At 61.7% G+C, this 55,415-nt stretch carries 54 protein-coding genes, 2 tRNA genes, 1 pseudogene and 1 riboswitch (1 of these 58 only partly in view); of the genes and pseudogenes, 23 read left to right on the top strand and 34 right to left on the bottom strand.

The features are described from left to right. From ACS4RR_RS24215 to ACS4RR_RS24175, 9 genes are all read right to left on the bottom strand, one after another. On the bottom strand, positions 1-661 hold the beginning of the coding sequence (locus tag ACS4RR_RS24215) for a heavy metal translocating P-type ATPase (protein ID WP_456189518.1). It extends 1,607 nt beyond the left edge of the window; the window shows 661 of its 2,268 coding nt (coding positions 1-661); its start codon is at positions 659-661; its stop codon lies off the left edge, out of view. Positions 662-674: 13 nt separating this feature from the next. Continuing rightward, complete coding sequence (locus tag ACS4RR_RS24210; protein WP_260297713.1) at positions 675-1,499, bottom strand: DUF2189 domain-containing protein; 825 nt, start codon at positions 1,497-1,499, stop codon at positions 675-677. Next, a complete protein-coding gene (locus ACS4RR_RS24205; protein WP_260297714.1) occupies positions 1,500-1,691 on the bottom strand; it encodes a hypothetical protein in 192 nt (63 codons plus the stop codon). It lies immediately after the preceding gene. After that, on the bottom strand, positions 1,691-2,569 hold the full coding sequence (gene ccoP, locus ACS4RR_RS24200; protein ID WP_456189517.1) for a cytochrome-c oxidase, cbb3-type subunit III: 879 nt from the start codon (positions 2,567-2,569) through the stop codon (positions 1,691-1,693). Before ccoP ends, ACS4RR_RS24205 begins: the two co-directional genes overlap by 1 nt. Then, the gene (locus ACS4RR_RS24195; RefSeq protein ID WP_018484640.1) at positions 2,560-2,730 is read right to left on the bottom strand and encodes a CcoQ/FixQ family Cbb3-type cytochrome c oxidase assembly chaperone; all 171 of its coding nucleotides are present in this window, start codon (positions 2,728-2,730) and stop codon (positions 2,560-2,562) included. Before ACS4RR_RS24195 ends, ccoP begins: the two co-directional genes overlap by 10 nt. 18 nt (positions 2,731-2,748) lie before the next feature. Next, positions 2,749-3,501 carry a cytochrome-c oxidase, cbb3-type subunit II gene (gene ccoO / locus ACS4RR_RS24190; protein ID WP_260297717.1) on the bottom strand — a complete coding sequence of 251 codons (753 nt, stop codon included), beginning with the start codon at positions 3,499-3,501 and terminating at the stop codon, positions 2,749-2,751. 3 nt (positions 3,502-3,504) lie between these two features. Next, positions 3,505-5,148 carry a cytochrome-c oxidase, cbb3-type subunit I gene (ccoN, locus tag ACS4RR_RS24185; protein ID WP_456190171.1) on the bottom strand — a complete coding sequence of 548 codons (1,644 nt, stop codon included), beginning with the start codon at positions 5,146-5,148 and terminating at the stop codon, positions 3,505-3,507. Positions 5,149-5,501: 353 nt separating this feature from the next. After that, positions 5,502-5,577 (bottom strand) — tRNA-Thr (locus tag ACS4RR_RS24180). Positions 5,578-5,698: 121 nt separating this feature from the next. Beyond that, complete coding sequence (locus ACS4RR_RS24175) at positions 5,699-6,658, bottom strand: NAD(P)H-dependent flavin oxidoreductase (protein ID WP_170279106.1); 960 nt, start codon at positions 6,656-6,658, stop codon at positions 5,699-5,701. A gap of 288 nt (positions 6,659-6,946) precedes the next feature. Between ACS4RR_RS24175 and ACS4RR_RS24170 the strand changes: the two genes are divergently transcribed. Next, positions 6,947-8,146, top strand: a complete 1,200-nt coding sequence (locus ACS4RR_RS24170) for a regulator (RefSeq protein ID WP_456189516.1) — start codon at positions 6,947-6,949, stop codon at positions 8,144-8,146. A gap of 61 nt (positions 8,147-8,207) precedes the next feature. Here ACS4RR_RS24170 and ppk2 read toward each other — a convergent pair whose 3' ends face one another. Next, complete coding sequence (gene ppk2 / locus ACS4RR_RS24165) at positions 8,208-9,089, bottom strand: polyphosphate kinase 2 (RefSeq protein ID WP_170258830.1); 882 nt, start codon at positions 9,087-9,089, stop codon at positions 8,208-8,210. A 242-nt stretch (positions 9,090-9,331) separates the two neighbouring features. On the opposite strand from ppk2, the gene phoR reads away from it, so the two are divergent. The 7 genes from phoR (at position 9,332) to phoB (ending at position 17,597) form a co-directional block, all read left to right on the top strand. Next, entirely contained in the window at positions 9,332-10,555 is a 1,224-nt protein-coding gene (gene phoR, locus ACS4RR_RS24160; protein ID WP_456189515.1) for a phosphate regulon sensor histidine kinase PhoR, read from the top strand. Between the two features lie 615 nt (positions 10,556-11,170). Next, positions 11,171-12,205, top strand: coding sequence for a substrate-binding domain-containing protein (locus tag ACS4RR_RS24155; protein ID WP_456189514.1), 1,035 nt, complete (start codon positions 11,171-11,173; stop codon positions 12,203-12,205). 171 nt (positions 12,206-12,376) lie between these two features. Further along, a complete protein-coding gene (gene pstC, locus ACS4RR_RS24150; protein ID WP_456189513.1) occupies positions 12,377-13,858 on the top strand; it encodes a phosphate ABC transporter permease subunit PstC in 1,482 nt (493 codons plus the stop codon). Then, positions 13,855-15,177 carry a phosphate ABC transporter permease PstA gene (gene pstA / locus ACS4RR_RS24145; protein ID WP_456189512.1) on the top strand — a complete coding sequence of 441 codons (1,323 nt, stop codon included), beginning with the start codon at positions 13,855-13,857 and terminating at the stop codon, positions 15,175-15,177. Before pstC ends, pstA begins: the two co-directional genes overlap by 4 nt. Positions 15,178-15,192: 15 nt before the next feature. Next, positions 15,193-16,008: a phosphate ABC transporter ATP-binding protein PstB gene (gene pstB / locus ACS4RR_RS24140; RefSeq protein WP_017966871.1), complete on the top strand. Its 816-nt coding sequence runs from the start codon at positions 15,193-15,195 to the stop codon at positions 16,006-16,008. A 44-nt stretch (positions 16,009-16,052) separates the two neighbouring features. Beyond that, a complete protein-coding gene (phoU, locus tag ACS4RR_RS24135) occupies positions 16,053-16,766 on the top strand; it encodes a phosphate signaling complex protein PhoU (RefSeq protein WP_017966872.1) in 714 nt (237 codons plus the stop codon). Between the two features lie 147 nt (positions 16,767-16,913). Further along, positions 16,914-17,597 carry a phosphate regulon transcriptional regulator PhoB gene (gene phoB / locus ACS4RR_RS24130; RefSeq protein WP_003545181.1) on the top strand — a complete coding sequence of 228 codons (684 nt, stop codon included), beginning with the start codon at positions 16,914-16,916 and terminating at the stop codon, positions 17,595-17,597. Positions 17,598-18,092: 495 nt separating this feature from the next. Here the strand turns inward: phoB and ACS4RR_RS24125 are convergent, their stop codons facing one another. Beyond that, positions 18,093-18,626, bottom strand: coding sequence for a GcrA family cell cycle regulator (locus tag ACS4RR_RS24125; protein ID WP_017966873.1), 534 nt, complete (start codon positions 18,624-18,626; stop codon positions 18,093-18,095). A 420-nt stretch (positions 18,627-19,046) separates the two neighbouring features. Between ACS4RR_RS24125 and ACS4RR_RS24120 the strand changes: the two genes are divergently transcribed. The 3 genes from ACS4RR_RS24120 to ACS4RR_RS24110 all read left to right on the top strand — a co-directional run bounded on the left by ACS4RR_RS24120 (position 19,047) and on the right by ACS4RR_RS24110 (position 22,274). Further along, the gene (locus ACS4RR_RS24120) at positions 19,047-20,246 is read left to right on the top strand and encodes an aspartate aminotransferase family protein (RefSeq protein ID WP_456189511.1); all 1,200 of its coding nucleotides are present in this window, start codon (positions 19,047-19,049) and stop codon (positions 20,244-20,246) included. 42 nt (positions 20,247-20,288) lie between these two features. Further along, positions 20,289-21,203: an ornithine carbamoyltransferase gene (gene argF / locus ACS4RR_RS24115; RefSeq protein ID WP_017966875.1), complete on the top strand. Its 915-nt coding sequence runs from the start codon at positions 20,289-20,291 to the stop codon at positions 21,201-21,203. A gap of 78 nt (positions 21,204-21,281) precedes the next feature. Then, complete coding sequence (locus tag ACS4RR_RS24110) at positions 21,282-22,274, top strand: Hsp33 family molecular chaperone (protein ID WP_017966876.1); 993 nt, start codon at positions 21,282-21,284, stop codon at positions 22,272-22,274. A 250-nt stretch (positions 22,275-22,524) separates the two neighbouring features. Here ACS4RR_RS24110 and apaG read toward each other — a convergent pair whose 3' ends face one another. Then, positions 22,525-22,917 carry a Co2+/Mg2+ efflux facilitator ApaG/CorD gene (gene apaG, locus ACS4RR_RS24105; RefSeq protein WP_162119469.1) on the bottom strand — a complete coding sequence of 131 codons (393 nt, stop codon included), beginning with the start codon at positions 22,915-22,917 and terminating at the stop codon, positions 22,525-22,527. Between the two features lie 234 nt (positions 22,918-23,151). After that, a complete protein-coding gene (locus ACS4RR_RS24100) occupies positions 23,152-24,336 on the bottom strand; it encodes an O-succinylhomoserine sulfhydrylase (RefSeq protein WP_456189510.1) in 1,185 nt (394 codons plus the stop codon). 42 nt (positions 24,337-24,378) lie between these two features. Next, a riboswitch (SAM riboswitch) is annotated at positions 24,379-24,457 on the bottom strand. Between the two features lie 73 nt (positions 24,458-24,530). On the opposite strand from ACS4RR_RS24100, the gene ACS4RR_RS24095 reads away from it, so the two are divergent. Beyond that, a complete protein-coding gene (locus ACS4RR_RS24095; RefSeq protein ID WP_017966879.1) occupies positions 24,531-25,625 on the top strand; it encodes a 2'-deoxycytidine 5'-triphosphate deaminase in 1,095 nt (364 codons plus the stop codon). A gap of 59 nt (positions 25,626-25,684) precedes the next feature. After that, positions 25,685-25,758 (top strand) — tRNA-Gly (locus ACS4RR_RS24090). 130 nt (positions 25,759-25,888) lie between these two features. Here the strand turns inward: ACS4RR_RS24090 and ACS4RR_RS24085 are convergent. From ACS4RR_RS24085 to ACS4RR_RS24065, 5 genes and pseudogenes are all read right to left on the bottom strand, one after another. Further along, positions 25,889-26,398 carry a DUF995 domain-containing protein gene (locus ACS4RR_RS24085; protein WP_260110000.1) on the bottom strand — a complete coding sequence of 170 codons (510 nt, stop codon included), beginning with the start codon at positions 26,396-26,398 and terminating at the stop codon, positions 25,889-25,891. A gap of 18 nt (positions 26,399-26,416) precedes the next feature. Next, positions 26,417-27,355, bottom strand: coding sequence for a glycoside hydrolase family 26 protein (locus tag ACS4RR_RS24080; RefSeq protein ID WP_456190170.1), 939 nt, complete (start codon positions 27,353-27,355; stop codon positions 26,417-26,419). Positions 27,356-27,374: 19 nt separating this feature from the next. Beyond that, positions 27,375-29,281, bottom strand: a pseudogene (locus tag ACS4RR_RS24075) (glycosyltransferase family 2 protein). After that, complete coding sequence (gene galE / locus ACS4RR_RS24070; RefSeq protein ID WP_222386690.1) at positions 29,278-30,264, bottom strand: UDP-glucose 4-epimerase GalE; 987 nt, start codon at positions 30,262-30,264, stop codon at positions 29,278-29,280. Before galE ends, ACS4RR_RS24075 begins: the two are co-directional and overlap by 4 nt. Continuing rightward, positions 30,264-31,310 carry an NAD-dependent epimerase/dehydratase family protein gene (locus ACS4RR_RS24065; protein WP_162119464.1) on the bottom strand — a complete coding sequence of 349 codons (1,047 nt, stop codon included), beginning with the start codon at positions 31,308-31,310 and terminating at the stop codon, positions 30,264-30,266. Before ACS4RR_RS24065 ends, galE begins: the two co-directional genes overlap by 1 nt. A 353-nt stretch (positions 31,311-31,663) precedes the next feature. Here ACS4RR_RS24065 and ACS4RR_RS24060 point away from each other — a divergent pair, with 353 nt between their 5' ends. Then, positions 31,664-32,812: a helix-turn-helix domain-containing protein gene (locus ACS4RR_RS24060; RefSeq protein WP_456189509.1), complete on the top strand. Its 1,149-nt coding sequence runs from the start codon at positions 31,664-31,666 to the stop codon at positions 32,810-32,812. After that, on the top strand, positions 32,787-33,068 hold the full coding sequence (locus ACS4RR_RS24055; protein WP_456189508.1) for a peptidoglycan-binding domain-containing protein: 282 nt from the start codon (positions 32,787-32,789) through the stop codon (positions 33,066-33,068). Before ACS4RR_RS24060 ends, ACS4RR_RS24055 begins: the two co-directional genes overlap by 26 nt. Positions 33,069-33,153: 85 nt before the next feature. Here ACS4RR_RS24055 and ACS4RR_RS24050 read toward each other — a convergent pair whose 3' ends face one another. After that, on the bottom strand, positions 33,154-33,432 hold the full coding sequence (locus ACS4RR_RS24050) for a hypothetical protein (RefSeq protein ID WP_170279281.1): 279 nt from the start codon (positions 33,430-33,432) through the stop codon (positions 33,154-33,156). Between the two features lie 418 nt (positions 33,433-33,850). Between ACS4RR_RS24050 and ACS4RR_RS24045 the strand changes: the two genes are divergently transcribed. Beyond that, the gene (locus ACS4RR_RS24045; RefSeq protein WP_260297722.1) at positions 33,851-34,231 is read left to right on the top strand and encodes a VOC family protein; all 381 of its coding nucleotides are present in this window, start codon (positions 33,851-33,853) and stop codon (positions 34,229-34,231) included. 262 nt (positions 34,232-34,493) lie between these two features. Here the strand turns inward: ACS4RR_RS24045 and ACS4RR_RS24040 are convergent, their stop codons facing one another. Next, positions 34,494-36,488, bottom strand: coding sequence for a methyl-accepting chemotaxis protein (locus ACS4RR_RS24040; RefSeq protein WP_260297724.1), 1,995 nt, complete (start codon positions 36,486-36,488; stop codon positions 34,494-34,496). A 581-nt stretch (positions 36,489-37,069) separates the two neighbouring features. Between ACS4RR_RS24040 and ACS4RR_RS24035 the strand changes: the two genes are divergently transcribed. Next, positions 37,070-37,945, top strand: a complete 876-nt coding sequence (locus ACS4RR_RS24035) for a transporter substrate-binding domain-containing protein (protein ID WP_170256369.1) — start codon at positions 37,070-37,072, stop codon at positions 37,943-37,945. A gap of 24 nt (positions 37,946-37,969) precedes the next feature. Here ACS4RR_RS24035 and ACS4RR_RS24030 read toward each other — a convergent pair whose 3' ends face one another. The 5 genes from ACS4RR_RS24030 to ACS4RR_RS24010 form a co-directional block, all read right to left on the bottom strand. Then, a complete protein-coding gene (locus ACS4RR_RS24030; protein ID WP_260297725.1) occupies positions 37,970-38,383 on the bottom strand; it encodes a tellurite resistance TerB family protein in 414 nt (137 codons plus the stop codon). Positions 38,384-38,485: 102 nt separating this feature from the next. Further along, positions 38,486-39,196 (bottom strand): thermonuclease family protein, encoded by a 711-nt coding sequence (locus ACS4RR_RS24025; protein WP_407767460.1) that lies wholly within the window; start codon positions 39,194-39,196, stop codon positions 38,486-38,488. 11 nt (positions 39,197-39,207) lie between these two features. Continuing rightward, a complete protein-coding gene (locus tag ACS4RR_RS24020) occupies positions 39,208-39,870 on the bottom strand; it encodes a S24 family peptidase (RefSeq protein ID WP_170279293.1) in 663 nt (220 codons plus the stop codon). A 122-nt stretch (positions 39,871-39,992) separates the two neighbouring features. After that, entirely contained in the window at positions 39,993-40,640 is a 648-nt protein-coding gene (locus ACS4RR_RS24015) for a response regulator (RefSeq protein WP_456189507.1), read from the bottom strand. A gap of 92 nt (positions 40,641-40,732) precedes the next feature. Beyond that, entirely contained in the window at positions 40,733-41,131 is a 399-nt protein-coding gene (locus tag ACS4RR_RS24010; protein ID WP_017966895.1) for a hypothetical protein, read from the bottom strand. Between the two features lie 113 nt (positions 41,132-41,244). Between ACS4RR_RS24010 and ACS4RR_RS24005 the strand changes: the two genes are divergently transcribed. Together ACS4RR_RS24005 and ACS4RR_RS24000 are read left to right on the top strand one after the other, a co-directional pair. After that, complete coding sequence (locus tag ACS4RR_RS24005) at positions 41,245-41,598, top strand: DUF952 domain-containing protein (protein ID WP_222296416.1); 354 nt, start codon at positions 41,245-41,247, stop codon at positions 41,596-41,598. Further along, on the top strand, positions 41,595-42,683 hold the full coding sequence (locus ACS4RR_RS24000) for a quinone-dependent dihydroorotate dehydrogenase (protein WP_017966897.1): 1,089 nt from the start codon (positions 41,595-41,597) through the stop codon (positions 42,681-42,683). Before ACS4RR_RS24005 ends, ACS4RR_RS24000 begins: the two co-directional genes overlap by 4 nt. Here ACS4RR_RS24000 and ACS4RR_RS23995 read toward each other — a convergent pair. From ACS4RR_RS23995 to ACS4RR_RS23985, 3 genes are all read right to left on the bottom strand, one after another. Next, positions 42,659-44,005: an MATE family efflux transporter gene (locus tag ACS4RR_RS23995; RefSeq protein ID WP_260297728.1), complete on the bottom strand. Its 1,347-nt coding sequence runs from the start codon at positions 44,003-44,005 to the stop codon at positions 42,659-42,661. The genes ACS4RR_RS24000 and ACS4RR_RS23995 overlap by 25 nt on opposite strands. An 85-nt stretch (positions 44,006-44,090) precedes the next feature. After that, on the bottom strand, positions 44,091-44,588 hold the full coding sequence (locus tag ACS4RR_RS23990) for a CAP domain-containing protein (RefSeq protein WP_260297729.1): 498 nt from the start codon (positions 44,586-44,588) through the stop codon (positions 44,091-44,093). 1 nt (position 44,589) lies between these two features. Next, positions 44,590-44,856, bottom strand: a complete 267-nt coding sequence (locus ACS4RR_RS23985; RefSeq protein ID WP_170263436.1) for a DUF6460 domain-containing protein — start codon at positions 44,854-44,856, stop codon at positions 44,590-44,592. Positions 44,857-45,107: 251 nt separating this feature from the next. Between ACS4RR_RS23985 and ACS4RR_RS23980 the strand changes: the two genes are divergently transcribed. Continuing rightward, a complete protein-coding gene (locus ACS4RR_RS23980; protein ID WP_260297730.1) occupies positions 45,108-46,040 on the top strand; it encodes a class I SAM-dependent DNA methyltransferase in 933 nt (310 codons plus the stop codon). Between the two features lie 210 nt (positions 46,041-46,250). After that, complete coding sequence (locus tag ACS4RR_RS23975; RefSeq protein WP_456189506.1) at positions 46,251-46,886, top strand: YitT family protein; 636 nt, start codon at positions 46,251-46,253, stop codon at positions 46,884-46,886. A 390-nt stretch (positions 46,887-47,276) separates the two neighbouring features. On the opposite strand, the gene ACS4RR_RS23970 is transcribed toward ACS4RR_RS23975, so the two are convergent. Next, positions 47,277-47,738, bottom strand: coding sequence for a carboxymuconolactone decarboxylase family protein (locus tag ACS4RR_RS23970; protein WP_088390120.1), 462 nt, complete (start codon positions 47,736-47,738; stop codon positions 47,277-47,279). 23 nt (positions 47,739-47,761) lie between these two features. Next, on the bottom strand, positions 47,762-48,262 hold the full coding sequence (locus ACS4RR_RS23965; RefSeq protein ID WP_222386699.1) for an RrF2 family transcriptional regulator: 501 nt from the start codon (positions 48,260-48,262) through the stop codon (positions 47,762-47,764). A 97-nt stretch (positions 48,263-48,359) separates the two neighbouring features. On the opposite strand from ACS4RR_RS23965, the gene ACS4RR_RS23960 reads away from it, so the two are divergent. Beyond that, on the top strand, positions 48,360-50,870 hold the full coding sequence (locus ACS4RR_RS23960; protein ID WP_260111094.1) for a ligase-associated DNA damage response DEXH box helicase: 2,511 nt from the start codon (positions 48,360-48,362) through the stop codon (positions 50,868-50,870). A gap of 72 nt (positions 50,871-50,942) precedes the next feature. Beyond that, positions 50,943-51,668, top strand: coding sequence for a ligase-associated DNA damage response endonuclease PdeM (gene pdeM, locus ACS4RR_RS23955; RefSeq protein ID WP_311202883.1), 726 nt, complete (start codon positions 50,943-50,945; stop codon positions 51,666-51,668). Between the two features lie 85 nt (positions 51,669-51,753). On the opposite strand, the gene ACS4RR_RS23950 is transcribed toward pdeM, so the two are convergent. The 4 genes from ACS4RR_RS23950 to ACS4RR_RS23935 form a co-directional block, all read right to left on the bottom strand. Further along, entirely contained in the window at positions 51,754-52,335 is a 582-nt protein-coding gene (locus ACS4RR_RS23950) for a transglycosylase SLT domain-containing protein (RefSeq protein ID WP_456189505.1), read from the bottom strand. Between the two features lie 270 nt (positions 52,336-52,605). Continuing rightward, positions 52,606-53,169: a dihydrofolate reductase family protein gene (locus ACS4RR_RS23945; protein ID WP_456189504.1), complete on the bottom strand. Its 564-nt coding sequence runs from the start codon at positions 53,167-53,169 to the stop codon at positions 52,606-52,608. A 212-nt stretch (positions 53,170-53,381) separates the two neighbouring features. Continuing rightward, positions 53,382-54,182, bottom strand: coding sequence for a TIGR02186 family protein (locus ACS4RR_RS23940; protein ID WP_017966910.1), 801 nt, complete (start codon positions 54,180-54,182; stop codon positions 53,382-53,384). Further along, positions 54,182-55,105, bottom strand: coding sequence for a sulfite exporter TauE/SafE family protein (locus ACS4RR_RS23935; protein WP_017966911.1), 924 nt, complete (start codon positions 55,103-55,105; stop codon positions 54,182-54,184). The genes ACS4RR_RS23940 and ACS4RR_RS23935 overlap by 1 nt, the downstream gene beginning before the upstream one ends. Between the last annotated feature and the right edge of the window lie 310 nt (positions 55,106-55,415).

Raw genomic sequence — 55,415 nt, 5'->3', positions numbered from 1 at the left:
AGATCAACGAGGTACTGGCCTCGAAATAGGCTTGCCGTCCTTCCGCGAACGTGTCGTATACGCTGAGACCGTACGAGAGCAGGACGCCGATGCTGACCGGCACATCCATGTTTGCCCGACCATGCACGAGCGCCCGCCACGCCGACCGGTAGAAAGTCGCCCCGGAGTAGATCACGGCCGGTAGTGCGAGCGCGGCCGACATCAGGTGGAGCGTCTGACGTGTTGCCGGGTCCGCGCCCGCCCAGACCGATACGGACAGCACCATGATGTTCATCGAGCAAAAGCCGGCGACTGCCAGCGCGCGCAGCAGGCCCGATATCTCATCGTCCGGTTGATCGCCGCCTTCCGCCGGCAAGACCGCCGTGTAACCGATCGTTCCGATCAGGGCGGCAAAATCGGGCGGCGAACCATTATCCGCTTGCCAATGGATGGTTACGCGCTTTGCCGTCAGATTGGCGCGCGCCATGTGAACTTCGGGGTGCTTGCCAAGGGTCGATTCCAGAAGCGCCATGCATGCGCCGCATCGCATGTCCGGAACGGACAAGGTGATCTGCCTGAGACCATTGCCCAAATCCCGGCTCGCCAACGCAACCTCGTCCACCCCTGGCCTTCTTGGTCCGGGCTCGTGGAGCGACGACGCAATTGACGCGCAGCAGGTCATTGTCCGTTCCTCGCTACCTCATTGCCTTGTAGGCATGCCATGTGGCGTGGCCGAGCAAAGGAAAAACGACTATCAGTCCGACAAGTCCTGTCAGCAGGCTGGCGAGGAAGAGGGCGAGCACGATCGCGCCCCAGACCACTGACGGTCCCATGTTGTTCCAGACCATGACAACGCTGACGCCCATCGCTGTGAAGGCGTCGATGCGCTCATCCAGCAGCATCGGAATTGAGAACACCCCGATTGCAAAAGCGAATCCAGCAAACAATGCGCCCACGCACAGGCCGACGATCAGCATGCCCCAGCCCGAGGGGGTGGTGACCAATAGCCTTGCTACGCCATCAAGGCCGGGGAACGGATTAACGCCGAAAAAGAGCGCGTAGATAATGACCGCCGCCCTCATCCAGAGCAGCATCACCATGCACAGCAGCATTCCCGTGAAAAACACCTGCCCTCCAGCTCTCGGCCGGACGAATAACATCTCCCGAAGCGTGATGCGCTCCCCGTTCGCCAAACTCCTGCTCTTGACATAGAGCCCTGCGGCAAAGATCGGCGCGACGATCAATATGCCCGCCAATGCGGGAAAGAGAAGATAGTCGCGCTCGAGCCGAAACAGCATCACGGTGGCCGCCAACGCCAGTAAGAACACCACGAACCCGTAGGCCAGACTTGGCCAGGGTTGCCGGATCAAGTCCTGCCAGCCTTGGCCAAGCCAACCGAAAGCAGCACCGAGGGGCAGATGCCGCTGCCACTTGGGATTCATCGTCTCCTGTATCCCCGATACCTCGCTCCGATATCGGCCGGAAGTGTCGTCCTGCGGCATCTGATCCTCCTCGCGCATTCAGCAAGCTGAAGCGGCGGCTCTGAATTGGTTGGGCTGCTGGCCTTTTTCCTTGATATGCTCGATGCAGGCGGGCTGGGTGGCGATCGCCATGTAAACAAAATGGGCGTTAGCGCAGACAAAGATCGCCCCGGTCAGCCCGATCAGCAGCCACTTGAAAGCGCGTGGTATAGGTCTCTTCGCTTGGGCCATCACTGTTGACCCCCACCCAGCTTGTTCACATAAAGCGCGAGTATCTTTATCTCAGCTGGACTTAGGCGTTCGTCCCAGGTCGGCATATGTCCCTGCCGTCCGCCATGGATCGACTGGACGATCCGTTCGATGCCCCCGCCATAAATCCAGCGGCTATCGGTCAGGTTCGGCGCACCGACATCCTGTTTGCCTTTGGCATCTTCGCCGTGGCATGCGACGCAGCTGGCCATGAACACCTCGCGGCCAGCAGCTATCTGGCTGGCGTCTGCGGCTTCGGTGGACGTATTGCTCAACGAATAGACATAGGCGGCGACGTCGCTCACCTGTTTTCGGTTGAGCATTTCGTCTGTTCCGAACGCAGGCATCTGCGACACGCGGCTTTGCGAGTGCGTCGTATTGACTCCCACCGTCATGGTCTGGACGATCTTTTCTGGTCCTCCACCCCAAAGCCAATCGTTATCGGTCAGGTCGGGGAAGTCTCGTCCGCCCTTGCCGTCCCTTCCATGACAGGCGGCGCAGTTGTCTCCGAACAACTGGTGGCCGCTGGAGGCCACTTTCTCCATCAGCTTTGCGTCTGCACGGATTGCATCAAAGGAACTGGTCTCGATCTTCTCGATCCAGGGCGCGCGCGAAGCGTCGGCTTCTATGATCTTTCGCTCTACCGCCTGCTTTTGACCCGTGCCGATCAGGCCCCTCGTATACGTGCTTCCAAGCGGCCAGGTCGGATACAGTATCCACCAGAGAGCGGCGAACAGGTGGGTGATGATGAGGAAGAGCAGAACCCCGCGCGGTACAGGAGTATCGAGCTCCTTGATGCCGTTCCAAATGTGTCCCGTCGTCTTCCGGCCTGTTACGGGATCGACTTCCTCTATCGCCATGGGGTGTCGTCCTTATCGAATATGTCCGTTTCCGCCCGATCGAAACGCGCCTTGTTGGAAGGCCAGAAGGTGTAGATGATCACCCCGATCGAAAACAGAATGAGATAGAACAGGCCCCAAACCTTGGACAGTTCCAACATGGTTTCGTGGCTAAGATCCATTTCAAATCCCCTGAGGAATCAATTGTTGGGGTTCGGCACCTGCTCCGGTGCCGCAGTGTTCTGATAGGCAGCCTTCGTGAGCCGACCAAGCACCTGCAGATAGGCGACCATCGCGTCCATTTCCGTCACGCTGGTTTTTACGCCGTCAAACGCGGAAACCTGCGTGTCCTGCCCATAACGTTCCGTGACGCCTGAGGACTGTTCGCTGTCTGGATTGGCCTGGCCGAAGGCATCGGCAGACGCGTTTGCGACCATCTCGTCCGTATAGGGCACTCCCACGGTTCTCAGGGCCGCCAGTTGGTCACGCAGATCGGCCAGATCGAGCGGGGTTGTCGCCAACCATTGATAGGACGGCATGTTGGATTCCGGGACGACCTCGCGAGGGTTGATCAAATGGGCCACGTGCCAGAGATCGGAATACTTACCGCCGATGCGCGCCAGATCGGGACCGGTGCGCTTTGATCCCCACAACATGGGATGGTCATACTTGGATTCGACCGCAAGAGAATAAGGACCGTACCGCTCGACCTCGTCCCGCAGCGTTCTGATCATCTGGCTGTGGCAGGCGTAACAGCCTTCTCGCACATAGATGTTCCGGCCCGCCGCCTCGAGGGGTGTGTACACTCTCATGTCGGGGGCGTCCTCGACCGTCTCGTGGATCGTGAACAGCGGGGCGATTTCGACAAGCCCGCCGACGCTTCCCGCCACAACGATAGCCAGCATAAACCCGACGGCCGTCCGTTCCAGTCTTCCATGCAGAGGTTCGCTCATCTCTCACTCCGCCGGCGCATTTTCGAGAAGGCCCGAAGTCAGGGGCGCGTCATGAACTGCTCCCACGGCGGGAGCCGTTCGGACAGTCATCCAGATATTGAAGCTCGCCACGATCGCCCCAAGGAGGAAAAGCAGCCCTCCGAAAGCGCGTGCGATATAGTAGGGATGCATCGCCAGCAGACTGTCGACGAATGAATAGACCAGGGTGTTGTCGGCTGAATATGTGCGCCACATCAAGCCCTGGATGATGCCGGAATTCCACATGGCGAAGACGTAGATGAGCGTGCCTGCAAGCGCCAACCAGAAGTGGACTTCGACCAGGGCTGCAGAATACATCCTTTCGCGTTTCCAGATCGATGGAACGAGTGTGTAGAACGCGCCGAACGTTATCATGGCAACCCAGCCTAGCGCACCGGCATGAACATGTCCGACCGTCCAATCGGTATAATGAGACAGTGAGTTGACGGGTCTGATTGCCATGAAAGACCCTTCGAATGTCGACAGACCGTAGAAAAACGCCGCCATCATGATGAAGCGAAGAGTGGCGTCGTCACGCACGCGATGCCAAGCCCCGTTCAACGTGAGCAACGCGTTCCCGGCCGACGCCCACGACGGAACGAGCAGCATGACCGAGAACGTCATTCCAAGGTTTTGCACCCAGATAGGCAGCGCGGTGTAATGGAGATGGTGGGACCCCGCCCACATGTAGAAGAAGGTGATCCCCCAGAAGCTGAGAATGGACAATCGATAGGAAAAAATCGGCCGCTCGGCGCGGATCGGCAGATAATAGTAGAGCATCCCAAGGAAGCCCGACGTCAGAAAAAACGCCACGGCGTTGTGCCCGTACCACCACTGGACCATCGCATCCTGTACACCGGGCCAGACCGTGTAGCTTTTGGCGTGTCCGAACGATACCGGCACCGCCAGGTTGTTGACGATATGGAGGATCGCCACCACGATGATGAAGGCGAGATAATACCAGTTGGCCACGTAGATGTGGGGTTCCTTGCGCCGCGCCAAGGTGCGTACGAAGAGCGCGAAATAGGCGATCCAAACGATCACGAGCCAGAGGTCGGCGTACCATTCCGCTTCCGCGTATTCCTTGGACTGGGTAACGCCCATGAAATACCCGCTGACCGCGATCAGACAGAAAAGGTTGAAGCCGAAGATCACGAACCACGGCGAGAGTTGATCGGCCAGCCTTGCGCGCGATGTTCGCTGTACGACATGGAATGATGTCGCGATCAAAGCGTTTCCGCCGAAGCCGAAGATCACCCCTGTGGTATGGGCGGGCCGTATACGACCGAAGCTCGACCACGCCGTATCAAAATTCAGGCTCGGCCAGGCAAGCTGTGCGGCTGCCCAGACGCCGATGAACATACCAAAGACCGCCCACGCCAATGTGAGGGCCACGCCGACCTTGATCGGATCGTCATAGTAGCTGAAAAAACGCGAAGCATCCGGTTCTTCGCTGAAAGCCAAAGTCAGGATGTAGCAGAACAACGCGCCGCAATACACGAAGACGATAACGCCGTGTATGCCGAAGGGATCAAAGCGGCCAGCAGCGGCCATCGCGACGCCGACAACCATCAAAGCGATAAGTATAGCTGCCGCAAACCCCCGCTCCGTGCTCGTGAGTTGTCCCATTGTTCCATCCCCCCGGCCGTGCCGATGATGGTGCTCCACAAAGCGTTGAAAGGCAATCAGTTCTGCGAGCGTGCACACGCTAAAATAGACTAGATCGTCCATCACAATCGCTGTTGGGCCGATTTGGCCCTGAAACAGAAGGTCGTATTATTCGGCCATGGGAGCGAACGTTCCCGTTGTCATTTGACGCAGACGAGCTTCGTCACTAGCCGAGGCGCCACGCGTCTTTTCAGACGCGAAGACGCTGTAACACTTTGAATTGCTGCATAATTCCTTAAATCGATTCCGATTTAGGAAATCATGTAATAGGATGAGCGAGAAAATTGGAGCCGGCCGGAGTGCTTGAAAAGAAATGGTGCCGCTTGCAGGACTCGAACCTGCGACCCCATCATTACGAATGATGTGCTCTACCACCTGAGCTAAAGCGGCCCCTCGCGGCCGAAGCATGCGGCCTGCGATTTGCATGGCGCTGATACAGGCATTGATCGAAGAATTCAAGCACCCTGTCATGGCTTTGGCAAAAAAGAGGGGGGGGGCCAGAAGGCGCGCCTCAGAGCGCCAGCCGGGCGCGCGCCGCCCTGTATTCGGCCTCCAGCCGGTCGACCAATTTTTTGACCGGCTCGACGGCCTTGATGGCGCTGATGCCCTGGCCGCTGCCCCAGATGTCCTTCCAGGCCTTGGCGCCGCCGATAGCCTGCTCGAAATCCATCTTCGAGGCATCGGCTAAGGGCAGGTTGTCGGGGTCCATGCCGGCAGCCACGATCGAGGGCTTCAAATAGTTGCCGTGCACGCCGGTGAAATAGTTGGAATAGACGATATCGCCAGCGGCGCCTTCGACGATCGCCTGCTTGTAGGCGTCCGCGGCGCGCGCCTCTTGCGTTGCGATGAAGGGCGAGCCGATATAGGCCATGTCGGCGCCCATCGCTTCTGCGGCGAGGATGGCGCCGCCGGTGGCGATGGCGCCGGCCAGCAGCAGCGGCCCGTCGAACCATTCGCGGATTTCCTGGACGAGGGCAAAGGGCGACAGCGTGCCGGCATGGCCGCCGGCCCCGGCGGCAACTGCGATCAGCCCGTCGGCTCCCTTGCGGATCGCCGAATGGGCATGGCGGTTGTTGATGATGTCATGCAGCACGATGCCGCCATAGGAGTGCACGGCGGCGTTGACCTCGGGCACGGCGCCGAGCGAGGAGATGACGATCGGCACCTTGTATTTGACGCAGAGCGACAGGTCGTGCTCCAACCGCTTGTTCGACATGTGGACGATCTGGTTGACGGCAAAGGGCGCGGCCGGCCGCTCGGGATGGGCGGTGTCGTGGCGGGCAAGCTCCTCGGTAATCTCGGCCAGCCATTCGTCGAGCTGGCTTTCCGGCCGGGCGTTCAGCGCCGGAAACGCTCCGACGATGCCTGCCTTGCATTGCGCCAGCGTCAGCGCCGGATGCGAGATGATGAACAGCGGCGAGCCGATGACCGGCAGTCTCAATCTGTCCTTGAGGATCGGGGGCAGGGCCATGGTTCACCGCTTCCACTGACGTTTACGAAAACGTCAATCTCATAACAGGGATGAAAATGCGATAAAAGAGCGGCTGCCATGCCTTCGTCGATTTCAGCCGGAATATATACGTCCGAGAAAGCTCATATAATAAGGCCCGCAAGCGGTGAAACCTGCCGACTATCCCCGCCGATCAACTGCGGCCCGCCCTCGCAAGGCTTGCGGTTTGCCGCACTTGCCGCTACCGAATTTTGATGGAGAACGGCGGGGATTGCAGTCCGATGCCGAATTCAAGGTGAAGGACTTGACGTGAGCGGATTAGAAACGGCCATCAGAACTGCGCTCGAAAATTCCGATCGCGATAATCCGGAGGTTCGAGCGAGGATCTATCAGTCGGCCCGCCAGGCGCTGGAAGCCGGCCTGCGCAAGCAGGATATCACCGACACCGAAGTCGTCGCCCATCACCGCCATCGCCTGGAAAGCACCATCCACGCCATCGAAGGCGAGGAGCGCGAGCGCCTTCACCCCCGCCAGAGGCCGCCTGAAGTGCCCGTGCCGCCGGTCGTGGAAATGCCGGCGCCGCCGGTTCCGCGCGGTGACGTGGCCGATATCGACAGCCTTATCGATAGTCCCGTGCCCGCAGGCGAAACCCGCACCCCCGAGGTGGCCTTCAGCCGCGGCGACGAGTCCAGCCTCGACGATGTGCATGCCGGCAATGCCGATCACCTGGCTGCCGCCCCCGTCGGCGAGGAGCGGCTTGCCCGCGGTCAGCGTGCCACCAATATGGATTTCCGCCCGGAGCGGGCTGCAGGCCGCCGCAAGCCGCGCAAGTTTTTTTCGAGGCTGCTCGTCTGGTGCGTCCTGCTCGCCTTCATCGGCATCGGCGCCTGGTGGGCACATACATCGGGCCTGCTGATGACGGCGGCCGAGCGCGACACCAGCGTTGCCAATCCGCCGGCAAGCACCCAGCCCGAGGATTTCACCGGCAATGACGACAGCGCCGGGAATGCGGGCTCTCACACCGATGAGCCGGTGACCATCGATCCGCAGAACAGTTTCTCGGCCGATTGGATCCCGCTGTTCAAGCCTGAGGACGCCGACAAGATTCAAAGCGGCCCGCGGGCGCGCATCGAAAAAATCGACGAGAATGATGGCCCCGCCGTCCGGCTGATTTCCGAAAGCGGTGCAGCCGATGGCAATGTCTCGATCAGCGTTCCCCCTTCGGTGCTGCAGCAGTTGGCCGGCAAATCCTCGACGATCGCGCTGACGCTGCAGTCGACCAGCGACGAGCCGACCCAGGTCACCGTCGAGTGCAATTTCCAGACGCTCGGCAATTGCGCCCGCCATCGCTTCAACGTCACCCGGGAAAAGTCGGATGCGCTGCTGCAGGTAAAGTTCGACCGCTCGCTGGCGCCGAATTCGCCGGGCACGCTGACGATCAACAGCGATCTCGACGGCAAGGCGCGCGGCATCAACCTCTTCGCCATCCGCATCCTGCCGGGGCAGTGACCTCGGTCCCGGCGGAGCCGGTGACCTCGGTCCCGGCAGAGCCGGTAACTCCGCGCGGCGCCTATTTCAGAAATCCAGGCCCTGAGCCGATGATCTCTGCATCGACCGTGCCGAGCGCCTGTTTGTCCTTGCCGTCATAATCCATCCTGTTCAGCATGTGGCGGATGAGTTCGAGGCGCGCCCGCCGCTTGTCATTGCCGTGGATTACTGTCCAGGGCGCGAAATCCGTATGGGTTTCTTTGAGCATCCGGTTGCGCTTGTCGCTGTAATCGTCCCATTTCGTCAGCGCTGCGATGTCCATCGACGACAGTTTCCAGACCTTCAGCGGATCATGCCGGCGATCGTGGAAACGCTTCAACTGCATCTCGCGGCCGATATCGAGATAGAATTTGAAGAAGAAGATGCCCTCATGGGCGATGATCTTTTCGAGTTGCGGCGCCTGTTTGAGGAAGTCCTCATATTGCTGCGGCGTGCAGAAACCCATGACCGGCTCGACGCCGGCGCGGTTGTACCAGGAGCGGTCGAACAGCACGAATTCGCCTGATGTCGGAAACTGCGCGACATAACGCTGGAAATACCATTGCCCCTGTTCGCGCTCGGTCGGCTTGGTCAGCGCCACGACGCGCGCAAGGCGTGGGTTCATATGCGCCGAGGAGGCCGAGATCGCACCGCCCTTGCCGGCAGCGTCGCGCCCCTCGAACAGCGCCATCACCCGCTTGCCGGTAGCCTGCAGCCAGAACTGCACCTTGACGAGTTCGATCTGCAGCTTTTCCAACTGCTCCAGATAGTCCTCCTCCTTGAGCTTCCTCTTGTGGGGAAAGTCGCCGGATTCCAGTGCGCGTTCCTCGACCCAGGCCGGCAGGGTAGGATCGTCGACATCGAAGATGCGTTTCTTTCCGCGGATCTCCAGCTCCACGGCCCTGTTTTCGACCTTCTCGTCCATATGGTGCTCCTCGGCCTGATTGTTCTCTTTCTGCAGGCGAACATAGTTACCGTTGAAAATCAAATCTTTCACGGGCGGCCGATCATTTTTCGTGGGTTTCGGCTGCGGCCTTTCGCTTGAGGTGCGGCCACCCGAAAACTTCTGTCATGAATTGCCGCTATCAGGCAGAGTTCAATATAGAGAAAAACGAATCGACGCCGCGAGGGCACTTGCCAGACGAAATTCCGTGGAGAAAAAGCCTGTTGGCGCGCATAAGGCGCGAACGGCCGGTGCTGCTTGCGGCGATCCTCAGCGCGCTCGCCGCGCTTGCCGCCGGCATGAACAAGTGGGTTGTGCTTGTCCTCCTGCTTGTGATGATCCTCACCGCGCTTTTCAATGAGGCGCCGATCATCGAGGCCGAACCGGCCCCGCCGGTGGAGATCGAGCCTGAGGCGCCGCCAAGCCGCCTGCCGGAGGTTTCCGCCACGCTCTCCGGCCTCGATATCCCGGTCATGGTGTTGTCGGACGACGCCTCGGTGCTCTTCCAGAACCGCGCTGCCGAGAAAGCTTTTGGCGAAGTGGCGCTCGGCGCCCATATATCGGCCCGTATGCGCTCGCCCGGCGTGCTCGACATGGTGCGCGAAACCATCGCCACTAATGCGCCGAACCAGATAGAGCATGCCGAGCGGCTGCCGTCCGAGCGCGTCTATATCGTCCGCAGCGCGCCCATAGAATTCGCAGCCGATGACGGCCCGCATGAGCGCTATTTTATCCTCTCCTTCCGCGATATATCGGAGGTCCGCCGCATCGATCGCATGCGCTCGGATTTCGTCGCCAATGCCAGCCACGAGCTGCGCACGCCGCTTGCCTCGCTGCGCGGCTTCATCGAAACCATCCAGGGGCCGGCGAAGAACGATCTGAAGGCGCAGGCGCGTTTCCTCAACATCATGCTCGATCAGACGACGCGCATGAGCCGGCTGGTCGACGACCTGCTGTCGCTCTCGCGCCTGGAGCTGAAATCGCACATCGCCCCGGATGAGAAGGTCGATCTGGTGCCGCTGCTCGGTCATGTCAGAGATGCGCTGGTGCCGCTGGCAAAGGATGTCGGCGTCGTCATCAACCTGCATCTGCCCGACGGCAAGGTCGAGGTGCTCGGAGACCGCGACGAGCTTGTCCAAGTCTTCGAGAACCTGATGGAAAACGCCTGCAAATACGGCCAGGAGGGCGAGGTCGTCGATGTCTGGCTGAAGAACGGCACCGGCCAGCCGGTCGAGGTCAGCATCGTCGACAAGGGCCCAGGCATTCCGGCCGAGCATGTGCCGCGCCTGACGGAGCGCTTCTATCGCGTCAGCATCGAGGACAGCCGCTCGAAAAAGGGCACCGGCCTCGGCCTTGCCATCGTCAAACACATCCTCACCCGCCACCGGGCACGGCTGATCGTCAAGTCGGAAGTCGGCAAGGGCACCAATTTTACGGTGCGGTTCTGACGCAATGCTCTATGAGAACTGGGCGGGGAACGGAGAGGTCGCGGCATGTCCTCTTCTCCCCTCGGGGAGAAGGTGCCGGCAGGCGGATGAGGGGGCCGCACGGCAGACCTCTCACGCAATTCACCTATCCCGCCACGCCTGCCCAAGGGCCTTGACGATGGTCGAGGCGACGCCTGCACGGTTCACGGGTTATTGGAAAGACCGGCTTCGCCGGCCCCCTCATCCGCCCTACGGGCACCTTCTCCCCGCTGGGGAGAAGAGGGAATCGAGATGCCCCCGCCATGTACCTCCGCCGGCCCCAAATCACCGCGGAACAACGTTAATGAAACGGCGGACGCGGAAAGCCGCCGCCTCACTGCCCGTCTCTGCTGTGCGGCTGGTTTTTACAACGCGAGGTGGACTGACCACCGAACTTTGCCGGTCGCCCGACATGATCGATCGGTCAATTCAGAATATAACCTTACAAATCAACAGCTTAACCTGTCACAAATGTTTCACGGCTTTGACATAAAAGGACGGTGCATAAAGCGCTAAGAGAGTCTCGCCGATGAAAAAAGGCATGCGAGGGCCTCTCTAAGGCCGCACTCACACAAGCCCAAATACCGGGAGATTTACATGAACACCTTCAAGCTCACCGTTGCCGCGCTCGCTGCAACTGCTGCTTTCGCTGGCGCTGCCGTCGCCCGCGACCAGATTCAGATCGCTGGTTCGTCCACCGTCCTGCCTTACGCAAAGATCGTTGCCGAGTCCTTCGGCGAAACCTTCACCAACTTCAAGACGCCGGTCGTTGAATCCGGCGGCACGGGCGCTGGTCTGAAGGAATTCTGCAAGGGTGTTGGTGAAGACACTATCGACATTGCGAACGCTTCGCGTCCGATCAACAAGAACGAAGCCGAAGCCTGCAAGGCCGCCGGCGTAACCGACATCCAGGAAGTCAAGATCGGCTACGACGGCATCGTCTTCGCAACCGACGCTTCCAACCCTGACGTCGCTTATGTTCCTGCCGACATCTACAAGGCCCTCGCAGCCCAGGTCGTCGTTGACGGCAAGCTTGTCGCTAATCCGTACAAGAAGTGGTCGGAAGTCAACCCGAAGCTTCCGGCTGTTGATATCGCCGTCTACATCCCGGGCGAAAAGCACGGCACCCGCGAAGTCTTCGAACAGAACGTGCTCGCCGCCGGCTGCAAGGCCTCTGGCGCAATCGACGTCATCGCCAAGGAAATCGCCGACAAGGCTGCCCAGGGCAAGGCCTGCGTCGCAGTCCGTAAGGACGGCGTTGCAGTCGACATCGACGGCGACTATCCGGAAACCCTCGCACGCATCGCCGCCAACAAGACCGGCGTCGGCGTATTCGGCCTTTCCTTCTACGAAAACAATGCCGACAAGCTCAAGGTTGCGAGCATGAGCGGTATCGTTCCGTCCACCGAAACGATCGCGAACGGCACCTACCCGGTTTCCCGCCCGCTGTTCTTCTACGTCAAGAAGGCACATCTCGGCGCCGTTCCTGGCCTGAAGGAATACGTCAACTTCTTCGTATCCGACCAGATGATCGGCCCTGACGGTCCGCTCGCCGAATACGGCCTCGTTGCCGCTCCGGATGCTGAACGCGACGTCATCCGCAAGGACGTCGAAGCCGGCAAGTCCATGTAATCACTTTGCCGGCGCAGCGCCTTTCAGCCCGCGCCGGCATTGTCTTATGTCCCTGCGCGCTGGCGGTTCTGGAGCTGCAGGGTTGGAATTCCTTCTCCGTGATTGGAAGCCGAAGGCAGGCTGATGAAGCTGCCGGGCTTTTTGGGGGCTATAGGCCTGGGGACGTATCGAATGAGCACATCCATCATACTTTTGTGCCTTGGGGTGATCGGCGCCGCCGCCTATCTGGTCGCGCGCAGCCGGGCCACGGCGCTTGCCGGAGGCCGATCCTCCGCTTTGCATTCACGGCCAGCCTATTACGGCGCCTATGCGGCGATCTGGGCGGTTCTTCCTGCCTTCATCGTCCTCTGCCTCTGGCTCTCCATCAGCCCCGGCATCATCCAGTCCTCGGTTCGCGGTGCTTTCCCTGACGACATCAAGGCGCAAGTCTCGGTCGAGCAGGATCTTGGCTATTCGACGGTGGCGACGGTGGCCCGCGGCCTGACAATGCTGACTTCGGATGAAACTGCGGCGGTCGCCAACGATCCGGCTGCCCTGCAGGCCAAGCTCCTCGAAAAGGGTGTGCCGCTTGCCAGCCAGCCGCTGCCTTACATGCTCGACGCCGCCAAAAAGCTCAATGCCCTGAGCATGACGAGCCGCATCGCCATGACGGCTGTTGTCTTCGCTCTCGCCATTGCTGGCGCCTTCTATGCGTTGCGCTCCATTGCTCCGCGCTTCCGCGCCCGCAACCGGGTCGAGCGCGTCATGCTCTGGGGCCTGCTGCTCGCCTCCTCGATCGCCATTCTGACGACGATCGGCATCGTGTTCTCCATGCTGTCGGAAGCCGCCCGCTTCTTTGCCGCCGTTCCCGCCATGGACTTCTTCTTCGGCACCGTCTGGGATCCGCGCTTTGCCGGCGCCGGCAGCTCGTCCTTCGGTCAGTTCGGCCTCATCCCGCTGCTGCTCGGAACGATCTATATTGGCCTGGTCGCCATGCTGGTCGCCGTGCCGGTCGGCCTCTTCGCCGCCATCTACATGGCCGAATACGCCTCGCCGAAGTTGCGCGGGGTCGCCAAGCCGCTGCTTGAAGTGCTGGCCGGCATTCCGACGATCGTCTATGGCTTCTTCGCGCTCGTCACCGTCGGTCCGTTCCTGCGCGATTTCTCCGCCCAGATTAGCGGCCTTCTGTCCGGCAATTACAGCAATTTCATCCAGGCGCAGAGCGTTCTGACGGCCGGCATCGTCATGGGCATCATGCTGATTCCCTACGTGTCCTCGCTGTCGGACGACATCATCACCGCCGTGCCGCGGTCACTGCGTGACGGTTCGCTCGGTCTTGGTGCCACACGCTCCGAAACCATCAAGAAAGTGGTCTTGCCGGCAGCCCTTCCCGGCATCGTCGGCGCATTGCTGATGACGGCCTCGCGCGCCATCGGCGAAACCATGATCGTCGTGCTGGCCGCCGGCGTCGCCGCCCGCATCCAGATCAATCCCTTCGAGCCGATGACGACGGTGACCGTCAAGATCGTCAATCAGTTGACCGGCGACCTTGAGTTCACCTCGCCGCAGACGCTGGTTGCCTTTGCCCTTGGCATCACGCTGTTCTGCATCACGCTTTGCCTCAATATCTATGCGCTCTACATCGTGCGCAAATACCGGGAGCAGTACGAATGACGGATATTGTTTCTCCCACATCAGGCGTCACCGTTTCCACGGCGCCCGCGCGCCGCGATATCGGCATCAAGCGCCGCTATGCTGCCGAGCGCCGGTTCCAGGCCTATGGCATCGCCGCCATCACCTTCGGTCTCGTCTTCCTCTTCATCCTGCTGTGGACGGTGATCGGCAAAGGCTATACCGCCTTCCAGCAGACGGCGATCACCCTGCCGATCGAATTTTCCGAGAAGGCGATCGATCCGAACAACAAGCGTGCGACCGACCCTTCGGTGCTGATCGCCGCCAACTATCCGGTTCTCCTGCGTGACGCGATCGTCAAGCAGCTGAACATCAATGCCTCGAGCCGTCCCGACGTGCGCGATGCATCCGCCATGCTGTCGAAGAGCGCTCCGATTCAGCTGCGCGATATGGTGATCGCCGATCCGTCGATCATCGGCAGGACGGTCGACGTCACCCTGCTCGCCGACGCCAATGTCGACAGCGCCAGCAAGGGCCAGATCGATCTCTCGGTCGATGAGAAGAACCGCAAGGTCAACGACAAGCAGGTCGGCTGGATGAACGAGCTGAAGGCGAGCGGCGCTCTCCACAAGCAGTTCAACACCGGCCTTTTCGTCAACGGCAATTCCAGCCGTCCGGAGGCCGCAGGCCTGGGCGTCGCCCTGATCGGCTCGCTCTACCTGATGCTGATCGTCCTCGTGCTCGCTCTGCCGATCGGCGTCGCCGCCTCGATCTATCTCGAGGAGTTCGCGCCGAAGAACAAGCTGACGGACCTGATCGAGGTCAATATCAACAACCTCGCCGCGGTTCCTTCCATCGTCTACGGCCTGCTCGGTCTTTCCGTCTTCATCAACTTCATCGGCCTGCCGCGCTCGGCTTCGCTGGTTGGCGGCCTGGTGCTGACGCTGATGACCCTGCCGACGATCATCATCGCCACGCGTGCGGCTCTGCGCGCCGTGCCGCCGTCGATCCGCGCCGCAGCGCTCGGCCTCGGGGCGTCGAAGATGCAGATGGTGTTCCACCATGTTCTACCGCTCGCCATGCCAGGCATCCTCACCGGCACGATCATCGGCCTGGCGCACGCGCTCGGCGAAACCGCGCCGCTGCTCCTGATTGGCATGGTCGCCTTCGTCGCCAACGCGCCGACGACACCGCTCGATCCCTCGACGGCTCTGCCCGTACAGGTCTATATGTGGGCCAACGAGGCCGAACGTGCCTTCGTTGAGCGTACTTCGGGTGCCATCATCGTCCTGCTCCTGTTCCTGATCGTCATGAACATGGGCGCCATCCTCTTGCGTCGTCGCTTCGAGCGCCGCTGGTAAACGGAGTTAAACATCATGAACATGTTGACGGAAGCTGCAGTTGAAAAGGCGCTGGATCGCAAGATGAGCAACGTCCCGTATAAGATGATCGGAAAGGAAGTCTCGGTTTACTATGGCGAGAAGCGCGCGCTTTTCGATGTGAACCTGAACGTCCGCGAAAACACCGTAACCGCCCTGATCGGCCCGTCCGGCTGCGGCAAGTCAACCTTCCTGCGGTGCCTCAACCGCATGAACGACACGATCGACGGCTGCCGCGTCACCGGCAAGATCACGCTTGATACCGACGATATCTATGATCCCGATATCGACGTCGTCGAACTTCGCGCCCGCGTCGGCATGGTCTTCCAGAAGCCGAACCCGTTCCCGAAGACGATCTACGAAAACGTCTCCTACGGCCCGCGCATCCATGGCCTTGCCAAGTCGAAGGCCGACCTCGACCAGATCGTCGAGACCAGCCTGCAGCGCGCCGGTCTCTGGAACGAAGTCAAGGACCGCGTGCATGAATCCGGCACCGGCCTGTCCGGCGGTCAGCAGCAGCGCCTCTGCATTGCCCGTGCCGTTGCCGTCAGCCCTGAGGTCATCCTCATGGACGAGCCCTGCTCGGCGCTCGACCCGATCGCCACCGCCAAGGTCGAGGAACTGATCCACGAGTTGCGCGAGAACTACACGATCGTCATCGTCACCCACTCCATGCAGCAGGCCGCGCGTGTCTCGCAGCGCACCGCCATGTTCCACCTTGGCAATCTTGTCGAGGAAAACGACACCGACAAGATGTTCACCAATCCCGACGACCCGCGCACCCAGGACTACATCATGGGTCGTTTCGGCTGATTTTGGCGACACCAAGCCTTCCCGTTATTCGAGGATAAAGCCCCATGGCATCGACACATATTTATTCTGCTTATGATGATGATCTGAAGTTCCTGTCCAGGCGGATTTCCGAAATGGGCGGTCTGGCCGAGCAGATGGTCGCCGAATCCGTCCGGGCGCTCGTCAATGGCGATACCGCGCTGGCGCAGAAGGTCATCTCCGACGACGTGATCCTCGATCACGCCGAACGCGAAATCGGCGACAAGGCGATCGTCACCATTGCCCGCCGTCAGCCGATGGCTGCGGACCTGCGCGAAATCATGGGTTCGATCCGCATCGCCGCCGATCTCGAACGCGTCGGCGACCTCGGCAAGAACACTGCCAAGCGCGTCATCGCCGTCCAAAGCACCGGCGTTCCCCGCAAGCTCGCCCGCGGCCTCGAGCATCTGTCCGAGCTGGCGCTCGTCCAGCTCAAGGAAGTGCTCGACGTCTACACCAATCGTTCCGCCGACAAGGCGAATGCGATCCGCGAACGCGACAACGAGATCGACGCGATGTACACCTCGCTGTTCCGCGAGCTCCTGACCTACATGATGGAAGATCCGCGCAACATCACCAGTTGCACGCATCTTCTCTTCTGCGCCAAGAACATCGAGCGCATCGGCGACCACGCCACCAACATCGCCGAAACGATCTTTTACATGACGACAGGCGCGCAGCCGGAAGGCGACCGTCCGAAGGACGACAGCGCCAACACCGTCGGCGCGGTCACGGAATAACCGTCCGGGCCAGGCGCCCGGACCAGTCAATTGCGTGCGCGCCCGTCCGGGCGCGCAAAGAGGTCGCAGCCAATTTCTGAGTTTGCGCAGGATGCATTGCTTAAATCACCCCCGGTTTAAGGATCATGCGCGAGGAGACCGATACGCATGATCCCGAGAGTTGCAGTTGTTGAAGACGAGGAAGCCCTCAGCGTGCTTCTTCGCTACAATCTCGAAGCGGAAGGCTTCGAGGTCGATACCATCCTTCGTGGCGACGAAGCCGAAATGCGGCTTCAGGAGCGCACGCCAGATCTTCTTATCCTCGATTGGATGCTGCCCGGGGTCTCCGGCATCGAGCTTTGCCGGCGGCTGCGCATGCGGCCGGAAACCGAGCGCCTGCCGATTATCATGCTGACGGCGCGCGGCGAAGAGAGCGAGCGTGTCCGCGGATTGTCGACGGGCGCCGACGATTATGTCGTCAAGCCCTTCTCGACTCCCGAACTCGTTGCCCGCGTCAAGGCGATGCTGCGCCGCGCCCGTCCCGAGGTGCTGTCGACGGTGCTGAAATGCGGTGACATCGAGCTCGACCGCGAAACTCATCGCGTCCATCGCAAGACCCGTGAAGTCCGCCTCGGCCCCACCGAATTCCGCCTGCTGGAATTCCTGATGTCGTCGCCGGGCCGGGTCTTCTCCCGCTCGCAGCTGTTGGATGGCGTCTGGGGCCACGATATCTATGTCGACGAGCGCACCGTCGACGTCCATGTCGGCCGCCTGCGCAAGGCGCTGAATTTCTCCAACATGCAAGACGTCATCCGCACCGTCCGCGGCGCCGGCTATTCGATGGAAGCCTGAGGGCTTTCGTTCTGGGTGAGGGGGACGTGCCCTGCGAAAGGTTGGTGGGGACGGAGAAGGTTGCGGCACAATCTCTTCTCCCCTCGGGGAGAAGGTGCCGGCAGGCGGATGAGGGGGCCACACGGCACACTCTTTCCGTGATAACCTATCCCACATGCCGAACGGCTGCGCCCCGAACACGGTCGAAACGACGCCAACGCGGTCGAAGCCCTCATGGTGTTATAAGAAAGACCGGCTTCCCCGGCCCCCCTCATCCGCCCTACGGGCACCTTCTCCCCGAGGGGAGAAGAGGGAATCGAGATGTTGCGGCATGTCCCTTCGCCCCTTTGAGAACCGGAGGAAGGGTCGAGACCCATGGCGCGACCCTGGTTGGTGGCGGCAGCCGGATAAGGGCAAGTCGGCGTTCTCAACGAACTGAACGCCCGACAGCTTCCATCCAATTACAAAAAAACGGGCCACTTGGCCCGTTTCGTCATTCTAGCAATGATCACCCGCTCAGCTGGCCCGGGCTGCCGCCCGGCGGCGTTCGTTGACCGGCTGGTAGGCAAGCTTCTGGTGATAGCCGCAATAAGGCGAATTGTCGGGGGATTCGCAGCCGCAGAAATGGAAGTCGTCCTTCAGCGGATCGCCGACCGGCCACTTGCAGGTGCGTTCGGTCAGCTCCGTCAGGCCGAGGCGTCGCGAAATCGGCACGACCACATTGCCTCTCGGCACGTATTCCATTTCCTCGATCGTTTCGATCTCGATCTCTTCCTTCAGCATGGTCGCGCCCTGCTGGCGGGTAACGGTGCGGGTGGTGACCCGTGAGGCGTAGTTCGGCGCGCGCGGCGCCGAGGTATTGCGCTTCGGCGTTCGCGCCGCGGTGTTGGTGCCGCCGGCCTTGGCACGGCCGGGAAGGCACAGCCGGTGCACTTTGCCGATGACCGCGTTTCTGCTGACCCCGCCAAGCTGCGCAGCGATCTGGCTGGCGCTCAGTCCTTCGGCCCAAAGTTTCTTGAGTTTCTCGACCCGCTCGTCTGTCCAGTTCATGCCCTGTCTCCACCTTCTGCGTTGGTGATGGCAGAATCCCTCACCGTTGTCCCGGGAGCTCCGAAACAAGAAACGCTTGATCAATTTTGGTGACTAGTTCCGCCGCATGCAGTCTAGTAATTGATCTTTAACCTAGTGTGAGCCTGACTCCGTGACAAGAGTCGCATGAATCCGGATGAATCGAATTCGTAGTTTTCCCCAACTTGCTGCCCCTGCGTGTCATTTCTGCAATAATGCCTGTTGATGACTGGAAATGCCGCTGTACACTCTTGCTGCATACGCTAAGGGCGCCGTTTTGTTGACATTGCAGCGCGAAAAGGAAATAGTGCCACTCGCCGCCGCAAGGCGGCATTTTTGATTTTTCGGGCCTGGTTTCCTTAGCCGGAGTCATTGCCCGGCAACTTTGATGGAGATCGCGCCATGGCTGAAGCCGCGCCGCTTTATGACACCTATTCTCGTGCCCCGCTGCGGTTCGAGCGAGGCGAGGGCGTATGGCTGATCACCGAAACTGGCGAGCGATATCTCGATTTCGGCGCCGGCGTCGCCGTCACCTCCGTCGGCCACAGCAATCCGCATGTTGTCGGCGCGCTGAAGGAGCAGGCCGACAAGGTTTGGCACCTGTCGAACATCTATGAGATCCCCGGCCAGGAGCGTCTGGCAAAACGGCTGACGGACGCCACCTTCGCCGACAAGGTGTTCTTCACCAATTCGGGCGCCGAGGCGCTCGAATGCGCGATCAAGACGGCGCGCCGCTATCAGTTTTCCAAGGGTCATCCCGAGCGCTTCCATATCATCACCTTCGAAGGCGCCTTCCACGGACGGACGCTGGCGACCATCGCCGCCGGCGGCCAGGAAAAATATCTCGAAGGCTTCGGCCCGAAGGCGCCGGGTTTCGATCAGGTGGCTTTCGGAGACATCGAAGCGGTTCGCGCCGCGATCACCGATGCGACGGCCGCCATCCTCATCGAGCCGGTGCAGGGCGAGGGCGGCGTGCGCCCTGCCACCAACGAGTTCATGAGGGCGCTTCGCCAGCTCTGCGACGAGAACGGCCTGCTGTTGATCCTCGACGAGGTCCAGACCGGCGTCGGCCGCACCGGCAAGCTCTTCGCCCATGAATGGTCGGGTATCACGCCCGATATCATGGCTGTCGCCAAGGGCATCGGCGGCGGGTTCCCGCTCGGCGCCTGCCTTGCCACGTCGGAGGCCGCCTCCGGCATGAAGGCCGGCACCCATGGCTCGACCTATGGCGGCAATCCGCTTGCCATGGCCGTCGGCAGCGCCGTGCTCGACATCATCCTTGCCGATGGCTTCCTCCAGCATGTGCGCGACGTAGCGCTTGTCTTTCGTCAGGGCCTCGCTTCGCTGAAGGATCGTTATCCCGATGTGATCGAGGATATCAGAGGCGAGGGGCTGTTGCTCGGCATCAAGGCCGCCGTTCCCTCAGCCGAACTGCTGCAGGCGATCCGCGCCGCCCATCTGCTCGGCGTGCCCGCCGGCGACAACGTCATCCGCCTTCTTCCGCCGCTCGTGGTCACCGCCGAGGAAGCCCGCGAGGGTCTGGCCCGCGTCGAGCGCGCCGCCGAGAGCATTCGCGCCTCCAAGGTTAAGAAGACGGCTTGAAGAGATTGCCGCCTTCGGGCGCAGCACAGGTAAGAAGACGATATGAGCCCTAAACATTTCCTAGATCTTTCGGCGGTCACATCAGCCGATCTCAGAACCATCATGAACGATGCGCTTTCCCGCAAGCAGGCCTTTAAGGCAGGCCAGGGCGATAAGCCGCTCGCCGGCAAGATGCTGGCGATGATCTTCGAGAAGCCGTCGACGCGCACCCGCGTCTCCTTCGACGTCGGCATGCGCCAGCTCGGCGGCGAAACACTCTTTCTGTCCGGCACCGAGATGCAGCTTGGCCGCGCCGAGACGATCGGCGACACCGCCAAGGTGCTGTCGCGCTATGTCGATGCGATCATGATCCGCACCACCGAGCATTCGCGGCTGGTCGAGCTCGCCGAGCACGCGACCGTGCCTGTGATCAATGCGCTGACGGATGACACCCATCCCTGCCAGATCATGGCCGATATTATGACCTTCGAAGAGCACCGCGGCCCGATCAAGGGCAAGACCATCGCCTGGACTGGCGACGGCAACAACGTGCTGCATTCGCTGGTCGAGGGTGCCGCGCGTTTCGGCTACCGCATGAACATGGCCGTACCCCTTGGCTCGGAGCCAAAGGATCACTATCTGAACTGGGCCCGCAATGAGGGCGCCGAAATCATGCTTTGCCATGATGCCGACCGTGCGGTCGCCGGCGTCGATTGCGTGGTGACCGATACCTGGGTCTCCATGAATCAGGAACATCGGGCCCGGGGTCACAATGTCTTCCAGCCTTATCAGGTCAACGCGGCCTTGATGGCAAAAGCCGGCAATGATGCATTGTTCATGCATTGCCTGCCCGCCCATCGCGGTGAGGAAGTGACGGACGAAGTGATCGACGGTCCGCAATCCGTGGTCTTCGATGAGGCGGAAAACCGTCTTCATGCGCAGAAGTCGATTCTTGCTTGGTGCCTGGGCGCGATCTGAACCATAATCGCACAAACTTGCGACCGCGTGAGCGAAGGGCACGCTGGCCCATCGCTCTGAAAACTAGGAGTGAAAGCCATGGCAGAAGCTGCAGCCGCCCTCGGCCAGTTCGATTTCGCCGGCGATGACCATGTCGTCCCCTTCCAGGTGGAGGGGCTGGATGTGCGCGGCCGCGCCGTCCAGCTCGGCCCGATGCTCGATGCGATCCTCGAGCGCCATCATTATCCCGCGCCAGTTGCTCGGCTGCTTGCCGAAGTCGTCGTGCTGACGGTGCTGCTCGGCACCTCGCTGAAGTTCGACGGTAAGTTCACGGTGCAGACCAAGGGCGACGGCCCGGTCGATCTTCTCGTCGCCGATTTCTCGACGCCGGAGAATGTCCGCGCCTATGCCCGTTTCGATCGGGCGCTGCTCAACAAGGCGATCGAGTCAGGCGAAACCGAGCCGGAGCAATTGCTCGGCAGGGGCGTGCTCGCCTTTACCATCGACCAGGGCAAGTTCAGCCAGCCCTACCAGGGCATCGTTCCGCTCGACGGCACGACGCTGGAAGAAATTGCCGGCGTCTATTTCCGCCAGTCGGAGCAGATCCCGACGCGCGTCCGCCTTGCCGCGGCCGAGCTCTTCGATCGTGACGATGCCGGCAAGCCGCGCCATCGCTGGCGGGCAGGCGGCCTCGTCGCCCAATTCCTGCCGGAAGCGCCGGAGCGCATGCGCCAGCCGGATCTCCACGGCGGCGACGGCGACACCGGCAGCCGCCCGCACGGCGAGGACGACGCCTGGCTCGAAGCACGTTCGCTGGTCGAGACCATCGATGCCGATGAACTCACCGATCCGCTTGTCGGTACCGAGCGGCTGCTGTTTCGCCTGTTCCACGAGCGTGGCGTCCGCGTCTACGAACCGCGCGCCGTCTTCGACCGCTGCAGCTGCTCGCGCGACAAGATCAAGGGCGTGCTGAAGGGCTTTTCGGCCGAGGAGATCGAAGCCAGCCAGGAAAACGGCGAAATCGCCGTCACCTGCGAATTCTGCTCGACCACCTACCGCTTCGAGCCGGCCGAGCTTCAGCCGGCCGAATAGGCTTGGTTCGCGCGAATGGCTGCCCCTCACCCTAACCCTCTCCCCGTAAAAACGGGGCGAGGGGACGTGCCATACGAAAGGTTGGTGGGAAACGGAGAGGTCGCGACACGTCCCCTTCGCCCCGCAAGAGCGGGGAGAAGGTGCCGGCAGGCGGATGAGGGGCAGGTCTCAGCAATCTCCCAGAAGCCGGGCGTCGAAGACGTCTCAGAAACGTGGCGCTGACGGAAAATGACCTCTCAATTGTTGCGCCTCAGTTAAGCACCCGCAGCAGACCCGGGGAATCCAGCGAAAAGGCGGGGATGTCGACATCGAACATCTCTCCTTCGTCCGTTTCCATCTGGTAATGGCCGAACATCAGCCCTGAGGGCGTATCGAGCGGGCAGCCGGAAGAATATTCGTAGGTGTCGCCGGGGCCGAGCCGCGGCTGTTCGCCGACAACGCCGGGACCGGTCACCTCGTCCACCTGGCCGTTCTGGTCGGTGATGTTCCAGTAACGATTGACCAGCCGAACGGCTATGTTGGAATTGTTGCTGATGACGATCCGGTAACCCCAGACATAGCGATCGTCTTCCGGATCGGATTGCTCCTCCAGATAGAACGGCTCGACGACGACTTCGATCTCTCTTGTGAGGGCGCGATACATGCCTTGCACCTTAGTCAAGATATGTTACCCGTATCTTATAAGAGGCCCTGTCCGTCAAGAAACGGAACAATTATCATTGCTGAAACGGCTGTGATCCGAAAGGTTTTCGATCGTTAAGCCTAATTGTCAGTGTTAATTCCGTTTCGGAACGCCCCGGCGGGCAAACTTGTTCCCCCCGGCCTCACCTTGGTGAGATCCGGCCGAACCCGGGTGGGGTCCGGCCGCCATTGTCGATCAGGCCGAAACCTTGGCAAGCGCCCGCGCGAAATCCTCGATCAGGTCGTCGGTATCCTCGATTCCGGCCGAAAGCCGGACCGTGCCCGGAGAAATGCCGAGTTCGGCGCGCGCCTCATCCGTCAGGTTCTTGTGCGTCGTCGTCGCCGGATGGGTGATCAGGCTCTTGCTGTCGCCGAGATTGTTGGAGATCTTGACGATCTCGAGCGCGTTCTGCAGCGCAAAGGCCGCATCCTTGCCGCCCTTCAGCTCGAAGGCGACCAGCGTCGAACCGCCGGTCATCTGCTTGGCGATGATATCGGCCTGCGGGTGGTCCTTGCGGCCGGGATAGATCACCTTGGCGATCTTGCCTTGCTCGGCCAGGAAATCGGCGATCTTCGCCGCATTCTCGGTCTGCTGGCGCACGCGCAGCGGCAGCGTCTCGATGCCCTTCAACAGCGTCCAGGCATTGAAAGGCGACATCGCCGGGCCGGTATGGCGGAAATAGTCGTGCAGGTTCTCGTCGATCCATTCCTTGTCGGAAAGCACGACGCCGCCGAGGCAGCGGCCCTGCCCGTCAATATGCTTGGTGGCGGAATAGACGACGATATGGGCGCCGAGCTCCAACGGCTTCTGGAACAGCGGCGTCGCAAAGACGTTGTCGACGACGACCTTAGCGCCGATCTGGTTGGCGAGCTTGGCGACGCCTGCGATATCGATCACTTCGAGCGTCGGATTGGTCGGGCTTTCCAGGAAGAACACCTTGGTCTTCGCCGTGATCGCCTTTTCCCAGTTCGCCAGATCCCGGCCGTCGATCAGCGTGCAGTCGATGCCGTATTTCGGCGCCAGCGTCTCGACGACCCAGCGGCAGGAGCCGAACAGGGCGCGCGCGGCGACGATATGATCGCCCGCCTTCAGCTGGCAGAGGATCGCCGCGGTGACGGCAGCCATGCCGGAAGCCGTGGCGCGGGCGTCTTCGGCGCCTTCGAGCATGCACATGCGCTTTTCGAACATGTCGTTGGTCGGGCTGCCGTAGCGGGCGTAGATGAAGCCCTCCGTCTCGCCTTTGAAGCGGGCTTCGGCCGCCTCCGATGTCTCGTAAACGAAGCCTTGGGTGAGATAGATTGCCTCGGACGTCTCGCCATATTGCGAACGCAGCGTGCCACCGTGGACGAGTTGGGTTGCCGGGCGCCAGGTCTTGCTCATGCCATCACCTTCACATAACAAAAAAACCGGTCGCAAAAGCAGACCGGTTTCAACCCGGTCTTTTTAGCCACTTGTTTAACGTGGCTGCAAGCCGACCGGCCAAATCACCACGGGATAATTCTGCAATACTGCTGTTAGCTGCTTGCGTCAATTCCCCGAGTTTGGTTTTGTCGGCGGCAAATGATGGATGAGGCATGATGGCTCGCGAAACGGGAATTCTGGCGGATCGCGCGATCTCCGCGCTGTTCGAAACGGGGCGTCTGATCTCCGAACGGGAGCTGGACCGCGACCAGATCCAGCCGGCAAGCCTCGACCTGCGCTTGGGCGCCAAGGCTTTTCGCGTGCGCGCCAGCTTCATGCCCGGCCCCTCGCACCTGGTTGCCGACAAGCTCGACCGGCTGAGCCTGCATGTGATCGACCTCTCCGAGGGGGCGGTGCTCGAAACCGGCTGCGTCTATATCGTGCCGCTGATGGAGAGCCTGGCCCTGCCGGCCGACATGTCGGCCTCGGCCAATCCGAAGAGCTCGACCGGGCGCCTCGATATCTTCACCCGCGTCATCACCGATTACGCCCAGGAATTCGACAAGATCCCGGCAGGCTATTCCGGCCCGCTCTATCTCGAAATCAGCCCGCGCACCTTCCCGATCGTCGTGCGCCGCGGCTCGCGCCTGTCGCAGATCCGTTTCCGCGTCGGTCAGGCCCTGCTCGGCGAGCCCGAACTGTTGAAGCTGCATGAAAGCGAGACGCTGGTGGCCAGCAAGCTGCCCAACGTATCAGGCGGCGGCATCGCCCTGTCGATCGACCTCGCCGGGGACAAGGACGGCCTGATCGGCTATCGCGGCAAACATCACACCGCCGTCGTCGATGTCGACAAGAAGGCCGAGCACGACCTCTTCGATTTCTGGGAACCGCTCCACAGCCGCGGCCGCAACGAGCTGATCCTCGATCCCGACGAGTTCTATATCCTCGTCTCGCGCGAGGCCGTGCACGTGCCGCCGGATTATGCCGCCGAGATGACTCCGTTCGATCCGCTGGTCGGCGAATTCCGCGTCCATTATGCCGGCTTCTTCGATCCGGGCTTCGGCCACGCGCCTGCCGGCGGACGCGGCAGCCGCGCCGTGCTCGAAGTCCGCAGCCACGAAGTGCCCTTCATCCTCGAAGACGGCCAGATCGTCGGCCGCCTCGTCTACGAACACATGCAGGAAAAGCCCGCAAGCCTCTACGGCTCCGGCCTCGGCTCCAACTACCAGGCCCAGGGCCTCAAACTCTCGAAGCACTTCCGCATCTGAAGCGTTGCGTCAGGCGCGACTTGACAGCGGCCCCTATCTGTTGGAAATCTCGCTTCATCGCGGGTGTAGCTCAATGGTAGAGCAGCAGCTTCCCAAGCTGAATACGAGGGTTCGATTCCCTTCACCCGCTCCATTTACCCTCAGCCCGTTCGCCGCCTTTTCAAGGCACTTCGCGATCTTTTATGAAAAGGGTTGCGCGCAGGCATCGGCGCCTACAAGGAAACAGATGGCGCCTCGGCCGCGCGCAACCCCTAACTTCGCCTTTATCTGGTCTTACTGACGCTCATCTCAATTCCCCCAAATTGAGAACTCACGTAGTCGCCATGGCGAAGCTTTGCGAATTCGTCGGTGGCTTGTGCCGGTGCGCTCTTGAAAACGTACCATTGACCGTCCGGTTCGCGTTTCTGATAGATCAGGCCGCCCTTCTTGCGGTGGCTGAAGCAGGTGATTGCCGTCGCCGTTCCGGTCTTGGCGTGCCAGTCGGCGTTGAAGCAGAGTTTACCCGGTTCCGTGATGAACCAGCGGCCCGTGCCGAAGGACGGCGAGCCATTTTCCCGAGACCAGGCGGTAAAGCGACGCGCCTTTGTAGAGAAGTAGCCGGCGCCGGCTTTCCACATCCAGGAATTCTGGTTGTAGAGCCGATAGATTTCCGCGCTGCTCATCGGCTTTGCGGTCTCTATGCCCTTAGGCTCATTGGTTCCGGCAGCGGACGCGGCCGTGGCGATACCGCTGGTCAGAGCCACGGCCAGGAGCATTTTTTGAAGCATGGACATGGTCAGGTTCCTTCTTGTTCAATTGATACTTTCGCGGACGACCCGCCAGTCGGGGCGGCCATAGCCGTCCGGCCACGGATAGACTTCGCGGTCGTTGAAGTAGATAACGGCGCTGAGCGCCGGGAACTGAGGATAGCGTTTCGTTACGCTCTCGGCCCAGTTTCGCACGTAGGAATCGCTGCCTTCGTAGCCGAGTTCGGCAACCATGATGGGCTTGCCGTAACCGGCGACACGGGCGTATCCGGGCGCAAGGTGCTCGGCAAATGTCTGGTCACGGCCAGTCTTGTCCCTGTCGTATTGCTCCAGGCCAAAGACCGAGAGCCCGATGAGATCGACGACATCGTTGCCGGGATAAAAGGCTTGAAGCCCCTCATTGCCCTTCGGGGACCACATATATTTGGCCGTCTTCAGGTGGACCTTGCAGACCTCCACCATCCGGCGATAGGCCTTGGCATAATCGGCGCCCTGCCAATGCGACCAGGAGAACTGGCTGTCGGTTTCGTCCATTTCCTGTCCCCAGCGAATGATGACCGGACTTTTCAGCTTGGCAGCAGTCGAGCAGACGGCGGCCATGTTCGCGTCGCGCGAACCGTTGAGGATGCTGTGCAGCAGTTCCTGCGGGGTTTGGCGCCAATCGGTCGACCAGGTCCAGGGCTCGACCGAGATCAGCAGGGTGCGGCCACGCGCTTGCGCATAATCGTCGGCGAGGGCGAGGGTGCGCAGGTCGACATCTTCCCAGGGCAGGAAGAGGTGTTCGATCTTCAGATCGGACGAGGCGCCTAAATCTCCGTGCGGGTCATAGGCGCCGAACGTGATCGACTCGTTCGTGACAACCGGCATTTTGGTCGGCGGCGCAATGGACGATGTCGTCATTGCAAGCGGCTGCCCTTCGGCAAAGCTGCCCAGGGCGGGCGGCAGGACCGCGACTCCCGACAGCAGCAGGCCGGTTAACGACAATAGGGCTATTTTGGATGGGCTATGCATTGTGTAATTCCTCCACGCTCGGCCGCAACTCCGGTTGAGCGGCATCCGTTCTCAGTTGGATCTCCTCCGGATCGGAAATCCATCGTGGTTTGAAGAAGATCGTGCGCAGGGCGGTCCCGCCCAGGCCCGCACCGGAGACGGCATAGCGCTCTTCGAACAGCTGAAGGCGGCCGCTGCCCCAGGCGAGTGCCTCGGCCGCATCCTTTCCGCGCATGATGGTTGCAAGCCCCGGCAGCGCGACGAGCGCAAGCAGCGCGGTCGCCATCGCCGGACGGTAGAAACGCGGGGCCGCCGCAACGGTATTTTCCTTCGAATGGCGCCCGACGATGACCAACAGCAGCGCGCAGTAGATTGCCGCGTTCAGGATGGTGAAGAAGTAACCCCCTTGGAGGCACCGGCATGGCCGATTGCCAGGGCGGGCAATACGGCGATGAGCGCCAGTAAAGCGTAGGGCGCCAGGACACGCACCGGCAGCAGATCGACTTCGGACCGCCCTTTCGGCGTGACGCGGAAATCGACGAAGGAGCCTGTCACGAAATCGTGCACCGCAGCCAGCGTGCCGGCCAGCGCCCAGGGCCAGCGCGCAAAGAGAAAGAGCATGCATTCCCAGCTCAGGATCTTGGCGTCGTAGGGGCGGAACGAGCTGCTGGCGCGCCAGCGATAAGCCATCACCACGAGAGCGATAGAAAGCGGTGCGAAATGCGCCAGGAAATCGGGGTAGGTCACCGTCACGAAGTTCTGGCCGCGCACGAGCGCGATGATCGGCAACGCAAACATGAGCAACATGAAGAACGCAAAAAGCGGATACCAGAGTTGCGAAAAGAGGAACTGGAACCTGAGTCGGGGCGGCAGCCGGCCGACGAGGCTCGGCGTGTACCGCAACAGCACCATGACCAGGCTGCGCGACCACTGGAATTCCTGCGTCACGAGATCGCTGAAGGTTCTGGGGCCGTCACCATGGGCGATGGCATCCAGCGCATGCACACCCCGCCAGCCGCCGGCATTCATCATCAATGTCGTCGAATGGTCTTCAGCCAACTCCGGACCGAGGCCGCCGATCTGTTGGAGGGCGACGGTGCGTACCGCGTAATGCGACCCTATGCACAGCGGCGCCAGGCCGCCATTGTAACCGGCTTGGAGCGAGCCATGCATGCTGGCTTCGGCATAAAGCCTTCCACGTGCCGACCAGCTTTCGGAAGCGTTCTTGTCGCAAATGCTGGGGGCCGAGACATAGCCGACCTTTGGATCGGCGAACGGACGCAGCATGTGGAAGAGATAGTCGGGCGCGGGAACATGATCCGCATCGAGTTGCGCCACGAAATCGTAACGGCTGTAGCCGTAGTGGTCGTAGAAAAAGGCGAGATTGCCTTCCTTGCACCGCGTGCGCCGGGGCCACGATGTCCGATGATAATCGGATCGCCCCTTGCGGGTCGAGACGAAGACCCCGTGCCCGGAGCACCAGTCGAGAGTCTCGGGGGAAGGGTCTTCGTCGGCAAGCCAGGTGTCGTGTTCCACCTCCTGGGCAAGCATTGCCAGCAGGGTTTCACGGACGACCGCGAAGGGTTCCGCCGGCGCCTTGGTCACGACCATGGCCACTCGACTGCCCGCCGGCAGGCGCAAGGGACCGTTCGGTCTTGCCGCCCGATAGAAGACGACGATGAAATAGGCCGGCAGAGCGGTAACCCAGGCAAGAACCAGGCTCACCGTAATTGTGCCGAAGAGATCGACGTGATGGCGCGGCTCCAGCCACCAGATCCAGAAATAGGCGAAGGCGCAGGCCCATACGGCCGTCAAGAACAGATATTCGGCCCGCCGATGTCCTGTGAGAACCGGGACAAGAAACGGCTCGTGCGAGGGTTCCGGAGCATGCGTTGTTTGGCTAATCGCAAGTTCGGTCACGCGCGCGCCTCCAGTCCGAAGAACGGAGCCGCCGTCCGCACGATGGTTTCGAGGTCGGAATATCGAGGCTGGAAGCAGAGCGTCTCGCGGGCCAGGCTGGCGTCGGCGTAGAGGCTGGCCGGATCGCCCGGCCGGCGTGGATGGATGACGACCGGGACTTCGCACCCGGTCGTTTCCTCGATCACGCGCAGGACGTCCCTGATGGAAAAACCCCGCCCGGTGCCGAGGTTGACAGTGAGGTTTGCTCCGCCTTTGGCGAGATGAGTGAAGGCCTGAACATGGGCGCGCGCGAGATCGGCGACGTGGATATAGTCCCTTATGCAGGTGCCGTCAGGGGTATCGTAATCATCGCCGAATATCTCCAGGTGCGGAATCCGGCCGGCCGCGGCGAGCAGCGCCCGCGGAATGAGATGGGTTTCCGGAACGTGCCATTCGCCAAGCTCGCCGTCCGGATCGGCTCCACAGGCATTGAAGTAACGCAGGGCAACATACCGCAGGCCGTAGGCCGCCGCATAATCGGCGAGCATATGCTCGAACATCAGCTTGGTCTTGCCGTAGGGATTGATCGGAGCCTTCGGCAACGTCTCATCGATCGGCAGCACGGAGGGGACGCCGTAGACGGCACAGCTCGATGAGAAGATGACGTTCTGAAGCCCCGTCTGCCGGCAGGCATCGATAAGCGACAATGCACCGCAGACATTGTTGTTGTAATATTTCGCTGGGTTTTCCACGGACTCGCCCACGTAGGCCGAGGCGGCAAAGTGGATAACGGCATCGGGAGCATATTTCTCGATGACCTCGATCAGGCATGACGAGTCGAGGACGTCACCTTCGACGAAGGGCCCCCAGCGCACGGACGAACGGTTTCCGGTCGTGAGATTGTCGTAGACGACAGGCTCAATCCCCTCCGAGCGGAGGAGCTTGGCGGTGTGGCTGCCGATATAGCCGGCACCACCCGTGACAAGGACCCGGGGCGCATCCATCAGACCGCCTCCAGTTCGCGTGCCGGACGGGTGAGAAGGCCATCGAAATAGTCGATCGTCTGACGAAGGCCGCTCGACAAGTCGATCTTCGGCCGCCAGTCGAGTTCCTGCATGGCAAGCGAAATATCGGGGCGACGCTGACGGGGGTCGTCAACCGGCAGAGCGCGGTGGATGATTTGCGACCGCGAGCCGGTCAATCCGATCACCTGCTCGGCCAGCTCCCGGATCGTGAATTCGCCCGGATTGCCGAGATTGACAGGCCCCGTCAGCGACGACGGTGAGGCCATCATGCGGACCATGCCGCCGATGAGATCATCGACGAAACAGAACGAGCGGGTCTGCGAACCGTCGCCATATATCGTGATGTCCTGCCCCGTCAGGGCCTGAACGATGAAATTCGAGACGACGCGGCCGTCGTCCGGACGCATCCGCGGGCCATAGGTGTTGAAGATGCGGATGATCTTGATCTCGACGCCGTGCGTCTTGTGGAAGTCGAAGAACAGCGTCTCTGCGCACCGCTTGCCCTCGTCGTAGCAGGAGCGCGGCCCGAACGAATTGACGTTGCCCCAGTAGCTTTCGACTTGAGGGTGGACGTTCGGGTCGCCGTAGACTTCGGAGGTGGATGCCTGAAGGATGCGTGCGCCGGTGCGCGCGGCCAGCTCCAGAAGGTTGAGGGAGCCCAGCACGCAGGTCTTTGTCGTATGGATCGGATCGGCCTGATAATGCGGGGGCGATGCCGGGCAGGCGAGATTATAGATCTCGTCGACTTCCAGATCGAGCGGCTGGACGATATCGTGGGCGACGACATTGAAGCGATCGACTCGCTTCAGATGGACGATATTGCGCCGCATGCCGGTGGAAAAGTTGTCGAGGCAGATCACCTGGTGTCCGGCGGCCAAAAGCGTCTCGCACAGATGTGATCCGAGGAAGCCTGCGCCGCCGGTGACAAGAACTCTCTTGGGAGCACGAGATATTCCGGATGGATTATTTGCATCACCAGCCGAAGTTTGCACAGAGCGCGCACGAATCTTACCAAGATAGTTCACGACTACCTCCCGTGTTTCAGGTTTTGCTATGGGATATTCGGTATGTACTTCGCTATACAGCGAAATTAAGTCGTTCAATCATGCGAATATTTTGTTCGTCCGGTTTTTCTTTTGGAACGAACCGATGTTTATTTAGATACAGCTAAGAAAGGCTATTGTCGTTATCCTCACGTCCTGGAAATTATCGCTCCGTACATTTCGGAGCGAAAAGGAATATGATAAGCAACTCATGGAGGTGACTCGTCGAGCACTTCCGCTTTTTCAGACGGAGTTCTGCGGAGATTTCAGCCGCAAAAACAATTGCTTTTCTCAATTTCCATGGCTCGGGTCGGGTTATGCGCTGGAGGAATTGGATGACTACAGGGTCTGATTCCGACGATGATGCTGCCGCGGAACAGGAACGGCCGGCGCATATGGAGCGGCGGCGCTGGCCGCGTGAACCGGCCTTGCGCAAGGAACGCCCACCCCATGCCTCCCCTGCACTTGAGCCGCTGCGATTCTCGACGCAGAACCTGCCACCGGCAGAACAATTCCAGGCCTGGCGGGCACATACGGCGCCGCTCGTGGATGTTCATCTGCCGGAGGGAAAATCACCGGAAGACGGGTTCCTCGCGGAGCAGATCGGCTGGCACCTCGGCGATATCCTCATCGTCCAGCAACGCGCGCAGGCCCACAGATATGTCCGCGATCAGGCCATGCTTCGATCGAGCCCCATCGACCATTGGAACGTCGCCCTGCAGCGCAGCGGCCAAGCCTGGACCGAGGTCAACCGTCGTGTCACCGAGACCAGTGCCGGCGAGATACTTTTCATGTCTGTCGGCAGCCCGTATCGCGGACGGATGACCGATACCGAAGCCTTGCTAGTGTTCCTGCCGTATGAGCTGCTGGCTCGCGATGCGAGCCTTCTCCAGAGCGCCGGCAACACGGTTCTTTCCGGCAGCCACGCCGAGTTGCTCACGGGTTATCTCACGGGCCTCGAAACGAACCTCGGCAATCTGACGATAGAGGAAGTGCCCCGGATCATCCAAACCATCGGCGATATGGTCGTTGCGGGCGCCGCATCGTCCACAACGACTGACACCGGTCAAAACCAGACCAACATGGGACTGATGGAGCGGGCGCACCGCTACATTCACGTCAATCTCCATTCGGAAAACCTGACACCGGACATGATGTGCCGCGCGTTGGGGATTTCGCGGACGCGGCTTTACCAGCTGTTTGAGGCGAGCGGAGGCGTGCTCAATTATATTCGCAAGCGGCGATTGCTGCAGGCCTATGCGGATCTCAACAATTCGGCCGACCACAGGCCGATTGCGGAAATCGCAGAAGCCGCCGGTTTCGAGGTCGCCGCCAATTTTACGCGCGCCTTCATCCACGAATTCGGGCTGAGCCCGCGTGAGATCCGAAGGACGGCGGCAACCCAACAGCGGCCGGCTCCGGCCATCCGCTCCACGCGGCGTTACGGAAAAACGATCGGTGATTGGCTGGCCCTGTCGCGTTGATCTAACAGGTCTCAGGCGGATCGTCATCCACGTGCTGTCGGGGTTGACTGCGTACGGTCATTACGCTGGCTTCCTGACTGGCGTCGTCGACGAGGACACGCGCGCGGCGCTGAGCCAGATGCAAAAGGACAACAACCTCAAGATCACCGGCACGGTAATGGCAAGCTGTTCCACTTGGGGCACACCACCCGTGCTGCCCCCACGTCACCTGGCCGGCCGCGCCAATGACCGGGCGATATGCAGCGTCGCAGAATAGTCAGTTTTGCGATGCCAGCAATGATCGCTCATAGCGCAAGGTTGCCCTTCACCGCTCCATCTCCCGCAAACCACGCCGACCAAGCCTAATCCCCGAAGAACCGGATCGGCTTGTATTGCCGATGGCCGATGATCAGGCTCCGGTCGGGCTGGATGATGTAGGTCTCCTCCACCTGCCGGCCGTATTGGTCAATGAAATCATGCGGGAAGGCGGAACCAACAGGTGATTTGGTGAGTTTAGTGCGCGGTTGGCCGCTATAGGTAATGCTGCCGGGGATAGGTTCGAGGCCCGGTCCGCCGTAGCTGACGGTGTTGCAGCCCGCGAGAACGAGCGTGCCGACGAGGCCGATAGTTGCAGCTTTCATGTCCATCCCTCCCAATGCCGTGGATAATATCACTCTACACCTCGCCGGATAGAGTTCACGACACGAATGCCCATGCCATGCTTCAATCCTTCGGGCGTCGCCGGGGACGCCGTGATCGAGCGGCTGGCGGGACGACATCCACCTGCTGATATGAGGGTGAAAATCCCGTTCCACCAGTCGCGCCGACCCATCCATTGCCGAAACCGGTGCCGTCTGCTAGATCGGCATCGTCGAAAAAGGCAGGATCGGTTGAGGTAAGCCCGATCCCTTCCATTGGAGCGTTAAGGCGCTCTGGCGAAGCTCTGCTCCGTGCCATGGCACGAGAACCCGCGACGTGATCCGCATGAAGATGCGGGATCCCGGCGGCGTGCGGAGACGGCAGAAGGCAGTCCCGGGATTTTTTCGAATGGAGACTGTCATGCACCTGAACCACCTCGACTTCCACGTACCCGATATCGCTGCCACCGCGGATTTTTTCATCCGCCATTTCGGCCTGAGACTGAAGGATATGCGCGGCCGGAACGGCCTGGCGATCCTCGAAGACGATGCCGGCCTCGAAATCGTCCTCAGCCACGCAATCGCAAAATTCGGCACCGCCGATCAGGTGGAGGTGGGGCGCCAGACCTATCACATCGGCTTCATCCTGCCCGAAAGGGCGGATGTCGATGCGGTCCATGCCGGGCTCGTGGCTGCCGGTGCTGACCTGTCCGGTCCGCCGGCCGCCATGCGCGGCGGCTGGCTGTTTTATTGCACGGCGCCCGGAAACATCCTCGTCGAAATCGGCTGGCGGCCGGGTTAGACGACACCCCAAAAGGAAAGGGCGGCCGCCGCCGTCCGCCCCTCATCCGGCTGCCGCCACCTTCTCCCCGCAAGCGGGGCGAAGGGGATATGCCGCGACCTCTCCGTCCCCCGCCCACCTCTCGCAGGGCACGTCCCCTCGCCCCGTTTTTACGGGGTCCGCAGGACGGGTCGAGACGAGTGGCTCGACCCCGGTAGAGGGTTAGGGTGAGGGGGCAGCCATCGGCGCGAACCGGACAGCCGTGCCTCGTGCCGAGGTCGGCTCAGAATTCCGTCCAGTCGGGATCCTGGCTCGGCGACTTGCTGCCACCGGCGCCGAAGGCGTTGGCGATTTTCTGGCCGAGCGCGCGGGCCGGTGAGGCGGCCGGGCGAGCAGCACCTTCGCGGGCGACGCGGATCGGGGCTGCCCTGGCTGCCGGGCGGGCGGCAGCGCGTGGTGCCGCTGTGGCGATTGGCGCGCTCGTGGTGAAGCCGCCGGTGCCGGTCAGCCTGAATTGGCCGAGCAGGTTGTTGAGCGCTGCCGCTTCGGTTGCCAGGTTATGGCTGGCGGCGGTGGATTCTTCGACCATCGCCGCATTCTGCTGCGTGCCCTGGTCCATGGTGTTGACGGCAGTGTTGATCTCCTGCAGGCCGATCGATTGTTCGCGGGAGGCTTCGGCGATCGCATGGACGTGCTGGTTGATCTCCTGCACCTCCTGGACGATCGCGTCGAGCGCCTTGCCGGTTTCGCCGACCAGCGAGACGCCGGTCTGCACATGCGTGCCGGAGGTGCTGATCAGCGCCTTGATCTCCTTGGCGGCCTTCGCCGAGCGCTGGGCGAGCTCGCGCACTTCCTGGGCGACGACCGCAAAGCCCTTGCCGGCATCGCCGGCGCGGGCGGCTTCAACGCCGGCGTTCAGAGCGAGCAGGTTGGTCTGGAAGGCGATGTCGTCGATGACGCCGATGATGTTGGAGATTTCGCCAGAGGACTTCTCGATCTGCTGCATGGCGGAGACGGCCTTGCGGACGACCTCGCCTGACTTTTCGGCGCCGAGGCGGGTACGGGCGACGAGCTGGCTCGCCTCTTCGGCCCGCTTGGCGGCGTCGCGCACCGTCGTGGTGATCTCCTCCAGCGCCGCTGCCGTCTCTTCGACGGAGGCCGATTGCTGTTCGGTCCGCTGGGAAAGCTGGTCTGCGGAAGAACGGATTTCATTGGCGCCGGCGCCGATCGCCCGGGCATTGGCGCCGACCGTATGCAGGGTTTCGTTGAGCTTCTCGACCGAGTTGTTGAAATCCTCACGCAGCGCATCGAGATGGGCGACGAAGGGTTCGGCGATATGCGAGGCGAGATCGCCGGCGGCAAGGCGGCGCAGGCCGTCGCCGAGGGCGGTGACGGCGCGGTCGAGTTCGGCTGCTTCGCGGGCCTTCTGCGCCTCGCGGTCGCGGCGCTCGCTGTCGCTGACGTCGCGGTCTGTTTCGGCGCGTGCTTCGATCCGGGCACGCTCGATCGCATTGTCGCGGAAGACCGAAACGGCCTTTGCCATCTGGCCGACTTCGTCGCCGCGGTCGAGGCCGCTGACATCGCTTGTCGTATCGCCCTCGGCGAGCCGCGTCATGCGCTGACGCAGCTGCGTCATCGGGCCGGCGATGCCCGTCTGGGCGACGACCACGCTGAAGCCGACGGCGGCGAGAACGGCGATGCCGATCAGCACGAGACAGAAGACGATCTGTTCGTTGACGGAAGCCGAGAGCGCGTCGCCGCCATCGGTGAGCATCGCCATCATCGCATCATTGTTGGCGATCATCTTCGGCGTCAGTGCATTGAGCTTGGCGTTGATCAGGGCAACATTCGCCTGGGCGCCGGCGCCGTCCTTGGCTTTGCTCTGTTCGATGATCTTGGTCGCCAGCGTTTCGATCTCATCGATGCCCGCCTGGATTTCATCGATCGCCGGCTTGCGGCTGGGCACCAGCGCCAGCGCCTGTTTCATGCGGTCACGCGCCTGCGGCAGCTTGCTCGGTGTGGCGAGCGCCGTCTGGAATTCCGGCGTATCGGGCTTTATGTCGGCAAGCAGGGTGACCTGCAGCACCGAGGCCACCACCGATGCGCTGGCGCGCGCGCTCAGCATCGAAGCCTGCGCCTCATGATCAATGAAGGCGCTGTAGGCGGCGTCCGCATGGCGGAACTCGGCGATGACGTAGACCAGCCCGGCCATCGTGATCAGCCCCATGAGCGCCACGACCGATATGATTTTTGTCCGGATTTTCAGATGCTTCAGCATGGAAATGTCACCCGATTGGCTGGGCGTGCTCGCGCGCCCGGTGATGTTGAAATCAATTGTTGCAGAAAAAACGCTGCTTCAATATCGCGGTTTAGGGATTAGGTTTGGGCTGACGCTTGCATCATGCGATCGGCTGGCGGGGTCCGATGTCGTCGCAACAAATAAGAGGCGATATTCTTTAATTCCGCGCTAACAGTGGGCGGCGGATGACTGTGATTTTTAGGGGCTGAATTGTCGTCTCGGGACTTGCGCCAGGGCTGTCCAGTCCGCGCTATGGCTGCCCCTCACCCTAACCCTCTCCCCGTTCTGACGGGGAGAGGGGACGTGCCATGCGAAAGGCCTGCGGGGGACGGAGAGGTTGCGGCTTGTCCCTTCTCCCCGCCCGCGGGGAGAAGGTGGCGGCAGCCGGATGAGGGGCTGCTCTCGTCGACTCCTGGGCGGGGATGGCGCATGAAGGCTTCCTATGCATGGCAACCCCCATCCGCTCCCCCTCCTCCCACGCATATTCCCCACCACGCATGACTCTGATAATCTCGCCGACGCCGCAATGCTTCGCGCTTAACCCAGAGACCACAATCACGATGATGCAATCAAAGCTGGCATCCCTGACTCTGAAGGGTTTTTTCGCGCTCGGGCTGTTTCTCGGCCCGCTTTTTTCAAGTTTTGCCGCATTGGCCCAGCAGGCGGCGCCCTCGCTGCCGCTGCTCTTCGATGCACGCGAACGTCTTGCCAGGCCCGATCTCTCCTCGCTGGTGCGATTGCGCTTCCTGACCTCGGTCGATTTCCCGCCCTTCAATTTCACCGATCAGAACGGCAAGCTCTCCGGCTTCAATGTCGACCTCGCCCGCGAAATCTGCAGCGAGTTGGAGATTTCAGACAAGTGCCAGATCCAGGCGCTCCCCTTTGCCGACCTCAAGGATGCGCTCGCCGCCTCACAGGGCGATGCCATCATCGCCGGTCTTGCCGTGACCCCGGAGTTGCGGCGGCAATTCGTCTTCTCCAGGCCTTATCTGATGTTGCCGGCGCGCTTCGTGCGCAATCTCGCCGTGCCGCTCGACGGAAAGACCGCTGCCGCGCTTTCCAGCCATCCGGTCGGCGTCGTCAGGGGGACGGTGCATGAGGCGATGCTGGCGGCCTTTTTCCCGACCCTCAAGGCCGAGCCGTTCGATACGAAGGACGCCCTGCTTGCGGCGCTCAAGGACCGCAAGGTCGATGCCGCCTTTGCCGACGCGCTGCAGCTTTCCTTCTGGGTCTCCTCGCCGGCCTCAGCCAAATGCTGCGCGCTGTTCGACGGCCCTTATCTCTCCGAGCATTTCCTCGGCGAGGGCATGACGATCATGCTGCGGCAGAAGGACAGCGTGCTGACATCCGCCATCGATCACGCGCTCGCCACTCTGTCGCGCAACGGCCGCCTCCAGGAAATCTATCTGCGCTACTTTCCCTACGGGCTCTATTGAAGCCGCAGTCCAAATTGCTCACGCTCAGCCCTTGCGGAACCGGGCAATGGCGCTCCGCTCGATCGCCGCGCAGGTGAGCTTGTCGAGACCGAGCCGGTCGCGCAGCAGGCTGAGCAGACGCAACTCCTCCGCCTTGACCGAGAGATCGGCGGATGCCACCTCAACGGCCAGCGCATAGGCCGTGTCGTAGAGTTTCGCGGGCAGCGTGTCGCGCACGGTTTCGAGCACGACGTCGAGACCTTCCGGCCCGGCGAGCAGCGCGGCGCAGTCGCGCGCCACCGCAATCAGCTTGTGGTCATCGAAATCCTGGAAAACAGGCAGGAATCCGATCAGTTGGCCGATCCTCTCCAACTCCCTGTCGTTCATCGTGCTGTCGACGGCGGATGCCATCACCATCACGTAGATCAGCGCGTCATGAGCAGAAAGCGGCTTGTTCATCTCTGATTCCTTTTTCGATCAGCCCAGATTAGGAACTGGCGACAGCCATTACAAGGGATCGGCCCGATCCGGGCTGTCCGAACGCTTGCCAAGGCTGCCGGTTTATTTGCGGCGTGGATCGTCGCCGTAAAGGCCTTTTCCTGCCTGCCTGGCCTTTTCGGCGGCAGCCGCAAGCGGCGAACCCACTGCGGCTTCCGCCCAGCCGTTTTCGGCGAGCCATGCGCCGAGATCCTCTGCGCCGAGCCGGCAGGCAGCCGTTAGTGTTTCCTTCCATTCCACGGTGTCGAGATCGCAGGTGACGCTGCGATTGCGCAACAGCAGGCGCAGCGCCGTTTTCGCCATCATGCCGCAGGGCCACTGCCGGCCCACCGGTCCGCATATCCTATCGACCGGCGTCGGCACGATGCCGGCAAGCTGAAGCCTGCGCTCGCCAAAGGAAAGCATGCCTGCATTGTCGACCGCCGGCCGCGCCAGCTCCATCGCCTTTTTCGCGGCAGGACTTGCCGCTTGCTGGGTGGCGGTCTGCGCTTGCTGAGTGACATCGGCGGATTTGGCTGCCGCGCTTTCGCTTGGTCTCGAAGCGGGTGGGGCGGCCGGTTCTGCTGAGCGAGCAATCATTTCGGCACGCTCGTCCGACATCGCCGCGGGTTCGCCGGCTTCGGGGGCCGCATCCGCCGGTGCGGTCGCGGTCGCCTCTGCGGACGCCCTTGCGTCGCCGGCAGTGCCGCCGCCAAGCCTTGCTTCGCCCGCCATCAGCAGGCCGACCACCACTAGCATCCCGGTGATACCTGTGATGAAGGCGGCAGGGCGCATGGAATATCTTCCTATTGACTGGCCCAGATGATGCGGGCGATCCAGTCGACGTCGGAAAGCTCGAAGGTGCGGTTGGGATGTTCGGGATTGAGCGACATCAACTCGATCGACCGCGGGCTCTGGCGCAGCAGCACCTTGGCCATCACCTCGCCCTCGTTTGTGCGCACGACGACGCGGTCGTTGCGGCGCACCTGTGCCCCCGGTTCGACGATCAGCACGTCGCCGTCGCGGTAGAGCGGCATCATGCTTTCGCCCTGCACCTCCAGCGCATAGACACCGGCCTTCCGTGCCGGGGCTGCCGGAAATTCCACCACGTCCCAGCCCTGGCCGGCTGGAAAGCCGCCATCGTCGAAGAAGCCGCCGGCGCCGGCTTGAGCGAAGCCGAGCAGCGGAATGGAGTTGCCTCGCTGGGGAAATGCGCCTTCCTGCCGTCCGAAAGCACCGTCCGGCCGCATGAAGGCCAGAAACTGCTCCATGCTCGCGCCTGTGGCGTCGAGCACCTTGGCGATCGATTCCGTCGAGGGCCAGCGCAGCCGTCCATCGGCGGAAAGGCGTTTCGATTTGTTGAAGGAGGTCGGGTCGAGCCCCGCGCGCCGCGCAAGTCCGGATGGCGTCAGCTCGTGCCGTTCGGCAAGCCTGTCGAGCGCTTCCCAGATCTGGTTGTGTGACAGCATGCGCGATTCCGTCGCGGCTCATTCAACGCCGCGCTTCAACCCGGCGGAATATTAATCGACCGTGCCGCCTGAGTAAAGATGAAAGAGGAATAAAATCCTGTTTCCAAAGGGAAATGTATCGCTCAGGCGACCATCGCCATATTGATCTTGCCGAGCTGGATGACCGCCTGCGTCCGGCTGTCGACATCGAGTTTCAACAGGATCGCCGAGACATGCGCCTTGATGGTCGCCTCGGAGACGCCGAGTTCGTAGGCGATCTGCTTGTTCAGCAGCCCTTCGCCGAGCATGGTCAGCACCCGGCTCTGCTGCGGCGTCAGCGTATGCAGGCGGTGGATCAGGTCGGCGACATCGGGATCTTGCTTTTGGCCGTCGCGATAGCTCTCGGGCGTGGCAATGTCGCCGGCAAGCACCGTCTGGATGCTGCGGCGGATGTCGTCGATGCCGGAGGATTTCGAAATGAAGCCAGAAGCACCGAGTTCCAGCGCCCGGCGGATGGTCGTCGCGTCGTCGGTCGCCGAGACGATGACGATCGGCAGGCTGGCGAATTCGGAGCGCAGCGCCATCAGGCCGGAAAAGCCGCTGACCCCGGGCATGGCGAGGTCGAGTAGCATCAGGTCGGCATCCGCATGGGCGCCGGCGGCCCGGCGCGCGGCGGCGAAATCGCCGGCCTCGACGATCGATTGCCGGCCTTCCATGCCGATCACCGCCTGGCGCAGCGCGTCACGGAAAAGCGGGTGATCGTCCGCAATGATGATGGTGTGTTCCTGCATCGAAAACTCCCTCCCAAGAGCCCGATCATGCCTTGCATGCGACGCCATCCCTCCGCGTTGCATGCCGGCTTGCTCATACCGACTATATCAGATCAGGTCTTCTGCGGAAGGGGATTGGTGTTTTCCTCGGCCTGGAACTCCTTCACCATCCCCATGAAACTCTTCATCATCCGCTCCATGATGCTGATCGAACGGTCGACCTCGGCATCGCTCGGCAGCGCACGCTGGATCACACCGCCCTGTTCGAGTGCCGTCACCCGCTTTGACAGCCGGTCGAGTTCGTCCTCATAGGCCGCCCGCTCGTCGGCGGCCATCCGGCAGACGAGGGCGCCGTCCTTGTCCTGGCAGATCGACATGGCCCCGGTCTGCCGGTCGAGCCGGACGAAATGGTCACCGCTCTTCTCCAGCTGGAAGCGGCCCGCATCGGTTTCGACGGCCGCGGCCGCCAATGGCATCAGAAAAACGCCAAGCGTGATAACGAATGCCTTCATCTTCTTATCCTCCGGATTTTGGCGGTCCCGTTTTTCGGCGCCGGGGCGTGGACATCGCCGCCTCTTTCCTGCAAAGCCCTCGTGACCAAGGAACAGCCTATCGTGAGGCCATGATGACCCTGACACCGACCCTTTACAAGATCGTGACGGAAACGCTCTGGCAGCAAGCCAGACAAACCGGCACTTTTCATGGCGCCGGCATTGATCTCAAGGATGGCTTCATCCATTTCTCGACAGCGGAGCAGGTGAAGCAAACTGCCGCCTTGCATTTTGCCGGCCAGTCCGGCCTGCTGCTGATTGCCGTCGATGGCAGCGGCCTCGGTGACAAGCTGGTCTTCGAACCCTCGCGCGGCGGCGATCTCTTCCCGCATCTCTACGCCGATCTGCCGCTGGCCGCCGTGCTCTGGGAGGCGCCGCTGCCGCTCGACGAAGCTGGGGCCCATGTCTTTCCGGAGCTGCAGTCATGATCGATCCCCTCAAGCGTCTCGCCCGCAAGGGTCTCTTCCTGTTCGATCCGGAAACGGCGCACGGCATGTCGATCGCCGCCTTGAAATCCGGCCTCGTGCCCGCTTGCCAGCTGACGCCCGATCCGCGCCTGCGCCAGACCGTTGCTGGCCTTACCTTCGAAAATCCGCTCGGCATGGCCGCCGGCTACGACAAGAATGCCGAAGTGCCGGAGGCGCTGTTGAAGCTCGGTTTCGGCTTTACCGAGATCGGCACGGTGACGCCGAAGCCGCAATCCGGCAATCCGCGGCCGCGCATCTTCCGCCTGGTGGAGGATGAAGGCGTCATCAACCGTCTCGGCTTCAACAATGAAGGCCATGATGCCGCCTTCGGGCGCCTCGCCGCGCTAGGGGGCGGTGGCATGATCGGCGTCAACATCGGCGCCAACAAGGATAGCGAGGACCGCATCGCCGACTATGTCGCCGGCATCCGCCGTTTTTATTCCGTCGCGCGCTATTTCACCGCCAACATCTCATCGCCGAACACGCCCGGCCTGCGCGACCTGCAGGGGCGCGAAAGCTTGGCGGTGCTGTTATCATCAGTGCTTGCGGCGCGCGACGAGATGGCAGCGACTTCCGGCCGGAAGATCCCGGTCTTTCTGAAGATCGCCCCTGATCTGACCGAGGAAGGTATGGACGATATCGCTGCCGAGGCGCTCTCGCATGCGCTGGATGGCCTGATCGTTTCCAACACCACGCTGTCGCGCGACGGCCTCAAGGATCAGCGCCAGGCGAAGGAGGCGGGCGGCCTTTCCGGCGTACCGCTGTTCGAAAAGTCGACGGCGGTGCTCGCCAGGATGCGCAAGCGTGTCGGCCCTGATCTGCCGATCATCGGCGTCGGCGGCGTCTCCTCGGCCGAAACCGCGCTCGAGAAGATCAGGGCGGGTGCCGATCTGGTCCAGCTCTACTCCTGCATGGTGTATGAAGGCCCCGGCTTGGCCGGCGATATCGTCCGCGGCCTCTCGAAACTCCTGGACCGCGAGAAGGCCGCCTCGATCCGCGACTTGCGCGACACCCGGCTGGATTATTGGGCGGCGCGAAAGGTCTGATCGGCCCGCCGCTTCACCAGCGTCGCCAGGAAGAACCCGCGGAAGAGCAGGAAGGCGTTCATCGCCAGCCACAGGCCGTGGTTGCCGAAGAGCGGCACGAAGACCGCGAGCATCACGAGATAGCCGGCAAAAGAGATCAGCATCCGGTTGCGCATGTCGACCGACCACGTGGCGCCGATGAAGACCCCGTCCATCAGGAAGGCGAGCGCTCCGGTCAGTCCCGTCACCGCCGCCCAGGGCAGATAGATTTCAGCCGCCTGCCGCACCTCCGGTGAGGTCGTCAGCACCGAGATCAGCCAGGGACCGGCGAGGAAGAAGAAGGCGGAGCCAACAGCCGCCAGCCCGAAGGACCACAAGATCGTGAGCTTCAGCCCACGGTCGAAGGCCGGCCGGTAATGCGCGCCGATCGCCCGGCCGATGATCTGTTCGGCGGCATTGGCAAGCCCGTCGAGATAATAGCCCGACAGCAGAAAGAAATTCATCACCACGGCATTGGCGGCAAGCGTCACCGCGCCGAAGCTGGTGCCGATCCGCGTCATGATGGTGAAGGCGCCGATCAGCACGAAGGTGCGGATCAGGATGTCGCGGTTGAGCGCGAAAAGCTCGGCCAGCCGGTGCCGGGAAAAGATCTCCGCCCATGCCGGCCGCGCTGCCTTGCCGAAGCCTCGCAGCACAATGGCTAGCCCGGCGAGCGCGCCGACCGTTTCGCCGGCCATCGTGCCCCAGGCAACCCCCGCCACGCCCCAGTCGAGCGTCAGGCCAAGATAGATGGAAAGCAGGATGTTGATGCCGTTGATAACAGCCTGCAGCAGCAGTCCGATATTGCCCTGTCCGCGCCCGAGCACGAACCCCAGGATGGCATAATTCGCCAGCGCCGCCGGTGCTGCCAGCATGCGGATCGAAAAATAGGTGCTGGTCGCCTCGGCGATCGCGCCTTCCGCCCCCATCAGCCTCAACCCCGCCGCCATCAGCAGCGGCGAAAGACCGAGCAGCGCCAGTCCACAGCCGAGCGCCGAAATTATCGCCCGGGAGAACACTGCCTGCTGCCCGTGCTGGTCGCGCCGGCCATAGGCCTGCGCCGTCAGCCCGGTCGTCGACGCGCGCAGGAAGTTGAAGCTGCCGAGGATCAGATCGAAGAGCATCGCGCCGATCGCCAGCCCTGCCAGCGCCTCCGCATTGCCCATGCGGCCGACGACGGCGGTGTTCGTCAGCCCGAGCAGCGGCGTCGTCATGAACCCCAGCGTCATCGGAATGGCGATCGACAGCACCAGCCGGTGCGTCACGTCGAACGCAAGCGCGTTGTGATTGCTGCGTGTATCCATGCCGGCCTCGTCGCGGCAGCGCCACGCGTCGTTTCAGACGCGCAACAGACGCTGCATCACTTGAACTGCTGCAGGCGGAATCACCTCAGCTGGAAAGCACCATGGCCCAATAGGGCAGGTTCCTGGAAGATGTATTATGGGCGACGGCAACGCCAAGACCGTCATAACGACCGAGCATGTTTTCCAGGTGATGCGGCGAGTTGATCCAGGCCGTCAACACGGCATCGACGCTTTGCTGGCCGGCGGCGATATTCTCAGCCGCCGGCAGCCGCACGCCGCTCGCCTTGACGCGCGCACCGAAGCTGTCGGTCATGCCCATCAGATGCGCCATCTTGCCGGCGCTCGCCATGCGTTTCGCCTGGAACAAGGCTGCAGTGCTCGCCGCCGGATCGACGGTAAGCGGCGGCAGGCCGTTTTTGGCCCTGAGCTGGTTGACGAGCGGCAGCACGCTCGCCGTCTCGTCCTCGCCGTCGGAAGGCGTCCCAGCGATTCGCGGGGTCGTGGTGCAGCCGGCGATGCCGGCGGCGAGCGCAAGTCCGGAAAGGCGCAACAGGCTGCGTCTGGAAAGATCGATGGATGTCATGTTACCGGCGGTAGTTGAAAAGACGAAGGATGATGAAGAGCGGGATGACAATCGTTGCGCCGAGGATGAGATAGTCGCCAACGCGCCCGAGGGCCGAGAAGCCCCGATACCAGATCTCCAGGATGAAATCGCGTATACCGTAGATGATGCCCCATGGCGTCAGGCCAAAGACGGTCATGACGAAACCGACGATCAGCGACACCACGATAAGCTTTATCAATGTGCGGCCGATTGAATCGCCGAGGAACCTGTTCGCCTGATCGGACATAAGCCATCTCCTGTTTGCCCTTGGAATAAGGTCGCGGCGCGTTGCCCGCAAGTCCTTTCCGGAATTGGCCGCCTCGCCTCTGAAATAGGACTTGAGTTTTTTTGTGGCCGCCGCCAAATGCGGGCCGGTGCATGTCGCCCGGAAGTGTGCAGCGGTTCCGGGAAAACGACATGCATAAAACAAAGAGCTACAGCATTCTTTGCGTCTCTGAAAAGACGCGCAAAGGATGCTGTAGCCAATAAGGTCCATTGATGCAGCCCCACCAGCTTTCCTCCGGCGATGTCATTGCCGACCGCCGCGCCGATTATGCCAGGATGCTCGAGGAAGGCAGCGAGCCGGAAGCGGCTGCCGAGCTGATGGAGCAGGCCATCGAACTCGTGCCCGCCTGGGCGGCTGGCTGGTATCGCCTGGCCACCTATCTGGAAAAGGCGGGCAGGGGTGAAGCCGCGATCGAGGCCTATCGCAGGACGCTTGCCCTCGATCCTGAAGACATTTTCGGCGCCGCCCTCAAGCTCGCCCTTCTCGGCGATGCGGCCACGCCCGACCTGCCGCCGAGCCGCTATGTCGAGCGCCTCTTCGACGACTATGCCGACCGGTTCGAATCAGCACTTGTCGATAAACTCGACTACAACGTCCCGCAGCAACTGGCCGCGCTCATCGCCTCCACCGGCAGGCGCTACGAACTGGCCGTCGATCTCGGCTGCGGCACAGGCCTGCTCGGTCCGGAGATCCGTAGCCGTGCCGGTCGCCTCGAAGGCTTCGATCTTTCGCAGAACATGCTGGCGAAGGCCGGCGAGAAACGGGTCTATGACAGTCTCGCCCAGGCCGATCTCTCGCTTGCGTCCGATCTTTCCGGCCTCTTCGTGGATGCCGCGCGCCATCGCGCCGACCTGGTGACGGCAGCCGATGTGCTGATGTATCTCGGCAATCTCGAAAGCGTCTTTGCCATCGTTGGAGAGCTCGCTGCACCAGGCGCCGATATCGCCTTTTCCGTCGAGGATGCAGGGGACGGCGAGGGCTTTCATCTCGCCCCGTCGCTGCGCTACGCCCATTCGGAAAGCTATGTCAGGATGCTTCTTGCCCGTCACGGCTTCCAAATCCTCAAGATTGACAAGTCGGTCATTCGCAAAGATGGCGGAAAACCCGTTTCCGGCATTCTGTTCCTTGCGCAGAAGCCCGCGTGAGCGAACACTTCTTGCGATTTTTTAATAGGTCAGCATTGCTTACCTATTTCGCTTGATCGAGCGACCGAAAAACCCGATACTGCACCGCATCGGCAGAGAGCCCGGCAATGAACGCCGCGGCGCTCGGGCTCCTTTCATAATCCCAAATTCCGTCGCGCTCGGGCCTTCCCAAGCGCGTTCTTCAACTCGTCTGGCGTGGAGACTGGCGACATGACACAGCTCATCAATGACCTTGGCTTCTGGAATACGACTGCGACGCGCCACACCCCGATCGAAGACGTGCAGGGCATATTCTCCGGCAGTCTCGTCGCCGCTCTCGGCCTCTACGTGCTCGCCAGCGCCGGCCTCCTCACTGGCAGCACGGCCGGCGTGGCTTTCCTCCTGCATTATGCCTTCGGCGTCAATTTCGGCCTCGCCTTCTTCCTGCTCAACCTGCCATTCTTCTATCTCTCCTGGAAGCGCCTCGGCATGGCCTTCACCATCAAGACCTTCATCGCCATCGGCCTGACCTCGGTGCTTGCCGATGTGCAGTCGCGCTTCCTGTCCATTTCGAACATTCATCCGGCCTGGGCGGCCCTTCTCGGCGGCCTGCTGCTGGGCTTCGGCCTGCTGGCGCTTTATCGCCACCGCGCCAGCCTTGGCGGTGTCGGCATTCTCGGCATCTACCTGCAGGAGCGTTTCGGCATCCGCGCCGGCCTCGTTCAGCTCGCCATCGACATGTGCGTGCTCGCCGCCGCCTTCTTCGTCACCACGCCGCCTGTCGTCTTCTATTCGGTGCTCGGCGCCGTCGTCCTCAACCTCTTCGTCGCCATCAACCACCGCGCCGACCGTTACATCGCGCTTTAGTTTTACGCATGTCGTTGTCGCAAAACCGCCGCACACTTTTGCGCGACATGCTCTAACGTTACAAATCGGTAAGCCATTCTAAACAAAACGTAACTTGCCTGTGATCGGTCTCGGCGCCAAACTCTGCTCGCGCCGGATTTGATGAGGTGAACTATGTCAGATTTGGAAAAGCTTGTGAGACGCCGTATGCAGGAAGAACGCGCCAAGGGCGCTTCCGCAGAAGAAATTGCGAAAGTCGTCCGAGACATATTCAACAGCATGGACCTCTCGGGCAATCGGTTTGACGCCGTTGCCGTACGCGTCACTCGGGATCACGAGTGATCCGATATTCGACCGACCCGAGATTTTCGGGTCGGTTGCCAGGATGAATTCCCTGTAAGCTGATATCGATCAGGCGGCCTTCGTTACCGCATCAATCGGATGCTGTGAGCGGAAGCCGACGGCAAGCCGGTTCCAGATGTTGATGGCGCCGATCGCCACCGTAATCTTTGTCATTTCCTCTTCGGAAAAATGCGCCTTCAGCGTCTCGTAGTCGGCATCAGGCGCGCCTGTTTTGGCGATATTGGTCACTGCGTCAACCCAGCCGAGCAGCGCCCGTTCGCGGGCGTCATAGACCGGCGATTCCCGCCAGACGCACATCAGGTTGATCCATTGTTCGGAGAGCCCATCATGGCGGGCTTCCTTCACATGCATGTCGACGCAATAGGCACAGCCATTGATCTGCGAGGCGCGCAGCTTGATCAGGTGGATGAAGCGGCGCTCCAGCCCGGAGGACTGGACATATTGCTCGAGCGCGGCGACCGCCTTGTAGGCATCGGGAGCGGCTTTGGCGAAGTTGAAACGTGGTTGCATGGTGTTTCTCCTTTGTTGGTGGCTCAACGAGCCGTCTTGCGTTCATGGATTTCAAGGAAAGCGCAGCCTCTAGCTGCGATCGATCCGTCGTCGAGAGCGTTCAGTTCGATGCCGAGATCCGCAATGCTCGTCTTGGCAAGTTCGGCCCGATAGAGCCGTTCGGCTCTCAGCATCGCCGCGCTGATGTTACAGGGCTTGGCAAAGAAGCGATCGGAGACCGGGTTCGGTCCGCGCTGGCGGATTTCGGCGCAGCGGAAGGCGGGCGCCGGCCCTTCGACCGCGATCACGATGTCGAGCAGCGAAATTTCCTTCGCCGCCTTTGCCAGCCGATATCCGCCCTTCGGCCCCGGTACGGTATCGAGGATGCCGGCGCCCGACAGCGCCTGCAGATGCTTCAGCAGGTAGCTCGTCGAAACGCCGTGGAATTCCGCCAGAGCGGCCGCCGAAAGCACGCCGCCTTCGGAGAGCCCGGAAAGCATCGCAACGCTGTGAATGGCCTGCTCGACCCCGTCGCCCATCTTCATTCAAGTGGCCTCCTCAAGTCATGGATAAAAAATATCCATGATTATTGCTTTTGTCAATCGCTCTTCTTTTTCCCCCGCATTTCACTACCTTCCAGGCGTGGACCAGATCGATTCCGAAGCCCGTGCCCTGCTTCCCGCTGCCTTTACCCGCTGGTTTGCGGAAAAGGGCTGGCGGCCACGCGCCCATCAGCTGGAACTGCTTGCCCGCGCCGAGGCCGGCGAAAGCACGCTGCTGATTGCGCCGACTGGCGCCGGCAAGACGCTTGCCGGTTTCCTGCCCTCGCTCACCGATCTCACCCGTCGCGGCAAGATCCCGCCCGGCTCCGCCTTCACCGGCATCCACACCCTCTATGTCTCACCGCTGAAGGCGCTTGCCATCGATATCGAGCGCAATCTGATGAAGCCGGTCGAGGAGATGGGCCTGCCGGTCACGATAGAAAACCGCACCGGCGACACGCCGAATGCCAAGCGCCAGCGCCAGAAGCTCAACCCGCCGGATATTCTGCTGACCACGCCGGAACAGGTCGCCCTGCTTCTGGCAAACCGGGAGGCCGAGCGCTTCTTCAAAGACCTGAAATATGTTGTCCTCGACGAGCTGCATTCGCTGGTCACCTCCAAGCGAGGCCATATGCTTTCGCTCGGCCTTGCCCGCCTGCGCCGCCTTGCCCCCGGTCTCCAGACGATCGGCCTGTCGGCCACCGTCGCCGAGCCCATGGATCTGCAGAAATGGCTGGTCGGCCAGGAAGAGGGCCGGGAGCATCATGCCGGGCTCGTCGTCGTCGAAGGCGGCGCCAAACCCGATATCTCGATCCTGTCGACCGAAGAGCACATTCCCTGGGCCGGCCATTCCGCCCGATATGCAATTCCGGATGTCTACAACAAGCTTGTCGAACATCGCACGACGCTGCTCTTCGTCAACACCCGCAGCCAGGCCGAAATGCTTTTCCAAGCACTCTGGACGATCAATGACGACAACCTGCCGATCGCCCTTCATCACGGCTCCCTCGATGTCGGCCAGCGCCGCAAGGTCGAGGCGGCGATGGCCGAAAACCGGCTGCGCGCCGTCGTTGCCACCTCCACCCTCGATCTCGGCATCGACTGGGGCGATGTCGATCTCGTCATCCATGTCGGCGCGCCGAAGGGCGCCTCGCGTCTTGCCCAGCGCATCGGTCGTGCCAACCACCGCATGGACGAGCCGTCGAAGGCGATCCTGGTGCCGGCCAACCGCTTCGAGGTCATGGAATGCCAGGCAGCTCTCGACGCCAATTATATCGGCGCGCAGGACACCCCGCCGGTCGGCCGCGGCGCGCTCGACGTGCTCGCCCAGCATGTGCTCGGCATGGCCTGCGCCGAACCCTTCGACATGCTGGAACTTTACGATGAAATCATCAGCGCCTCTCCCTATGCCGATCTGAGCTGGGAGACCTTCGAGCGCATCGTCGATTTCGTCGCGACCGGCGGTTATGCGCTCCGGACCTACGAGCGTTATGCCCGCATCCGCAAGACCGCGGAGGGCCGCTGGCGCGTCTCCAATCCGGCGGTCGCCCAGCAATATCGCCTCAACCTCGGCACCATCGTCGAAAGCCCGATGCTGAATATCCGCATGGTCAAGCGCGGCGAGGGCGGCAGGATCGGCCGCGGCGGCGCCACGTTGGGGAAGGTCGAGGAATATTTCCTCGAGCAATTGTCGCCCGGCGATACTTTCCTCTTTTCCGGCAAGGTGCTGCGCTTCGAAGGCATCCGCGAAAACGAATGCTTGGCGTCGCAGGCCTTCTCGCTCGATCCGAAGATCCCCTCCTATAATGGCGGCAAGTTTCCGCTATCGACTTATCTCGCCGAGCAGGTGCGGGCGATGATCGCCGATCCCGATCGCTGGCGCCGCCTGCCGGATCAGGTGCGCGACTGGTTGTCGCTGCAGAACGACAAGTCGATGCTGCCGAAGCGCGACGAGTTTCTGATCGAAACCTTCCCGCGCGGCAGCCGCGGCTATATGGTCGCCTATCCCTTCGAAGGCCGTCTCGCCCACCAGACGCTCGGCATGCTGCTGACCCGCAGGCTGGAGCGGATCGGCGCCAAGCCGCTCGGTTTCGTCGCCACCGACTATTCCCTAGCCATCTGGGGCCTCGAGGATATGGGGCTGATGATCGGCAATGGCCGGCTCAATCTCTCCGACCTTTTCGACGAGGACATGCTCGGAGACGATCTCGAAGCCTGGCTGGACGAATCCTTCCTGTTGAAGCGCACCTTCCGCAATTGCGCCGTGATTGCAGGCTTGATCGAGCGCCGCCATCCGGGCAAGGAAAAGAGCGGCCGCCAGATCACCGTCTCCGCCGATCTGATCTACGACGTGCTGCGCAGCCACGAGCCGGATCACATCCTCCTGCAGGCGACGCGACAGGATGCGGCGACGGGACTTTTGGACATTGGCCGTCTTGGCGATATGCTGAGACGAATCAGGGGCCACATCACCCACCGCGCCCTCGACCATATTTCCCCACTCGCCGTGCCGGTGATGCTGGAAATCGGACGCGAGGCGGTGCCGGGCGAGGCCCATGACACGTTGCTCGCCGAAGCGGCGGACGATCTGATCGCCGAAGCACTCGCTTAACGAGAATTGGATCTGGTGAGAATTAGGGTCCGATGATTTAGGCCTGACGACGATTTGGGAATGACGACCGTGATGAACCGCCTGGCGCTGGCGCGCGACATATCAGGACTGACCGTGATGCCGGGCATCGAGACATCGGTCCATGGCATTGCCGCCTTCTGCGATCCGCTCGGCGCCCTCTATCTGCCGGATACCGGCCTGCTCGTCGTCTCCGACCTGCATCTGGAAAAGGGCGCAGCCTTTGCGCGCCGCGGCATGATGCTGCCGCCTTACGATACGCTGGCGACGCTGACCGTCCTTGCCGCCGTCATATCGCGTTATGATCCGAAGCTCGTCATCTCGCTCGGCGATAATTTCCACGACCGCATCGGTTCCAAGCACCTGCCGGAGAATTTTCGCGCCCTGATCGTCGAGATGGCGCGCGGTCGCGAATGGATCTGGATCAATGGCAACCATGATCCGGATGGCATCGTCGATCTGCCGGGCACATCTGCCGACGAGATGCATTATGCCGGCCTGACCTTTCGGCACGAGCCGAAGAACGGCTTGCAGAGCGGCGAAATCGCCGGCCACCTGCACCCGTCGGCGACTGTCCGCCGCCGCGAAAAATCCGTCCGCCGCCCCTGCTTTGCCACCGACGGCGCCCGCCTGCTGATGCCGGCCTTCGGCGTCATGAGCGGCGGTCTGGATCTCGGGCACCAGGCGATGAAGGGCCTGTTCGACAAGGCTTCGCTGGTGGCGCATCTGTTGGGGCGAGATCGGATTTATTCGGTGCGGTATGGGAATTTGAGGGGGTAGCGCTTTTTATCTCGATGTGCCGCGTAAGCCCCCTCGACCCTGGGCCCGGCAGGGCAGAGGGGGGCTGGCACGGCACCACCTAAACTCAATCACACTCCTGCAACTGCCGCTGATACGTCCCGGCCATCCGCGCAAACTTCTGCGCTGTCTGCTGCAATTGCCCGTTCGAGCGCCAGTCGCCGCGTTTGTATCCCGTCGGCCCGGAATAATAGGCGAGATAGAGATTATAGGCATCGTTCAGCGGAATGCCGGTCTCCACGCTGTTCTGGTAATGATACCAACCGATGAAATCGATCGCGTCGGCGAAGTTCGCCCGCCGCGCGGTCCAGTTCCCCATCTGCGACTGATAGTGATCCCAAGTCCCGTCGAGAGCCTGCGAATAGCCATAGGCCGTCGATGGACGGGTCCAGGGAATGAAGCCGAACAGCTTGGTCCGCGGCGGCCGCGCATAGGGCTGGAAGCCGGATTCGGTATACATCGTCGCCATCAGGATCGGCACGGGCACGCCGTACTTCTTCTCCGTCCGCTGGGCGGCGCTCTGCCAGCTGGAGAAGAGCCCGTCGCGCTCGTCGAAGACGGCACAGATGTTCCTCGTCTGCTTCGGCGCCGTGGCGCAGCCGGCAAGCAGCGCCAGACCCACGGCCGTCAGAACGATACGAGTACGCATGACAAAACCTCTCGTTTCCGAGAGATTACTAACTCGTAAATGTTAAAAACCGGTTTTTAGTCGAATGCGAACTTCCTCTAGCCGGCACCAGCCCTCATCCGCCTGCCGGCACCTTCTCCCCGTAAACGCGGCGAAGGGGATATGCCGCACCCTCTCCGTTCCCAGCCACCTCTCGCAGGGCACGTCCCCTCTCCCCGTTTTTTGCGGGGGTCCGAAGGACGGGTCGAGACGAGTGGCTCGACCCCGGCAGGTTAGGGTCAGGGGCAGCCATCAGAAACGACCGCCGGTGGGCTCGTAGCGCAGGATCACCGCGCCGCCTTCCGTCGTCGAGGATTCGATGAGCTTCAGCGGCACCTGGCCCTCTGCCCGTTTGAAAAGCGGATTGCCGCCGCCGAGGATCACCGGCACCAGGCAAATCCTGATTTCGTCGATAAGCCCTGCTTTCAGCAGGCTGTCGGCAAGCTCGGCGCTGCCGAAGATGAAGATCGTCTTGCCGTCCTCCTGCTTCAGCCGCGTCAATTCGGGGATCGGATCGCTGACGACGCGGGCATTGTTCCAGCCGGGCTCGGTGATCGTCCGCGACACGGCGATCTTGGCGATGCCGTTCATATAGGCTTTGATCTCACCTTCGCCCTCGGCTGTCGGCCAGTAGGAGGCCATGCCCTCATAGGTCTTGCGGCCGAAGACCAGCAGGTCGCCTTCCCTGCCGAACTGTTCGGCATAGCGCTGCAATTCAGGCCCCCAGGCGAGATTGTGGAAGTCGATATCCCACGGCTTCGTACCTTCGAAATAACCATCGAGCGTCATCAGGTTCCAGACAACAAGCTTCCTCATTTCCTTCCTCCTTCTGAATTGCCAACCGATTGCGTATGGCAACTGGTTGAAAGCTAAATAAACTGATAGCAATATGCAAGCGGTTTTTTGGAGGCATGGATGAGCTGCCGCCAAAACATCCGCGTAGCAGCTCCCGCAAAGTGGGCTCGACGCCGGACTCAAATCGATAGAAGAAATCGAGAGGAAATGGAGCGTCGAGCCTTGGCGGCAGATCAGTCCTTGCGGAAGATCAGGCTGGCACCCCAGCCGGTGATCACGGCTAGAGCCACGGCCGCGCAGCCGTAGAGGATCGGCTGATCATGCGCCGCATCGGTGATCGTCTGCTCGATGCCGGTCTTGATGACCCGCAGCGGCAGCGACTTCTCAGCCACGAAAAGACCGCTCTTGAACAGATAGGCGCGCACGCTGTGCACGCCGTTCGGAATGTTCGCCGGCAAGCGCAGGCTCGCCTTGAAGAGGTTGGAGGAAACGAACCGCACGCCGCTTGGGTTGCGGTCGTAGAGCCCGCCGCCCTGCTGCAGCCGCCGGAAGGCGTCACGGAACTCGCCGAGATTACTGCCGTCGCCGACGAAGCCGACCGGCGTGAGCGGAATGTGATCGATGCCGATTTCCTGGTCGGTCAGGTCAAGCGGCGTCACGATGTCGTCGATCATCCGTGAACTCGACATCGAATAGGAATGCGGCACCGCTTCGAAGGTCATCGAGCGAGTGTTCACCCAGATGCCGAAGACGCGTTCCTTCTTGCGAACCGTCGCATCCTCGCGCGGGCCTTCCAGCACCACGACCACGTCATATTGGCCGACGGCGAGCAGCAACTGGTCGGTGTTCGAGAGCGCCCCGAAAATGGTCAGATCCGCGCCGTGGAAATCCGAGGTGATGGCGATTTCACTGGTCGACGTGCCGATTTCCAACCCTTCACGCACCGCCTCCGTTGCCTGCCCTGGCAGCCACTGCGCTCCGGCAGAGGCCGGCAGCAGGCAAAACAACGCGATGACGAAAACAACCAGGCGCATCAGTTGCCCGCTCCCATCACCACCGAATAGACGTCGGCCGGCGCCACCACCAGCGCGATCGCCAGACGCAGGCCGACGGCGAGCACCAGCAGGCCGAGCAGGGCGCGCAGCTGCTCGCCGCGCAGCTTCTGGCCGACGCGCACGCCATATTGCGCGCCGATGACACCCGCCACCATCAGGATGAAGGCGAGCACGATGTCGACGGAGAAGTTCGTCGCGGCCTGCACGATTGTCGTATAGGCGGTCACGAAGATGATCTGGAACAGCGAGGTGCCGACGACGACATTGGTCGGGATGCGCAACAGGTAGATCATCGCCGGCACCATGATGAAGCCGCCGCCGACACCCATAATCGAGGTAAGGATGCCGATCGCAAAGCCGAGCGCGACGATCGGAATGACGCTGAGATAGATCTTCGATTTCTTGAAACGCACCTTCAGCGGCAGCTTGTGCACCCAATGCTGGTGGCCGGGCTTGCGCGGTGCGGGCGGCTCGTTGCGCGCTGCCCGCCGCATGGCATTGATGCTTTCGAGCAGCATCAGTCCGCCGACGGTGCCGAGGAAGACGACATACATCAGCGAGATGATCAGATCGAGCTGGCCGATGGCGCGCAGCAGCGAGAAGATCCAGATGCCGACCGTCGCACCCGTAAGGCCGCCGACCAGCAGCACCGTGCCGAGCTTGACGTCGAGCGAGCCGCGCCGGAAATGCGTGATCGCGCCAGATATCGACGATGCCACAACCTGGTTGGCGCCGGTCGCGACCGCGACGACGGGTGGGATGTTGTAGAAGATCAGCAGCGGGGTGATCAGAAAACCGCCGCCGACGCCGAACATTCCAGACAGGAATCCGACGGCCGCCCCCATGCCGAGAATGATGAAAATGTTCACCGACAATTCTGCGATGGGCAGATAGATTGTCACAGCCGACCCCGAATGATGACCGCTCCTGCCGGGCGGTTTCTTGTCACGTCCCCGTTCGAATGCGCACCATACGGTGAAATCATTGCCAGAGGCTTTCGATCGGCCCCGTGATTAGCCATAGAGATTGACGGAGAGATCGGTGGCACAGGATTCGCCGGATGCGCGGATCGATATGTCCGGGCATAATCCGGCTTTTTTCAGGTTTTGTGACAGGCTGCGGCAAAATTGGAAAAAGCCTTGCGGCATAGTGCCGCCAGGCCGGATTGCCGACAAAATCGGCCGACTCGTTCAGTTCGCGCCGACGACTGCC

This window comes from Rhizobium zaerense (genome assembly GCF_051810725.1).
In the GTDB taxonomy this organism is placed as follows: Bacteria; Pseudomonadota; Alphaproteobacteria; order Rhizobiales; family Rhizobiaceae; genus Rhizobium; species Rhizobium leguminosarum_I.
The sequence above is the reverse complement of the archived record's forward strand: the minus strand, read 5'-3'. Positions and strand labels throughout refer to the sequence as shown.

Coding starts and splice junctions, on each gene's coding strand:
- ACS4RR_RS24110 (WP_017966876.1), top strand. CDS start 21,282: ATGGCAGAAGCTGCAGCCGCCCTCGGCCAGTTCGATTTCGCCGGCGAT.
- ACS4RR_RS24060 (WP_456189509.1), top strand. CDS start 31,664: ATGACTACAGGGTCTGATTCCGACGATGATGCTGCCGCGGAACAGGAA.
- ACS4RR_RS23990 (WP_260297729.1), bottom strand. CDS start 44,588: ATGACATCCATCGATCTTTCCAGACGCAGCCTGTTGCGCCTTTCCGGA.
- ACS4RR_RS23945 (WP_456189504.1), bottom strand. CDS start 53,169: ATGAGGAAGCTTGTTGTCTGGAACCTGATGACGCTCGATGGTTATTTC.
- pstA (WP_456189512.1), top strand. CDS start 13,855: ATGACGGATATTGTTTCTCCCACATCAGGCGTCACCGTTTCCACGGCG.
- ACS4RR_RS24010 (WP_017966895.1), bottom strand. CDS start 41,131: ATGAAGGCATTCGTTATCACGCTTGGCGTTTTTCTGATGCCATTGGCG.
- ccoO (WP_260297717.1), bottom strand. CDS start 3,501: ATGAGCGAACCTCTGCATGGAAGACTGGAACGGACGGCCGTCGGGTTT.
- ccoN (WP_456190171.1), bottom strand. CDS start 5,148: ATGGGACAACTCACGAGCACGGAGCGGGGGTTTGCGGCAGCTATACTT.
- ACS4RR_RS23965 (WP_222386699.1), bottom strand. CDS start 48,262: ATGAAGATGGGCGACGGGGTCGAGCAGGCCATTCACAGCGTTGCGATG.
- ACS4RR_RS24040 (WP_260297724.1), bottom strand. CDS start 36,488: ATGCTGAAGCATCTGAAAATCCGGACAAAAATCATATCGGTCGTGGCG.
- ACS4RR_RS24030 (WP_260297725.1), bottom strand. CDS start 38,383: ATGAACAAGCCGCTTTCTGCTCATGACGCGCTGATCTACGTGATGGTG.
- ACS4RR_RS24205 (WP_260297714.1), bottom strand. CDS start 1,691: ATGGCCCAAGCGAAGAGACCTATACCACGCGCTTTCAAGTGGCTGCTG.
- ACS4RR_RS24125 (WP_017966873.1), bottom strand. CDS start 18,626: ATGAACTGGACAGACGAGCGGGTCGAGAAACTCAAGAAACTTTGGGCC.
- ACS4RR_RS24015 (WP_456189507.1), bottom strand. CDS start 40,640: ATGCAGGAACACACCATCATCATTGCGGACGATCACCCGCTTTTCCGT.
- ACS4RR_RS23985 (WP_170263436.1), bottom strand. CDS start 44,856: ATGTCCGATCAGGCGAACAGGTTCCTCGGCGATTCAATCGGCCGCACA.
- ACS4RR_RS24195 (WP_018484640.1), bottom strand. CDS start 2,730: ATGGATCTTAGCCACGAAACCATGTTGGAACTGTCCAAGGTTTGGGGC.
- ACS4RR_RS24095 (WP_017966879.1), top strand. CDS start 24,531: ATGATGGCTCGCGAAACGGGAATTCTGGCGGATCGCGCGATCTCCGCG.
- ACS4RR_RS24175 (WP_170279106.1), bottom strand. CDS start 6,658: ATGGCCCTGCCCCCGATCCTCAAGGACAGATTGAGACTGCCGGTCATC.
- phoU (WP_017966872.1), top strand. CDS start 16,053: ATGGCATCGACACATATTTATTCTGCTTATGATGATGATCTGAAGTTC.
- ACS4RR_RS23950 (WP_456189505.1), bottom strand. CDS start 52,335: ATGCGTACTCGTATCGTTCTGACGGCCGTGGGTCTGGCGCTGCTTGCC.
- pstC (WP_456189513.1), top strand. CDS start 12,377: ATGAGCACATCCATCATACTTTTGTGCCTTGGGGTGATCGGCGCCGCC.
- ACS4RR_RS24085 (WP_260110000.1), bottom strand. CDS start 26,398: ATGTCCATGCTTCAAAAAATGCTCCTGGCCGTGGCTCTGACCAGCGGT.
- argF (WP_017966875.1), top strand. CDS start 20,289: ATGAGCCCTAAACATTTCCTAGATCTTTCGGCGGTCACATCAGCCGAT.
- ACS4RR_RS23995 (WP_260297728.1), bottom strand. CDS start 44,005: ATGGATACACGCAGCAATCACAACGCGCTTGCGTTCGACGTGACGCAC.
- ACS4RR_RS24005 (WP_222296416.1), top strand. CDS start 41,245: ATGACCCTGACACCGACCCTTTACAAGATCGTGACGGAAACGCTCTGG.
- ACS4RR_RS24000 (WP_017966897.1), top strand. CDS start 41,595: ATGATCGATCCCCTCAAGCGTCTCGCCCGCAAGGGTCTCTTCCTGTTC.
- apaG (WP_162119469.1), bottom strand. CDS start 22,917: ATGTATCGCGCCCTCACAAGAGAGATCGAAGTCGTCGTCGAGCCGTTC.
- ACS4RR_RS24120 (WP_456189511.1), top strand. CDS start 19,047: ATGGCTGAAGCCGCGCCGCTTTATGACACCTATTCTCGTGCCCCGCTG.
- ACS4RR_RS24050 (WP_170279281.1), bottom strand. CDS start 33,432: ATGAAAGCTGCAACTATCGGCCTCGTCGGCACGCTCGTTCTCGCGGGC.
- ACS4RR_RS23975 (WP_456189506.1), top strand. CDS start 46,251: ATGACACAGCTCATCAATGACCTTGGCTTCTGGAATACGACTGCGACG.
- ACS4RR_RS24035 (WP_170256369.1), top strand. CDS start 37,070: ATGATGCAATCAAAGCTGGCATCCCTGACTCTGAAGGGTTTTTTCGCG.
- phoB (WP_003545181.1), top strand. CDS start 16,914: ATGATCCCGAGAGTTGCAGTTGTTGAAGACGAGGAAGCCCTCAGCGTG.
- ACS4RR_RS24100 (WP_456189510.1), bottom strand. CDS start 24,336: ATGAGCAAGACCTGGCGCCCGGCAACCCAACTCGTCCACGGTGGCACG.
- ppk2 (WP_170258830.1), bottom strand. CDS start 9,089: ATGGACGAGAAGGTCGAAAACAGGGCCGTGGAGCTGGAGATCCGCGGA.
- ACS4RR_RS24020 (WP_170279293.1), bottom strand. CDS start 39,870: ATGCTGTCACACAACCAGATCTGGGAAGCGCTCGACAGGCTTGCCGAA.
- pstB (WP_017966871.1), top strand. CDS start 15,193: ATGAACATGTTGACGGAAGCTGCAGTTGAAAAGGCGCTGGATCGCAAG.
- ccoP (WP_456189517.1), bottom strand. CDS start 2,569: ATGGCGATAGAGGAAGTCGATCCCGTAACAGGCCGGAAGACGACGGGA.
- ACS4RR_RS23940 (WP_017966910.1), bottom strand. CDS start 54,182: ATGCGCCTGGTTGTTTTCGTCATCGCGTTGTTTTGCCTGCTGCCGGCC.
- pdeM (WP_311202883.1), top strand. CDS start 50,943: ATGAACCGCCTGGCGCTGGCGCGCGACATATCAGGACTGACCGTGATG.
- ACS4RR_RS24045 (WP_260297722.1), top strand. CDS start 33,851: ATGCACCTGAACCACCTCGACTTCCACGTACCCGATATCGCTGCCACC.
- ACS4RR_RS24210 (WP_260297713.1), bottom strand. CDS start 1,499: ATGCGCGAGGAGGATCAGATGCCGCAGGACGACACTTCCGGCCGATAT.
- ACS4RR_RS24155 (WP_456189514.1), top strand. CDS start 11,171: ATGAACACCTTCAAGCTCACCGTTGCCGCGCTCGCTGCAACTGCTGCT.
- ACS4RR_RS24025 (WP_407767460.1), bottom strand. CDS start 39,196: ATGCGCCCTGCCGCCTTCATCACAGGTATCACCGGGATGCTAGTGGTG.
- ACS4RR_RS23980 (WP_260297730.1), top strand. CDS start 45,108: ATGCAGCCCCACCAGCTTTCCTCCGGCGATGTCATTGCCGACCGCCGC.
- ACS4RR_RS23970 (WP_088390120.1), bottom strand. CDS start 47,738: ATGCAACCACGTTTCAACTTCGCCAAAGCCGCTCCCGATGCCTACAAG.
- galE (WP_222386690.1), bottom strand. CDS start 30,264: ATGGATGCGCCCCGGGTCCTTGTCACGGGTGGTGCCGGCTATATCGGC.